The sequence below is a fragment of the Janthinobacterium psychrotolerans genome, assembly GCF_001677885.1.
Lineage (GTDB): Bacteria > Pseudomonadota > Gammaproteobacteria > Burkholderiales > Burkholderiaceae_D > Janthinobacterium > Janthinobacterium psychrotolerans.
On sequence record NZ_LOCQ01000062.1, the window covers coordinates 113969 to 170212 of the forward strand.

General features: G+C 63.1%; 55 protein-coding genes (1 of these 55 running past the window's edge). 45 read left to right on the plus strand and 10 right to left on the minus strand.

Annotation, left to right across the window (positions count from 1 at the left end):
- Positions 1-70 precede the first annotated feature (70 nt).
- From ASR47_RS24575 to ASR47_RS24635, 13 genes are all read left to right on the plus strand, one after another.
- A complete protein-coding gene (locus ASR47_RS24575) occupies positions 71-1063 on the plus strand; it encodes an aldo/keto reductase (RefSeq protein WP_065310427.1) in 993 nt (330 codons plus the stop codon).
- A gap of 87 nt (positions 1064-1150) precedes the next feature.
- Positions 1151-2011 carry a CheR family methyltransferase gene (locus ASR47_RS24580; protein ID WP_065310428.1) on the plus strand — a complete coding sequence of 287 codons (861 nt, stop codon included), beginning with the start codon at positions 1151-1153 and terminating at the stop codon, positions 2009-2011.
- A gap of 3 nt (positions 2012-2014) precedes the next feature.
- Positions 2015-2620, plus strand: a complete 606-nt coding sequence (locus ASR47_RS24585) for a chemotaxis protein CheB (RefSeq protein WP_065310429.1) — start codon at positions 2015-2017, stop codon at positions 2618-2620.
- A 158-nt stretch (positions 2621-2778) separates the two neighbouring features.
- A complete protein-coding gene (locus ASR47_RS24590; protein ID WP_065310430.1) occupies positions 2779-3918 on the plus strand; it encodes a hybrid sensor histidine kinase/response regulator in 1140 nt (379 codons plus the stop codon).
- 5 nt (positions 3919-3923) lie between these two features.
- Positions 3924-7289: a hybrid sensor histidine kinase/response regulator gene (locus ASR47_RS24595; RefSeq protein ID WP_065310431.1), complete on the plus strand. Its 3366-nt coding sequence runs from the start codon at positions 3924-3926 to the stop codon at positions 7287-7289.
- A 70-nt stretch (positions 7290-7359) separates the two neighbouring features.
- Positions 7360-7758 (plus strand): MAPEG family protein, encoded by a 399-nt coding sequence (locus ASR47_RS24600; RefSeq protein ID WP_065310432.1) that lies wholly within the window; start codon positions 7360-7362, stop codon positions 7756-7758.
- Between the two features lie 103 nt (positions 7759-7861).
- Entirely contained in the window at positions 7862-9571 is a 1710-nt protein-coding gene (locus ASR47_RS24605; protein ID WP_065310433.1) for a RecQ family ATP-dependent DNA helicase, read from the plus strand.
- Between the two features lie 78 nt (positions 9572-9649).
- The gene (locus ASR47_RS24610; RefSeq protein WP_065310434.1) at positions 9650-10705 is read left to right on the plus strand and encodes a ligase-associated DNA damage response exonuclease; all 1056 of its coding nucleotides are present in this window, start codon (positions 9650-9652) and stop codon (positions 10703-10705) included.
- Complete coding sequence (locus ASR47_RS24615) at positions 10698-12335, plus strand: ATP-dependent DNA ligase (RefSeq protein WP_065310718.1); 1638 nt, start codon at positions 10698-10700, stop codon at positions 12333-12335. Before ASR47_RS24610 ends, ASR47_RS24615 begins: the two co-directional genes overlap by 8 nt.
- Positions 12336-12338: 3 nt before the next feature.
- Positions 12339-14804 (plus strand): ligase-associated DNA damage response DEXH box helicase, encoded by a 2466-nt coding sequence (locus ASR47_RS24620; RefSeq protein WP_065310435.1) that lies wholly within the window; start codon positions 12339-12341, stop codon positions 14802-14804.
- Complete coding sequence (gene pdeM / locus ASR47_RS24625; RefSeq protein ID WP_065310436.1) at positions 14801-15502, plus strand: ligase-associated DNA damage response endonuclease PdeM; 702 nt, start codon at positions 14801-14803, stop codon at positions 15500-15502. Before ASR47_RS24620 ends, pdeM begins: the two co-directional genes overlap by 4 nt.
- A 146-nt stretch (positions 15503-15648) precedes the next feature.
- Positions 15649-15975 (plus strand): KGG domain-containing protein, encoded by a 327-nt coding sequence (locus ASR47_RS24630; RefSeq protein WP_065310719.1) that lies wholly within the window; start codon positions 15649-15651, stop codon positions 15973-15975.
- Positions 15976-16144: 169 nt separating this feature from the next.
- Positions 16145-16420 carry a hypothetical protein gene (locus ASR47_RS24635; protein WP_065310437.1) on the plus strand — a complete coding sequence of 92 codons (276 nt, stop codon included), beginning with the start codon at positions 16145-16147 and terminating at the stop codon, positions 16418-16420.
- On the opposite strand, the gene ASR47_RS24640 is transcribed toward ASR47_RS24635, so the two are convergent.
- Positions 16417-17016 (minus strand): DUF2239 family protein, encoded by a 600-nt coding sequence (locus ASR47_RS24640; protein WP_065310438.1) that lies wholly within the window; start codon positions 17014-17016, stop codon positions 16417-16419. The two genes, ASR47_RS24635 and ASR47_RS24640, sit on opposite strands and share 4 nt — an antisense overlap.
- A 73-nt stretch (positions 17017-17089) precedes the next feature.
- Positions 17090-17587 (minus strand): pyridoxamine 5'-phosphate oxidase family protein, encoded by a 498-nt coding sequence (locus ASR47_RS24645; protein WP_065310439.1) that lies wholly within the window; start codon positions 17585-17587, stop codon positions 17090-17092.
- Between the two features lie 223 nt (positions 17588-17810).
- On the opposite strand from ASR47_RS24645, the gene ASR47_RS24650 reads away from it, so the two are divergent.
- The 6 genes from ASR47_RS24650 to ASR47_RS24675 are packed head-to-tail and all read left to right on the plus strand — an operon-like array spanning position 17811 to position 22831.
- Complete coding sequence (locus tag ASR47_RS24650) at positions 17811-18455, plus strand: PepSY-associated TM helix domain-containing protein (protein WP_065310440.1); 645 nt, start codon at positions 17811-17813, stop codon at positions 18453-18455.
- A 33-nt stretch (positions 18456-18488) separates the two neighbouring features.
- On the plus strand, positions 18489-19004 hold the full coding sequence (locus tag ASR47_RS24655; protein ID WP_065310441.1) for a DUF2271 domain-containing protein: 516 nt from the start codon (positions 18489-18491) through the stop codon (positions 19002-19004).
- Between the two features lie 12 nt (positions 19005-19016).
- Positions 19017-19841, plus strand: a complete 825-nt coding sequence (locus tag ASR47_RS24660; protein ID WP_065310442.1) for a DUF4198 domain-containing protein — start codon at positions 19017-19019, stop codon at positions 19839-19841.
- A gap of 3 nt (positions 19842-19844) precedes the next feature.
- Positions 19845-20867, plus strand: a complete 1023-nt coding sequence (locus ASR47_RS24665; RefSeq protein WP_082989179.1) for an FAD:protein FMN transferase — start codon at positions 19845-19847, stop codon at positions 20865-20867.
- Positions 20868-20874: 7 nt separating this feature from the next.
- Positions 20875-22239, plus strand: a complete 1365-nt coding sequence (locus tag ASR47_RS24670) for a sulfite reductase subunit alpha (RefSeq protein ID WP_065310444.1) — start codon at positions 20875-20877, stop codon at positions 22237-22239.
- Positions 22240-22279: 40 nt separating this feature from the next.
- Complete coding sequence (locus ASR47_RS24675) at positions 22280-22831, plus strand: glutathione peroxidase (protein ID WP_065310445.1); 552 nt, start codon at positions 22280-22282, stop codon at positions 22829-22831.
- A gap of 5 nt (positions 22832-22836) precedes the next feature.
- Here the strand turns inward: ASR47_RS24675 and ASR47_RS24680 are convergent, their stop codons facing one another.
- The 6 genes from ASR47_RS24680 to ASR47_RS24705 all read right to left on the minus strand — a co-directional run bounded on the left by ASR47_RS24680 (position 22837) and on the right by ASR47_RS24705 (position 27251).
- Positions 22837-24066 carry a DUF2325 domain-containing protein gene (locus tag ASR47_RS24680; RefSeq protein ID WP_082989159.1) on the minus strand — a complete coding sequence of 410 codons (1230 nt, stop codon included), beginning with the start codon at positions 24064-24066 and terminating at the stop codon, positions 22837-22839.
- 43 nt (positions 24067-24109) lie between these two features.
- The gene (locus ASR47_RS24685; protein ID WP_065310446.1) at positions 24110-24430 is read right to left on the minus strand and encodes a hypothetical protein; all 321 of its coding nucleotides are present in this window, start codon (positions 24428-24430) and stop codon (positions 24110-24112) included.
- A gap of 95 nt (positions 24431-24525) precedes the next feature.
- Positions 24526-24723 (minus strand): hemin uptake protein HemP, encoded by a 198-nt coding sequence (hemP, locus tag ASR47_RS24690; RefSeq protein ID WP_065310447.1) that lies wholly within the window; start codon positions 24721-24723, stop codon positions 24526-24528.
- 164 nt (positions 24724-24887) lie between these two features.
- Positions 24888-25700 carry a Crp/Fnr family transcriptional regulator gene (locus ASR47_RS24695; RefSeq protein ID WP_065310721.1) on the minus strand — a complete coding sequence of 271 codons (813 nt, stop codon included), beginning with the start codon at positions 25698-25700 and terminating at the stop codon, positions 24888-24890.
- A gap of 329 nt (positions 25701-26029) precedes the next feature.
- Positions 26030-26674, minus strand: a complete 645-nt coding sequence (locus tag ASR47_RS24700; RefSeq protein WP_065310448.1) for a response regulator — start codon at positions 26672-26674, stop codon at positions 26030-26032.
- 109 nt (positions 26675-26783) lie between these two features.
- Positions 26784-27251, minus strand: coding sequence for a universal stress protein (locus tag ASR47_RS24705; protein WP_065310449.1), 468 nt, complete (start codon positions 27249-27251; stop codon positions 26784-26786).
- Positions 27252-27707: 456 nt separating this feature from the next.
- Between ASR47_RS24705 and ASR47_RS24710 the strand changes: the two genes are divergently transcribed.
- Positions 27708-28565 (plus strand): protein phosphatase CheZ, encoded by an 858-nt coding sequence (locus ASR47_RS24710; RefSeq protein WP_065310450.1) that lies wholly within the window; start codon positions 27708-27710, stop codon positions 28563-28565.
- Positions 28565-30454: a chemotaxis protein CheA gene (locus tag ASR47_RS24715; RefSeq protein ID WP_065310451.1), complete on the plus strand. Its 1890-nt coding sequence runs from the start codon at positions 28565-28567 to the stop codon at positions 30452-30454. Before ASR47_RS24710 ends, ASR47_RS24715 begins: the two co-directional genes overlap by 1 nt.
- A 52-nt stretch (positions 30455-30506) precedes the next feature.
- Here the strand turns inward: ASR47_RS24715 and ASR47_RS24720 are convergent, their stop codons facing one another.
- Positions 30507-31649 (minus strand): S41 family peptidase, encoded by a 1143-nt coding sequence (locus ASR47_RS24720; protein ID WP_082989160.1) that lies wholly within the window; start codon positions 31647-31649, stop codon positions 30507-30509.
- Between the two features lie 313 nt (positions 31650-31962).
- Between ASR47_RS24720 and leuC the strand changes: the two genes are divergently transcribed.
- The 17 genes from leuC to ASR47_RS24800 all read left to right on the plus strand — a co-directional run bounded on the left by leuC (position 31963) and on the right by ASR47_RS24800 (position 50658).
- Positions 31963-33366: a 3-isopropylmalate dehydratase large subunit gene (gene leuC / locus ASR47_RS24725; protein ID WP_065310453.1), complete on the plus strand. Its 1404-nt coding sequence runs from the start codon at positions 31963-31965 to the stop codon at positions 33364-33366.
- A 67-nt stretch (positions 33367-33433) separates the two neighbouring features.
- Entirely contained in the window at positions 33434-33556 is a 123-nt protein-coding gene (locus tag ASR47_RS27245; protein WP_150127964.1) for a lipoprotein, read from the plus strand.
- A gap of 54 nt (positions 33557-33610) precedes the next feature.
- On the plus strand, positions 33611-34258 hold the full coding sequence (gene leuD, locus ASR47_RS24730; RefSeq protein WP_065310454.1) for a 3-isopropylmalate dehydratase small subunit: 648 nt from the start codon (positions 33611-33613) through the stop codon (positions 34256-34258).
- A gap of 11 nt (positions 34259-34269) precedes the next feature.
- A complete protein-coding gene (gene leuB, locus ASR47_RS24735; RefSeq protein ID WP_065310455.1) occupies positions 34270-35340 on the plus strand; it encodes a 3-isopropylmalate dehydrogenase in 1071 nt (356 codons plus the stop codon).
- Between the two features lie 45 nt (positions 35341-35385).
- Positions 35386-36510, plus strand: a complete 1125-nt coding sequence (asd, locus tag ASR47_RS24740) for an aspartate-semialdehyde dehydrogenase (RefSeq protein ID WP_082989161.1) — start codon at positions 35386-35388, stop codon at positions 36508-36510.
- A gap of 211 nt (positions 36511-36721) precedes the next feature.
- Positions 36722-37339: a hypothetical protein gene (locus ASR47_RS24745; protein ID WP_065310457.1), complete on the plus strand. Its 618-nt coding sequence runs from the start codon at positions 36722-36724 to the stop codon at positions 37337-37339.
- Positions 37340-37536: 197 nt separating this feature from the next.
- On the plus strand, positions 37537-40122 hold the full coding sequence (locus ASR47_RS24750) for a motility hub landmark protein FimV (protein ID WP_065310722.1): 2586 nt from the start codon (positions 37537-37539) through the stop codon (positions 40120-40122).
- A gap of 25 nt (positions 40123-40147) precedes the next feature.
- Positions 40148-40978, plus strand: a complete 831-nt coding sequence (gene truA / locus ASR47_RS24755; RefSeq protein ID WP_065310458.1) for a tRNA pseudouridine(38-40) synthase TruA — start codon at positions 40148-40150, stop codon at positions 40976-40978.
- Positions 40933-41673, plus strand: coding sequence for a phosphoribosylanthranilate isomerase (locus tag ASR47_RS24760; RefSeq protein WP_281218464.1), 741 nt, complete (start codon positions 40933-40935; stop codon positions 41671-41673). The genes truA and ASR47_RS24760 overlap by 46 nt, the downstream gene beginning before the upstream one ends.
- Positions 41670-42914, plus strand: a complete 1245-nt coding sequence (gene trpB, locus ASR47_RS24765) for a tryptophan synthase subunit beta (RefSeq protein WP_065310460.1) — start codon at positions 41670-41672, stop codon at positions 42912-42914. The genes ASR47_RS24760 and trpB overlap by 4 nt, the downstream gene beginning before the upstream one ends.
- A gap of 75 nt (positions 42915-42989) precedes the next feature.
- A complete protein-coding gene (gene trpA / locus ASR47_RS24770) occupies positions 42990-43787 on the plus strand; it encodes a tryptophan synthase subunit alpha (RefSeq protein WP_065310461.1) in 798 nt (265 codons plus the stop codon).
- A 212-nt stretch (positions 43788-43999) separates the two neighbouring features.
- Positions 44000-44872: an acetyl-CoA carboxylase, carboxyltransferase subunit beta gene (gene accD, locus ASR47_RS24775; RefSeq protein WP_065310462.1), complete on the plus strand. Its 873-nt coding sequence runs from the start codon at positions 44000-44002 to the stop codon at positions 44870-44872.
- Between the two features lie 106 nt (positions 44873-44978).
- The gene (gene folC / locus ASR47_RS24780) at positions 44979-46277 is read left to right on the plus strand and encodes a bifunctional tetrahydrofolate synthase/dihydrofolate synthase (RefSeq protein ID WP_065310463.1); all 1299 of its coding nucleotides are present in this window, start codon (positions 44979-44981) and stop codon (positions 46275-46277) included.
- Between the two features lie 24 nt (positions 46278-46301).
- A complete protein-coding gene (locus ASR47_RS24785; protein ID WP_065310464.1) occupies positions 46302-47297 on the plus strand; it encodes an SPOR domain-containing protein in 996 nt (331 codons plus the stop codon).
- 27 nt (positions 47298-47324) lie between these two features.
- Positions 47325-47813: a CvpA family protein gene (locus ASR47_RS24790; protein WP_065310465.1), complete on the plus strand. Its 489-nt coding sequence runs from the start codon at positions 47325-47327 to the stop codon at positions 47811-47813.
- A gap of 37 nt (positions 47814-47850) precedes the next feature.
- A complete protein-coding gene (gene purF / locus ASR47_RS24795) occupies positions 47851-49374 on the plus strand; it encodes an amidophosphoribosyltransferase (RefSeq protein WP_065310466.1) in 1524 nt (507 codons plus the stop codon).
- A gap of 42 nt (positions 49375-49416) precedes the next feature.
- A complete protein-coding gene (locus ASR47_RS24800) occupies positions 49417-50658 on the plus strand; it encodes a cystathionine gamma-synthase family protein (RefSeq protein WP_065310467.1) in 1242 nt (413 codons plus the stop codon).
- A gap of 66 nt (positions 50659-50724) precedes the next feature.
- Here the strand turns inward: ASR47_RS24800 and lexA are convergent, their stop codons facing one another.
- Entirely contained in the window at positions 50725-51369 is a 645-nt protein-coding gene (gene lexA, locus ASR47_RS24805; protein WP_065310468.1) for a transcriptional repressor LexA, read from the minus strand.
- A gap of 276 nt (positions 51370-51645) precedes the next feature.
- On the opposite strand from lexA, the gene rpsF reads away from it, so the two are divergent.
- The 7 genes from rpsF to ASR47_RS24840 form a co-directional block, all read left to right on the plus strand.
- Positions 51646-52035, plus strand: a complete 390-nt coding sequence (rpsF, locus tag ASR47_RS24810) for a 30S ribosomal protein S6 (protein ID WP_034750499.1) — start codon at positions 51646-51648, stop codon at positions 52033-52035.
- A 20-nt stretch (positions 52036-52055) separates the two neighbouring features.
- Positions 52056-52355: a primosomal replication protein N gene (priB, locus tag ASR47_RS24815; RefSeq protein WP_065310469.1), complete on the plus strand. Its 300-nt coding sequence runs from the start codon at positions 52056-52058 to the stop codon at positions 52353-52355.
- A 26-nt stretch (positions 52356-52381) separates the two neighbouring features.
- Entirely contained in the window at positions 52382-52672 is a 291-nt protein-coding gene (rpsR, locus tag ASR47_RS24820; protein WP_010400024.1) for a 30S ribosomal protein S18, read from the plus strand.
- A gap of 27 nt (positions 52673-52699) precedes the next feature.
- Positions 52700-53155, plus strand: a complete 456-nt coding sequence (gene rplI / locus ASR47_RS24825) for a 50S ribosomal protein L9 (RefSeq protein WP_065310470.1) — start codon at positions 52700-52702, stop codon at positions 53153-53155.
- Positions 53156-53293: 138 nt separating this feature from the next.
- Positions 53294-54679, plus strand: a complete 1386-nt coding sequence (locus ASR47_RS24830; RefSeq protein WP_065310471.1) for a replicative DNA helicase — start codon at positions 53294-53296, stop codon at positions 54677-54679.
- Between the two features lie 92 nt (positions 54680-54771).
- Complete coding sequence (locus ASR47_RS24835; RefSeq protein WP_065310472.1) at positions 54772-55398, plus strand: DUF47 domain-containing protein; 627 nt, start codon at positions 54772-54774, stop codon at positions 55396-55398.
- 43 nt (positions 55399-55441) lie between these two features.
- Positions 55442-56244: the 5' portion of an inorganic phosphate transporter gene (locus ASR47_RS24840; RefSeq protein ID WP_065310473.1), read on the plus strand. It continues 208 nt past the right edge of the window; only the first 803 of its 1011 coding nucleotides appear in the window; its start codon is at positions 55442-55444; its stop codon lies beyond the right edge, outside the window.

A 56244-nucleotide genomic window follows, 5' to 3' on the forward strand; every position in this document is an offset into this window, starting at 1 on the left:
AACCGGACATTCCCCGGTTGGCAAAGCCGGTCCAGACTGGTGCTACCCCATCATTATCAGGAGTATCAATATGGAACAAATCGTGCGGCAAATCGGCAACAGCACACTGGCTACTCCACCTCTCGGCCTGGGCTGCATGGGCATGTCCGAATTCTATGGCGCCACCGACGAGGCGCAGTCGCTGGCCACCCTGGAGGCGGCGTACGACGCTGGCGTCACCCTGTTCGATACGGCCGACACCTACGGCTTTGGCCACAACGAACAACTGCTGGGCCGATTTCTGCAAGGCAAGCGCTCGCACGTGCTGGTGGCCACCAAATGCGGCCTGGCGCGCGAAGCGGGCGGCTATGCGCGCCGCGTCGACAACAGCGCTGCCTATATCCGCCAGGCGTGCGAGGCGTCGTTGCAGCGGCTCGGTGTCGATACCATCGACCTGTTCTACCTGCACCGGCTCAACCTGGAAACGCCGCTGGAAGAATCGATGGGCGCGCTGGCGCAATTGCAGCAGGAGGGCAAGATCGTCGCGATCGGCCTGTGCGAAGTGGGGGGCGGCACTTTGCTGCGCGCCGCGGCGATCGCGCCAATTGCCGCCGTGCAAAGCGAGTATTCGTTGTGGACGCGCGAACCCGAGCAGGGCGTGCTGGCCGCCTGCCGCCGGGTGGGCGCCAGCTTTATTGCCTGCAGTCCCCTCGGGCGCGGCTTCCTGACGGGCGCCATCGAGGACGTCGCCAGGCTCGATGCTCTGGATTTTCGCCGCTTCAACCCGCGTTTCAGCGCCGATAACCTTGCGCGCAACCAGGCCCTGGTCGCGCTGCTGCGGCAACTGGCACAAGACAAGGGCTGCACGCCGGCCCAGCTGGCGCTGGCCTGGCTGCTGGCGCAGGGCGACGATATCATCGCGATACCCGGCACCAAGAAGATTGCTTATCTGCACGATAACCTCGGTGCGCTCGCCATCCGCCTGAGCGTGGACGAGCTGGCCGCCATGGCGCAGGCGTTTCCGCCCGGCGTGGCGGCGGGCGCCCGCTACACCAGCGAAGGCATGAAGGGCGTGGACGCCTGATGATGGCTCAGTGTTCGCTACCGAACGTACACGAACTTTTTCATAAGGAAAAATACATGACGATCTGCTAGCATCGATCGGGTCCCCATGTGGTACGGGAAACCAAGCAAAGGTGGAAGCCCATTGTTAGATGACGATGCAATTTTTGATATTGAGCTGAAATTATTGTTGGAAGGAATATTGCTGCGGTATCAGCATGACTTCCGCGATTATTCAGTGGCCTCGCTGCGCCGGCGCATGCGCCAGGCGCTCGAGCGATTCGATTGCGCGACCTTGTCGCAGCTGCAGGACCGCATCCTGCACGAGCCCGCGATGTTCCTGCAGATGCTGCAGTTCTTTACGGTGCAGGTCAGCGAGATGTTCCGCGATCCGGCCTACTTTCGTGCGCTGCGCGAAAAAGTCGTGCCGGTGCTGCACACCTACCCTTCGATCAAGATCTGGGTGGCCGGTTGCAGCAGCGGCGAGGAAGTGTGGTCGCTGGCCATCCTGCTGGAAGAGGAAGGCTTGCTTGAACGCACCATGATCTACGCCACCGATATCAATGTCGATGCATTGGCCGCCGCCGAGGCCGGCATTTACGCGGTCGACCGCATCGCCCAGTTCAGCGACAATTACCGGCGTTCGGGCGGCAAGCGTTCCTTGTCCGACTACTACACGGCCGCTTATAAAGGCGCGATTTTCGACCGCCGGCTGCGCCGCCATTTCGTGTTTGCCGACCACAGCCTGGCGACCGACAGCGTTTTTTCCGAGGTGCATATGGTGTCTTGCCGCAATGTGATGATTTACTTTAACAAGGATTTGCAGGACCGCGCGCTGGGCCTGTTCCATGAGGCACTGGTGAACCGCGGCTTCCTGGGCCTGGGCATGAAGGAAAGCCTGCATTTCAGCCGGCATGCGGGCAATTTCCGCGAACTGTGCCAGGCAGAAAAAATCTTCCAGCGGGCTTGACGCATGCCGCATCGCGCCCCATCGACCGAGATCGCCGCGCCGCCCGAAGGGCTGCGCCTGATCGCCATCGGCGCGTCGGCCGGCGGCGTCGAAGCGCTGGGCTTGCTGCTGTGCGCCTTGCCGGCGACTTGCCGCGCCAGCGTGGTGGTGGTGCTGCACCTGGCGCCCGGACGGTCGAGCCGCCTGCCGCTGCTGTATGCGGCGCGCTGCCTGCTGCCGATCCGCGAGGCGCAGGACAAGGAGCCGCTGCAGCCGGGCGTGGTGTATTTTGCCGCGCCCGACTACCACTTGCAGATCGAGCCGCAGCGCAGCTTTTCGCTGTCGCTCGAAGCGCCCGTGTATTTTTCGCGTCCGTCGATCGATGTGCTGCTGGAAACGGCGGCCAGTACCTACCGGCGCGAGATGCTGGCCATTATCCTGACAGGCGCGTCGGCCGATGGCGCACGGGGGCTGGCGAAGGTGCGCCAGCTGGGCGGCGCGGCCTGGGTGCAGGACCCGGCGACGGCATCCTCGGCCGCCATGCCCGCCGCCGCGCTCAGGCTTGCCGGCGCCGACCGCGTGCTTGATATCTGGCAACTTGCCGCCAGCCTGGCCTTGTTGACAAACTGAACCGCACGCTTGCACAGGCCGGCAGTCAGGGTGGCGCAGTACGTGTAAGATACATATTAATCCTCCAGAGTTGAGTTTCCAGTATCGAAATTCTTGTTTTGTAACCTATATTGAAACGCACGCCGCCAGTTGGCGTCGCGATGCCTGAAGACTGATCCGTGACCGCACCTATCCACATTCTTGTCGTTGACGACATCGCGCAAAACCTGGTTGCCATGGAGGCCGTGCTGGCCCGCCCCGGCATCGTCATCCTCAAGGCCAGTTCGGGCGCCGAAGCGCTGGAAATCCTGCTGACCCACGATGTGGCGCTGGCCCTGCTCGACGTGCAGATGCCGCAGATGGATGGCTTCGAGCTGGCCGAACTGATACGCGGCAGTGCGCGCACGCGCGACATCCCGCTCATTTTCCTGACCGCCGCCACGCGCGAACCGAGCTACAGCTTCCGCGGCTACGAAGCGGGCGCGGTCGACTTCCTGTTCAAACCATTCGACGTCAAGGCGCTGCAAAGCAAGGTGCAGGTGCTGGTGCAGCTGTACCAGCAGAAACGCGAACTGTCGTCCCAGCTAACCGAACTCAAGCATGCTCTGCACCTGAACGAATTGTTTACGGCCGTGCTCGGCCATGACTTGCGCACGCCGCTGTCGGTGGTCATGAACGGCGCCATGCTGCTGCCGATGATGAGCGAGCATCCGAAGGTCATCATCACGGCGCAGCGCATCGAAAGCAGCGCCAAGCGCATGGCGCGCATGGTCGACCAGCTGCTGGACCTGGCCCGCATCCGCTCGGGCACGATGGAGCTGCGCCTGGGCGTGCACGACTATCTGGCGCTGGCGCAGGCCATCGTCGATGAGTTCGACATGCCGGGCCAGCCGGCGCGCATTACCACCAGCCATGTCGGCGAACTGCATGCCGAATGCGATCCTGGGTTGTTGTCGCAAGTGATCTCCAACCTGCTGGCCAATGCGCTCACGCACGGCGAGCCGGGCGCACCGGTGCAGCTCGAACTGGACGGGCGCGCCGCCGACCATATCACCCTGCGCGTGCAGAACCGCGGCGAGCTCGATCCCGCCTTGCTGCCGGCCCTGTTCGAACCATTCCACCAGACTGGCGAAAAGCGCCGCACCGGGCAGGGGCTCGGACTGGGCCTGTATACGGTCGACATGTTTGTCAAGGCGCATGGCGGCACGGTGCAGGTCAGCGCGTCGGCCACCCAGGGCACGATCTTTACCTTGCATCTGCCGCGCCAGTGCCGTGCCAATCTGCCGGTGCTGGCCGCCACCGCCGTGGTGGCGCCATGAACGATATGCTGCATCGCTACCAGCCGCGCGGCGGCGGCGTCACAGGCGAACTGGTGCGCGGCTTCGACTGGTCCGCCACCAGCCTGGGGCCGATGGACGGCTGGTCCGCCAGCCTGCGCACCAGCGTCGACATCGTGCTCAATTCGCCGATGGCGATGGTGCTGATGTGGGGGCCGCGGCATGTGATGATCTATAACGATGAATACATCAAAATTGCCGCCGGGCGCCATCCGGCCGCGCTGGGCGGCACCGTGCCCGAGGTCTGGCCCGAAATATGGAACTGGAATGCGCGCATCCTGGCGGCGGGCCTGCGTGGCGAGACCCAGGTGCACCGCGAGTGCATCCTGCCGCTGCTGCAGGACGGCCTGCCGGTCGATCATTATTTCGATCTGTTCTATACCCCCGTGCATGGTGACGGCGACCAGGTCGGCGGTGTGCTGTGCACGGCGCTGGAGCTGACGGCGCGCCTGGAAGAAGGACGGCAGTTGAAGCTCGCCACGGCCGAACTGGGCGCGATGAACGACGCGCTGCAGGCCGAAGCGGCAGCGGCGCGCGACGCCAACCGGCGCGTGGCCGAAGAACGTGGCCTGTTGCGCGCCCTGTTCGAACAGGCGCCCAGCTTCATGGCCGTGCTGCGCGGACCGCAACATATTTTTGAACTGGCCAACGAGCACTACATCAGCCTGGTCGGGCGCAGCGAACTGCTGGGCAAGAGCGTGGAAGAGGCCTTGCCGGAAGTCCGCGGCCAGGGTTTCATCGACCTGCTCGACAAGGTTTACCGCAGCGGCGTGCCGTTCGAAGGGCGCCAGCTGAAGGTCGACCTGAACACGGCCGACGGCAGGCAAAGGCAGCGCCATATCGATTTCGTCTACCAGCCGATCAAGAATGATGATGGGCAGGTGGTCGGCATCCTGGTCGAAGGCAGCGATGTGACCGAGCGCATCGAAGGCGAAGAGCGCTTGCGCCTGGCGCAGCAGGCCGGCGGCATCGGCACCTTCGAATGGTTTCCCGAGACGGGCGAGATGGACGTGTCACCCACGTTTCGCCGCATCTGGGGCATCGCCGACGATGAACTCGTCACGCAGCACCTGCTGGTGGGCCTGGTCGATGAGCGCGACCAGGACAAGGTCGGCCCCAGCCGCATGCAACTGGCGCAAAATCCGCTCGAATACGTGGAATACCGCGTGCGCCGCCCGCTCGATGGCCAGGTGCGCTGGATCGCGCGCCAGGGCGAAGTGGTGGAAGGTCCGGCGCCCGGCCAGCGCCGCTATGTCGGCGTGTCGTTCGATGTGACCGAGCGGCGCCTGATTGAAAATGAATTGCACGCCAGCCAGGAACGCATGGCCGCCATCTTTGGCCAGGCCTCGGTCGGCCTGTCGGAGCTGGGCCTGGACGGCAGCTTCCAGCGCGTCAATGGCGCCCTGTGCACCATGCTGGGCCGCTCGTCCGAAGAACTGCTGAGCATGAACATGAACGAGATCATGCATCCGGACGATGTGCCGGGCAACACCTTGCTGTTCCGGCGCCTGGTGGAAACCGGTGAATCGTTCAGCCTGGAAAAACGCTATCTGAAGCCCGATGGCATGCAGGTGTGGGTGTCGAGCAATGTCAGCCGCCTGGTTGATGAGCATGGTCAAACCCGTTCCCTGATCGCCGTCAAGACCGATATCACGGAACGGCGGCGGGTTGAAAAAGCGCTGCATGAATTGAACGAAACGCTCGAACACCGGGTCGAACAGGAAGTCAGCGAGCGCACCAAGGCCGAAGACGCCTTGCGCCAGGCACAAAAAATGGAGGCAGTCGGGCAGTTAACGGGCGGTATCGCCCACGACTTCAACAATGTGCTGCAAATCATCTCGGGCAATCTGCACCTGCTGCACCATTTGTCCGGCAACGATGGCGTAATGCGCCAGCGGCTCGATACGGCGATTGCCGCCGTCGAGCGCGGCGCCAAGCTGTCGTCGCACTTGCTGGCCTTTGCCCGCCGCCAGCCCTTGCAGCCGGTGGTGGCTGATCTGTCGCGCGTGGTGCGCAATATGGACGCGCTGCTGCGGCGCGCGCTGGGCGAGGCGATCGATATCGTGCTCGTCGGTGGCGCCGGCCTGTGGAATACCCTGGTCGACCGCGGCCAGATTGAAAACGTGATCCTGAACCTGGCCATCAATGCGCGTGACGCCATGGATGGCGTGGGCAAGCTGACGATTGAACTGGGCAATGTGGTGCTCGATGAGCAGTATGTGCATAACCTCGACGTGCCGGCCGGCCAGTATGTGATGCTGTCGGTAACCGACACCGGCAAGGGCATGAGCGGCTCGGTGCTGCAGCGTGCCTTCGAGCCATTTTTTACCACCAAGCCTGAAGGGGCGGGCACGGGCCTGGGCTTGTCGATGGCCTATGGTTTCGTCACACAAAGCCGCGGCCATATCCGCATCTACAGCGAGCCCGGCCATGGCACCGGTGTCAAGATCTACCTGCCGCGCACCCTGATGGCCGAAGCGGCGGACGAAGTGGAACTGAGCGGTGTGGTCACGGGCGGCACCGAAACGGTGCTGGTGGTGGAAGACGATGTGGGCGTGCGCGCCACCGTGGTCGACATGCTGGGCAACCTCGGCTACAAGGTACTGAAAGCCGAGGATGGCGAAAGCGCGCTGGCCGTGCTGCAAAGCGGCGCGCAGATCGATTTGCTGTTTACTGACGTCATCATGCCCGGTCCCGTGCGCAGCACCGACATGGCGCGCATGGCGCGCGAGATGCAGCCCGATATCGCCGTGTTGTTTACGTCCGGCTATGCGCAGGACATCATCGTGCACGAAGGCCGGCTCGATGCGGGTGTGGAGTTGCTGAGCAAACCGTACCGGCGCGAAGAACTGGCGCGCAAGCTGCGCCATGTGCTGGCCAACCGCCAGCAGCAAATGCGCGCGCGCCAGTTCGACTGGGCCGCCGCGCCGGCGGCCGGCAATGCGCCGGCCGGTACGCCAGGGCTCGATTTGACGGGCCACGCGCCAGTGCCACACGGAGACGTGCCAAGCTCGCTGAAAATCCTGGTGGTGGAAGACAATCTCGATTCCCAGCTGATGGTCTGCGAACTGGTGGGCATGCTGGGCCATACGGTGAGCGGCGTGTCGGATGGCGAAGCGGCATGGGAACTGCTCAATGAGCAACATTTCGATATCCTGTTTACCGACGTCAGCCTGCCTGGCATGTCGGGCATCGCGCTGGCGCGCATGGTGCTGCGCGACAAGCCTGGCATGCGCATCATCTTTTCCACCGGCTACGGCAAGGAATCGATGGACGAACTGGGCTTTTCCGCCAGCGTGCTGCGCAAACCCTACGACCTGCTGGAATTGCAGGCGGCGCTGGAACAGGCCTGAGCCGGGGCCAGCGCGCCCGGCAAGATTTGCCCGCATCTTTTTACTCACCTTACACTCTTGAAAGACAAGCATGACGCCTGAACTGACGATACTCGGCTGGACCCTGGTGCTGGCGCTGGTGCAGATTTTGCTGCCCTCGTCGTTTCGCAACCGCGAAACGGGCACGCAATACAATATGAGCGCGCGCGACGAGGCCGGCCCGCCGGTGGGCAAGATCACCGCCCGCCTCAAGCGCGCCCAGGCCAATCTGTTCGAGACGCTGCCGCTGTTCGCCGCCGCCGTGCTGATCGCCCATGTGGCGGGCGTGCACAACAATCTCACACTGTATGGCGCGGCGCTGTACCTGGGCGCGCGCGTGCTGTACCTGCCCCTGTACGCATTCGGCATTCCCGTCGTGCGCACCCTTGTATGGTGCGTCTCGGCACTGGGTTTGCTGATGCTGTTGTGGGCCATCCTGTTTGCTTCCTGAAGTCCTACAAAGGCGGTGGTAGCCGTCCTATGGCGCGGCGCCCGCCGCAACCGTAGAGTGAGGTCACGCTGGCGCACGGGCGCCACGCTCTACAGGACATCACATGGCCACCATCGCCGCCACAGACATTGCCGCCGGGGCAAACGGCAAACGCCCCGGCAAGAAAATTCAACGACTGCTGCGCTCTGTCTTCGGCGTCGAGCGCCTGCGCGCCGGACAGCAGGATGTGATCGACAGTGTGCTGGCCGGGCGCGACACGCTGGCCATCATGCCGACCGGCAGCGGCAAGTCGCTGTGCTACCAGATACCCGCCTCCCTGCTGCCTGGCCCGACCCTGGTGGTCTCGCCGCTCATTTCCTTGATGAAAGACCAGCAGGAAAAACTGGCCAGCCTCGGGATTACCGCCGTGCAGCTCAACAGCAGCCTGTCGCGCGCCGAAGAGCAGGAGGCCATCGCCACCATCGCGGCGGGCGCCAAGGTAATCGTGTTTTGCACGCCGGAACGCCTGGCGACCGCCGAGTTCCTGGACCTGCTCGCCGGTACGCGGCCGTCGCTGGTGGTCATCGACGAAGCCCATTGCATCTCGCAGTGGGGCCATGATTTCCGCCCCGCCTACCTGGAAATCGGCACCGCGCTGCGTGCGCTGGGCCGCCCACCGGTGCTGGCGCTGACCGCCACCGCCACCGATGATGTGGTCGACGATATCGGCGCCCAGCTCGGCGCGCGCAAGCTGCGGGTGATCAATACCGGCATCTATCGCGCCAACCTGCGCTACAGCGTGATCCAGGTCACCAATGCCGACGAAAAACAGGAGCAGGTGCTGCGCCTGCTGCGCGAAACGGCCGGGGTCGGCATCGTGTATGCCGCCACCGTGAAAGCGGTCGAAGCGCTGGCCGAACGGCTGCAGGCGCTGGGCGAGAGCGTGACCTGCTACCACGGCAAGCTGTCGGCGCGCGAGCGCAAGGAGCACCAGGATCTGTTCATGCGCGGCGAGCGCCGCATCATGGTCGCCACCAACGCCTTCGGCATGGGTATCGACAAGCCCGACACGCGCTTCGTGATCCATCTGCAGGTGCCGGCCAACCTGGAAGCGTACTACCAGGAATCGGGGCGCGCCGGGCGCGACGGCTTGCCGGCGGACTGCACCTTGCTGTACTTCCAGCAAGACAAGCGCGTACAACAGTTCTTCCTGGCCAAGCATTATCCGAGCGCCGACGAACTGGCCGCCATCGTTGCCGCCGCACAAGAACTGCCGGCCACCTTCGGCTTCGACGCGCTGCTCGAACGCCTGCCCACGTTTTCCGACAGCCACCTGAAGGTCTGCCTGAAGCTGCTCAAGGACGGCAAGCTGCTGCGCCAGGACCGCAAGCTCGGCTATGCCCTGAAGGCAGCGAAGGCAAAATCGCCGTCCTATGCCGAACTCGAGCAGATCTATATTGCCAAGCAGGAGCGCGACAAACAGGCGCTCGAGCAGATGGTGGCCTATGCGCAGAGCGGTTTTTGCCGCTGGAAGCTGCTGCTCGATTATTTTGGCGACGCCGGCGACTTCGAACGCTGCTGCAGCTGCGACAATTGCCTGTCGCCACCGGCCGTATCGGTGCCGATCACCTTCGATGAAGACTTGCAATCGAGTACGTTTGCGCCAAAAGTCCAGCAAGCTCCGGCAACGCCGCAGATTGCCGTGGGCAGCCGGGTGCGCGTGCCACGCTTTCATATCGGCACCGTGCTGTCGGTGGCGGGCGACCAGGTCACCATCGAGTTTCCTGAACATACCACCAGGACTTTCATGGCCGAGTTCGTCGCACCGGCATAGTGTGCGTTGTCGGACAGAGTAAAAAGCCTTGCGGCGCTAGAATGCTTCCATTGAAGAGTTTCTCGACATGGGACTGGCATGAGCGACATGGTGGTAGTGCGCAAGGAAGGCCTGTATTGTGTGCCGGGCCAGTTTTATATCGACCCGTGGCGCCCGGTCGAGCGCGCCATCATCACGCATGCGCACGCCGACCATGCACGCGTGGGCCACGGCCACTACCTGAGCGCGGCTTCGGGCGTGAAGGTGTTGCAGTCGCGCCTGGGGCCGGTCACCATCGACGGCCTGGAATATGGCCAGACCATCACCCACAATGGTGTGACGGTCTCGCTGCACCCGGCCGGCCATGTGCTCGGGTCAAGCCAGGTGCGCATGGAGCACGGCGGCGAAGTGTGGGTGGCCTCCGGCGACTACAAGCTGGAGTCCGACCCGACCTGCCTGCCGTTCGAGCCGGTGCGCTGCCATACCTTCATTACCGAATCCACGTTTGGCCTGCCGATCTACCGCTGGCAGCCGTCGCAAACCGTCTATGACGACATCAACCAGTGGTGGCGCAGGAACGCGGCCGAAGGACGCACCAGCGTGCTGTTCTGCTACGCCTTCGGCAAGGCGCAGCGCATCCTGGCCGGGCTCGACCCCGAAATCGGCCCCATCATCTGCCATGGCGCGGCGCAGGCGCTGAGCGAGGTCTACCGCGCCTCCGGCGTGCTGCTGCCGCACACCATGATGGTAGGCGACGTGACGCACAAGGCGGCCCTGAAAACGGCGATGGTCATCGCGCCGCCATCGGCCGCCGGCTCGTCGTGGATGAAGCGCTTTGGCGACTACAGCGACGCCTTTGCCAGCGGCTGGATGCTGCTGCGCGGCGCGCGCCGCCGGCGCGGCGTCGATCGGGGTTTTGTGTTGTCCGACCACGCCGACTGGCCCGGCCTGATGCGCGCCATCAAGGCCACCGAAGCCGAGCGCGTGATCGTCACGCACGGTTCGATTCCCGTCATGGTGCGCTGGCTGCAGCAGAACGGCTGGCAGGCGGGGGGCTTCGAGACCGAATATGGCGATGACGAAGCCGCCGATGCGGTGAACGACGCCATCAATGAGGCGGTCGCCACTGCCGCCGATGGAGCGCCGCATGCGTGAGTTTGCCCGCCTGTACGCCGAGCTCGACGAGACCACTTCGACCAGCCGCAAGCTGGCCGCGCTGCAGGCGTATTTCTCCAGCGCGTTGCCCGAGAACGCGGCCTGGGCCGTGTATTTCCTGGCCGGCGGCAAGCCGCGCCAGGCCGTGCCCACCAAGTTGCTGCGCGAATACGCGACCGAAGCGGCCGTCCTCGACACCTGGCTGTTCGACGAGGCCTATCACGCGGTCGGCGACCTGGCCGAGACCATCGCCCTGATCCTGCCCGCGCCTGGCCACGTCAGCGAGATCGGCCTGGCCGAGTGGGTCGAGCAGCGCATCGCCCCCTTGCGCGGCGCCGCGCCCGAGGCCATCCGCAGCGCCTTGCTCGGCTACTGGGATGAACTGGAAACGCGCGAACGCTTTTTGTTGATCAAGCTGATCGGCGGGGGCTTCCGGGTCGGCGTGTCCAAATTGCTGGTGACGCGCGCGCTGAGCGCCATCGCGGCGGTCGACAGCAAGCTGATCGCGCAGCGCCTGATGGGCTGGACCGATGGCAAGGTCAGCCCCACCGGTGCCGGTTTCCTAAAGCTGATCAGCGAGGAATCCGACGGCGAACATGCGCTGCGCGGCGGCCAGCCCTATCCGTTTTTCCTGGCCCACCCGCTGCAGGCGGCGCCGGCAACCCTGGGCGATGTGAGCGACTGGCTGGTCGAATGGAAATATGACGGCATGCGGGCCCAGCTGCTGCGCCGCGACGGCAGCACCTGGCTATGGTCGCGCGGCGAGGAATTGATCACCGAACGCTTTCCCGAACTGGCCCGTATCGCCTTGCCGGAAGGCTGCGTGATCGATGGCGAAATCCTGATCTGGCAGCCGGGCGACACGCCGTCGCCGTTTGCCGACCTGCAAAAGCGCATGGGCCGCAAGACGGTATCGAACAAGCTGCTGGCCGAATTGCCGGCCGCGCTGGTCGCTTACGATGTGCTGGAACTCGACGGCGTCGATATCCGCCACCTGCCGCAGCACGAGCGGCGCGCGCTGCTGGAAACTGTGGTGGAAAGCATTGCCGACCCGGCGCTGCGCTTGTCGCCACGCATCACGGCCGGCAGCTGGGACGAGCTGGCCCTTATCCGCCAGCAGTCGCGCGCGCGCGGCGTGGAAGGCATGATGCTCAAGGCGGTCACGGCGGCGTATGGCGTGGGCCGCACCAAGGATGTCGGTACCTGGTGGAAATGGAAGATCGATCCGTTCTCGGTCGACGCCGTGCTGATCTATGCCCAGGCCGGTCACGGCCGGCGCGCTTCGCTGTACACCGACTACACCTTTGCCGTCTGGGACGACGACGAGAACGGCCAGCGCAAGCTGGTGCCGTTCGCCAAGGCGTATTCGGGCCTGACCGATGCCGAAATCGGCAAGGTCGACGCCGTGATCCGCAAGACCACGGTGGAAAAATTCGGCCCGGTGCGCAGTGTCAAGCCCACCCTCGTATTCGAGATCGGCTTCGAGGGCATTGCCGCCTCCAGCCGCCACAAGGCCGGCATCGCGGTGCGCTTTCCGCGCATCCTGCGCCAGCGCGACGACAAGGCGATCGCCGACGCCGATACGCTCGACACGCTCAAAGCCTTGCTGACGGGGCGCCATGAAAGCTGAGCTGTGAGCAAATCCGCGCTGGCGCAGCGCATCGACGACTGGTTTGCGGCCAGGGGCTGGACCGTGTTTGCGTTCCAGCGTGCGGTCTGGCGCGCGGCGGCTGCCGGCCAGCCCGGCTTGCTGCACGCCAGCACCGGTTCCGGCAAGACCTATGCCGTCTGGTTCGGCGCCTTGCTGCGTTCAAGTCGGCTGGTGCGCAACAGCCGCAAGCAGGGCCTGCGCGTGGTATGGATCACGCCGATGCGCGCGCTGGCGGCCGATACCGTGCGTGCGCTGCAAGCCTCGGGCGAAGCCCTGGCGCCCGGCTGGCGCATCGAGGCGCGCACCGGCGACACCAGCGCGGCCCAGCGCGCGCGCCAGTCGAAAGCCTGGCCCGACGTGCTGGTGACGACCCCCGAGAGCCTGTCGCTGATGCTGTCGCAGGCCAATGCCCATGAGCGCTTCAACCTGCTAGAAACGGTGATCGTCGACGAATGGCATGAGCTGCTGGGCAGCAAGCGCGGCGTGCAGGTGCAGCTGGCGCTGGCGCGCTTGCGGCGCTGGAATCCGGAACTGATCACCTGGGGCGTGTCGGCCACCCTGGGCAACTTGCGCCAGGCGCAGGATGTGCTGCTTGGTGAACACAACAGCGGCGTGCTGGTCGAGGGCAAGGTGCGCAAGCGCATCGTGGTCGACAGTCTGATCCCGCTCAATCCCACGCGTTTTCCCTGGGGCGGCCACCTGGGCATCCAGATGCTGCAGCCCTTGATTGCGGAAATCGAGGGCAGCGCCACCACCCTGGTGTTTACCAATACACGCTCGCAGGCCGAGCTCTGGTATCAGCACCTGATCGATGCGCGGCCGGACTGGGCCGGGCTGATCGCCTTGCACCATGGCTCGCTGGCGCGCGAAGTGCGCGAGTGGGTCGAGCAGAGCCTGAAGGCGGGCACCTTGAAGGCCGTGGTGTGCACTTCCAGCCTGGACCTGGGCGTGGATTTCTTGCCGGTCGAGCGGGTATTGCAGATCGGCAGCGCGAAAGGCATCGCGCGCCTGGTGCAGCGGGCCGGGCGCAGCGGCCACGCGCCGGGAAGGGTGTCGCGCGTGACCCTGGTGCCTACCAACAGCCTGGAATTGCTGGAAGCGGCCGGCGCGCGCCAGGCGCTGGCGCAAGGCCAGCTCGAAGCGCGGCCCGTGCCCGACAAGCCGCTCGATGTGCTGGTGCAGCACCTGGTGACGATCGCGCTCGGCGGCGGCTTCCGGTCGGAAGAACTTTACGAAGAAGTGCGCACCGCCTGGTCCTACCGGCAATTGACGCCGCAGGAGTGGCAGTGGGCGCTCGATTTCGTGACGCGCGGCGGCCAGAGCCTCACCGTGTATCCCGAATACCGCCGGGTGCTGCCGGACGAACAGGGCGTGTACCGTGTGCCGGACGCGGCGCTGGCGCGGCGCCACCGCATGAGCATCGGCACGATCGTCTCCGAATCGTCGATCCAGGTGAAATACATGAGCGGCGGCAAGATCGGCAGCATCGAGGAATCGTTTATTTCGCGTTTAAAACAGGGCGACCATTTCCTGTTTGGCGGACGCATCCTGGAATTCGTGCGCGTGCATGAAATGACGGCCTATGTGCGCCGCGCCACCGGCAGCCGGGGCGCCGTGCCGCGCTGGCAGGGCGGCAAGATGCCGCTGTCGTCGGAACTGGCGCATGCCGTGCTCGACCAGTTGCAGCAGGCGCAGGATGGCCAGGTGACGGGGCCGGAAATGCGCGCGCTGGCGCCCTTGCTGGCGATCCAGCAAAAATGGTCCAGCCTGCCCACGCGCGCCAGCCTGCTGGTGGAAACCCTGGCCAGCCGCGAAGGCCATCATCTGTTTTTGTATCCGTTCGCGGGCCGCTCGGTGCACCTGGGGCTGGCGTCCCTGCTGGCGTACCGGATTGCACGCGTGCAAGCGGCCACCTTGTCGATCGCCGTCAACGACTACGGTTTTGAATTGCTGGGGGCCGACGATATCGATTTTGCGCCGCTGTTTTCCTTTGAGACGGGCGGCGCCGTGCCGCTGTTCAGCCTCGACAATCTGCTGGAAGACGTGCTGGCCAGCCTGAACGCGACGGAATTGTCGCAGCGGCGTTTTCGCGAAATCGCCCGCATTGCCGGCCTGGTGTTCCAGGGCTATCCGGGCCAGCCGAAAAGCACGCGCCAGTTGCAGGCCTCGTCCTCGCTGTTCTTCGAAGTGTTCCGCAAGCATGACGCCGGCAACCTGCTGCTGACGCAGGCGCAGCGCGAAGTGCTGGAGCAGGAACTGGAACTGACGCGCTTGCGCGCCACCTTGCGCGAGCTGCATCAGCGCACCCTGAGCGTGCAAGCCTTGACGCGTGCCTCGCCGTTTGCCTTCGGCCTGATGGTCGAGCGCTTCCGCGAAAAGCTCACCACCGAAAAACTGTCGGACCGGGTGGCGCGCCTGGTGCGAGAACTGGAGAAAGCGGCTGCATGAGCCATAGCATCGTTGAACTGGCCGGCGAAACGCTGTGGCTGCTGGCCAGCAAGGCCATGTACTGGCCGGCGCGCAAGATGCTGATCGTGGCCGACATCCATTTCGGCAAGGCCACGGCGTTTCGCTCGCTGGGCGTGCCGGTGCCCCGTGGCACCACCACCGAGAACCTGCAGGCCTTGTCGCACTTGCTTGCTGCACATGTTTGCGAGGAAATCGTGTTCCTGGGCGATTTTTTGCACGCCAAGGCCGCGCATGCGCCGGCCACCCTGGCCGCCATGCAGGCGTGGCGTGTGCGCCATGCGCACTTGCGCTTGACCCTGGTGCGCGGTAACCACGACCTGCAGGCGGGCGATCCGCCGGCCAGCCTCGGCATCACGATGGTGGACGAACCGCACCGGGTGGGGCCGTTTGCGCTATGCCATCACCCGCACCTGGAAACCGACGGCTATGTGCTGGCCGGCCATGTCCATCCCGTATTTCATTTGCGCGCCGCGCGCGAGACGGTGCGCCTGCCGTGTTTTTTGCTGGGACCGCGGCGCGCCATCCTGCCGTCGTTCGGCGCATTTACGGGCGGCCATGCGCTCAAGCCCTTGCCTGGCGAGCTGGTCTACGTGACAGCGGACGCGGCTATTTTTCGCGTGCCGGGGCAGGGGCCGGATACGCTTGAGTGTCTGGTACCGTCGATCAAAAACCAATAGTAACCACGCCACCGCAGGCCGGAATGTTCCTACATATCGGCTTGTCATACTCCTATTTTGAGTGGCCCGATCACGCACTAAGATGACTGCTCCCATGCATATGCATGGTTCCACACCCGACATTACTAACGATCAAGGAGATGATCATGGCCACATCGAGTGACAATAAACAAGGTCAGCAAGGCGGCAAAGCCAGCGGCGGCAACGCCGGCAGCAGCAGCGGTAGCGGCGGCGGCAACAAGCAAAGCGATACCAGCAAACGCGGGTTTGCTTCCATGGACCCGGCACAGCAGCGTGAAATCGCCAGCGAAGGCGGCCGTGCCGCGCATGAAAAAGGCACGGCCCATGAGTTCACGTCGGAAGAGGCACGCCGCGCCGGCAGCCAGAGCCATAAAAACGATGGCAACAAGCAAAGCGGTGGCTCTGGATCGGGCTCGGGTTCGTCCGGCGGCAGTGGCGGCCGCGGCGGCTGATGACCGGACTGTAGCTTGACACAGCAGGCGGCCTTGGCGCCGCCTGTTTTTTTAACGGTGTAGGATGAATCCTACACCGTGATCTGATAACTTCCTATGTCTGACAGTGCTGCCGTGGACTATGCTGGAAAGGTTGCAATCATGCAGCACATCACTGATGGAGGTTGACATGTCGCAGAAAATTTCACCGGAGCCGGCGCACCAGGCTGGCAATCAGCAGGATGGCGGAACGCAGAGCGGCAACCTGCAAAGCCACGCCCAGCAAGGCGAGAACTTCGTGCTGGTCGACAGTGAGCGCGGACTCGACATTGGCGACGATCTGTTTTCCATCGGCGAAGTACGGCGCGCCGACCGGCTGCCACGCCAGCACCAGGGCGGCAATGCCGGCCAGAGCCGGCAAAGCGCTGACGATGCGCCCGACACCACCGGCAGCACCGGCGTTTAGCCGTTGCTCCAGGCCGCTTGCGCGAGCCGCAGCACATGCTCGCGCACATCGGCTGGCCAGGTTTGCGCCTGCGCCATGAAGGCGTCACGCTGGCCTGCAAACAGGGCGCGGCTGGCTTCTTCGAATCCCGCTTCATCACCGGCCAGCGCGCTCATCACGCGGTAGGCCGTTTCACGCGCCTGCCGCTGTTCATCAAGCGCCTTGTTGTCGCGCTGTGCATGCTCCACCAGTTTGCGCAAGGCCACCGACGCGCCGCCCGGCTGCGTCGCCAGCCATTCCCAATGGCGCGGCAGCAAGGTGATTTCACGCGCCACCACGCCCAGCTTCGGCCGGCCTGCCGTGCGTGGCGCGACAGGCGTGACAGGCGCGACGGCTTCTTCCACCGCTACCGGTGCACGCGGCAGGCGCTGCAGGACCTCGGCCAGGCTGCCATGCAGGTTCAGGTCGACCTGCTGGCCATTGTCGTCATTGAAGATCAGGATCTGCGCGTCAGGCTCGTGGGTGACGAGTTCCTTGAGCGTTTGCGCCACGGCATGCAAGTTGCCGGCGGCAACTTTGCGCTTGCCGGCAAAGGCGGTGAGGGGGAATAGGTTCATGCTGCCTCCTTGGTATAGGCAGATGATTTTACCCGGATTAAAATAAAAGTCAATAAAACCCGGGTAAAAATAATTACAGGTCGATGCGGCCGTGTTCGCCCAGGTCTTTCGGCGTGTCGCCCGTAATGGCAGCCTTGGCCATTTCAAAGAACTGGCGCATCTTGCTCGCGTCGCTATCCCAGTATTCGGCCGACTGGATGGTCACCTTGATCAAGGAGAGGTGCGGATCGTCGAGGCCGCCCGGGAACCAGGCCTTGACAATGGGATTCCACAACTCTTCGGCCTTGGCGCGGTCCTTCAGCAATTCGGCGCGGCCGCAGACCGAGACATACAGGCTGTCGCCCGGCTCGGCGAAGCTGACGTTCACTTGCGGATTGTTCAGCAGGTCGCGCGTATAGGCTGCCTCGTCCGTGACGAAAAACCAGATCTGGCCCTGGTCGTCGACTTGCTGCTGGGTCAGCGGGCGGCTGGTCAAGGTGCGCGTGTCGTCGCTGGTGGTGAACATGCCGAATTTGACGCTTTTGATCTTGTCGGCAATGGTGACGATCTGTTCACTGGTGTAGGAAGTCATGGTGTGCTCCGTTTGTGGTTGTCCTGAACAACAGCATAGGCCGCACACAGCACTTGCTCTGTTCGACAGCGTACTTTGCGGGCAGCTCGCCGCCAGCGCGCCATGTTTCAAAGTTGTTACAAAACGTTGTTGTTCAAGTGCCTGGGCGATATTGACTTAATAAATGATAATCATTATCATTTGTTGGATAATGATTGTTGCAACTCCCCTTTGAAGGATATGAATGAAGCAAGCTGACGTGTCACGCAGCAACGCCAGCCGCGCCGTGTGGTTGAAACAATTGCATCAATGGCACTGGATCAGCTCGGCACTGTGCCTGCTGGGCATGTTCTTATTTGCCATTACCGGCATTACCCTGAACCACGCCAGCCAGATCGAAGCCAAACCCGTCATCTCACGCCAGAAGGCGCAGCTGCCCGCGCCGCTGGTCACCGAACTGGCCGCCTATGCCGAACGGCACGACGGTGCCAACGCACCCATGCCGACGGCCGCCGAGCGCTGGCTGAAACAGCAGTGGTCGCTCAATGCGGGCGGGCGTCCGGCCGAATGGAGTGTCGATGAAGTGTATTTGCCGATGCCCAAGGCCGGCGGCGACGCCTGGGTGCGCATCGGTCTCGAAGACGGCGCCGCCGAATACGAGTTGACGGACCGTGGCTGGATTTCCTGGCTTAACGATGTGCACAAGGGCCGCAATACGGGCCAGGCCTGGTTCTGGTTCATCGATATTTTTGCCGGACTGTGCATCGTGTTCTGCCTGACCGGGCTATTGATTTTGAAGTTCCACGCAAGCAACCGGCCGTTCACCTGGCCGATGGTCGGCCTCGGTATTTTGATCCCCTGCGCGATCGCGCTGCTGTTTATCCACTGATATTTTTTTCTTCCTTACTTTGACAGGCACACCATGAAATTACGCTACTCCCTTGCGCTCGGTCTTCCCCTGATCGGCACCTCGGCGATGGCGGCCGACCTGGCCCTCAAGCTTGAAATCCCGCAACTGAATGTAGCGGAATACCACCGCCCTTACGTGGCTGCCTGGCTGGAATCGGCCGACCAGAAAGTGGTCGGCAACCTGGCAGTGCTGTACGACGTGAAGAAAAAGGACAAGGCGGGCGAGAAGTGGCTCAAGGACATGCGTTCGTGGTGGCGCAAAAGCGGCCGCGACCTGGCCATGCCGGTCGATGGCGTCAGCGGCGCCACGCGCGCACCTGGCGAACACAACCTGACGTTCCCCGGCTCGAAAGCCGTGCTCGACAAGCTGCCGGCCGGCGAATACCAGCTGGTGGTGGAAGCGGCGCGCGAAGCCGGTGGCCGCGAACTGGTGCGCGTGCCGTTCCAGTGGCCGCCGAAGTCGGCCCAGTCCGTTCCTGCCAAAGGCAAGGAAGAACTCGGTAACGTCGTCGTCCAACTCAAACCTTAAGGCGCTCCCATCATGTTGAAGCAACTGAACAAACCGCTGATCGCGCTGGCCCTGGCCGGCCTGGCACTGAACGCCCACGCCCACCGTCCGTGGATGGTGCCGTCGAGCACGATGGTGGAAAGCAAGGATGCCTGGGTGACGGTGGATGCCGCCATCTCCGAAGGCCTGTTCGAGATCGACCACCAGCCGCTGCGCCTCGACGCCCTGGTCGTGACCGGCCCGGACGGCGCCAAGGTGACGCCGGCGAACGCCATCACGGGCCGCCTGCGCAGCGTGTTCGACGTCAAGATGGAAAAACCGGGCACCTATAAAGCGGCCATCGTGTCGCAGAACGTGATGGCCAGCTACAAGCTCAACGGCGAGCAGAAGCGCTTCCGGGGCAACGAGGAGACCTTCAAGAAAGACCTGCCGGCCGACGCCCAGGACGTGAAAGTCACGCGCACCGCCAGCCGCCTGGAAACATTCTTCAGCAATGCCGAAACCAGCACGGAGGTGTTCAAGCCGACCGGCGTGGGCCTGGAACTGGTGCCGGTCACGCATCCGAACGACCTGCGCGCTGGCGAGAAAGCCACCTGGCGTTTCCTGATCGATGGCAAACCGGCCGCCAACCAGGCCTTCAGCCTGGTGCCAGGTGGCGTGCGCTACCGTGGCGTGCTCGGCGAAATTCGCCAGAACACCGACGCCAAGGGCGAAATCACCTTCACGGTGCCGGCCGCCGGCATGTACTACGTCAACAGCAGCTGGCCAGCGGCCACGCCACCGGTAGCCGGCCAGCCGCCAGCCATGCCCGAGCGCCGCATGACCTATGCGGCCACGGTGGAAGTGTTGCCGGAGTAAATGGTGCGCCGGGTATTGTTGCCGCTGCACCTGAACGATCGCGCGCCGCCGCCTGGCGCGGCGATCCGCGAGTTGCATGGCTTGACCATGGGCACCAGCTGGTCGGTGCGCCTGGTCGACACCCACATGCCGGGCCGCGCCGCCAGCGCCGACTTGCGGCAAGGCTTGCAGCAGCAGCTGGACCTGGTGGTGGCGCAGATGAGCCACTGGCAGCTTGATTCCGACCTTGGGCGCTTCAACCGCGCCGCGCCTGGCCGCTGGCAGCAGCTGCCGGCCGCCTTTGGCGAAGTGCTCGAGTTTGCGCTGCAGGTGTCGCAGGCCAGCGGCGGCGCCTATGATCCGTGCGCCGGCGCGCTGGTCAATGCCTGGGGCTTTGGCGCCGAACAGCGCCATGACCAGCCCGGTTTCCAGGCGCCCGATGCGGCGACCGTGCGGCAGTTATTGTCGCAACACAATCATGTTGAGTTCGATGCCGCCTCGCGCCGCGTGCGCCAGCCCGGCGGCGTGCAGCTCGACCTGTCATCCGTTGCCAAAGGCTATGCGGTGGACCGGCTGGCGCGCTATCTCGACAGCCAGGGCGTCGAACATTACCTGGTCGAAGTTGGCGGCGAATTGCGCGGCGCCGGCTGCAAACCCGACGGCCAGCCGTGGTGGGTCATGCTCGAGCAGGTCGACGGCGCTGATGCCGCGCTGCATCCGGCGGAAATGATGCTGGCGCTGCATGGTTTGTCGGTCGCCACCTCGGGCGATTACCGCCGCTTCTTTCACGATGGCAGCGTGCGCTACGCCCATACCATCGATCCGCGCAGCGGCATGCCGATCAGCAACCATCTTGCCTCGGTGACCGTGGTGCATGCGCAGTGCATGGCGGCCGACGCCTGGTCCACCGCCCTGACGGTGTTGGGCAGCGAGGCTGGCATGGCGCTGGCCGAACAGCAGGGCCTGGCGGCCCGCTTCGTGCAGCGCGATGGCCACGCTTATCAAGAATTCCTGAGCAGCGCCTTGCTGGCCCTGCTTGACGACTGAAGATTCCATGATTTTTACCCACGATACGACGCGGCTGTTGCTGCTGGCCGGCCTGTCTCTCAGTTATGCCGGCGTCTGCCTGGCGCCCTGGATGCGGGCGCGCGGCAAACGCCGCGCCGCCGCGGCCGCCAAGGCCGCGCTGGGCGGCAATCCCGCCTGGCTGGTGGCCTATGCCAGCCAGACCGGCAACGCCGAAGAGCTGGCCACGCAGACGGCGCACAGCCTGCAGCTGGCCGGGGTTGCCGTGCGCGTGTGCGCGCTGGCTGAAGTGACGGCGCAGGACCTGCAGCAGGCCGAGCGTGCGCTGTTTCTCGTCAGCACCTATGGCGAAGGCGATGCGCCCGACAACGCCGCCACCTTTATCGGCCGGCTGATGACGGGCGCGCTGTCCCTGCCGCAATTGCACTACGGCGTGCTGGCGCTGGGCGACCGCAGCTACAGCCAGTATTGCGGCTTTGGCCGCGCATTGGATGCCTGGCTGGCCGGGCAGGGCGCGTCCAGCCTGTTCGAGCGCATCGAGGTCGACCGCAGCGCCAGCGCCGCCATTGGCGCGTGGTTCCAGCAGCTGAGCCACCTGGCCGGCACCAGCGACGCGCCCGACTGGAGCGCGCCTGCCTTCGACGACTGGCGCTTGCTCGAGCGGCGCCTGCTCAATCCCGGCAGCGCCGGCGGCCCGATCTATCACGTGGAGCTGGCGCCCGCCAGCGGCGTCTTGCCCGACTGGCAGTCGGGCGACCTGGTGCAGCTGGCCGCGCCAGCCGACCCGTCGAAGCCGCGTGAGTATTCGATCGCCTCGATACCGCAGGAAGGCCGCGTGCACTTGCTGGTGCGCCAGCACAGCCATTCCGACGGCAGCCTGGGCGTCGCTTCCGGCTGGCTGACGCAGGCGGCCCGGCCTGGCGAACTGGTGCAACTGCGGCTGCGCCAGCATCGGCGTTTCCGCCTGGAAGACAATGCGCAGCGGCCCTTGATTTTGATCGGCAACGGCAGCGGCATTGCCGGCCTGCGCGGCCACCTGAAAAGCCGGGTGCTGGCGGGGCAACGCCGCAACTGGCTGATCTTTGGCGAGCGCAATGCCGCCCATGACGCGCATTATCTGGACGAACTGCAAGCCTGGCACGCCAGCGGCGACCTGCCACGGCTGGACCTGGTGTTTTCACGCGACCAGGAACAGCGCCTGTATGTGCAGGACCGCCTGCGCGGCAATGCCGATGAAGTGCTGCAGTGGCTGGCGCAGGGCGCGGCCATCTATATATGCGGCAGCCTGGCCGGCATGGCCGGCGGCGTCGACCAGGCGCTCGACGAGATGCTGGGCCGCCCGGCCCTGGATGCGCTGGCGGCGCAGGGGCGCTACCGCCGCGACGTGTATTGAGCCGGCAGGCTATCATGGCTGTTTGCACCGAGGAGGCAGCATGAGCGAGCATATCGAGACGATTCCCGTCAACCTGATCAACGGCGAGGCGACCAGCCTGGCCGCCTACCGTGGCAAGGTGCTGCTGGTGGTCAACGTGGCCTCGGCCTGCGGCCTGACGCCGCAGTACGAAGGACTGGAAAAGTTGCATGAAGAAAAAGAGGCCGAGGGCCTGGTGGTGCTGGGCTTTCCGGCCAATGAATTCGGTGCGCAGGAGCCTGGCAGCAACGCCGAGATTGCCGACTTTTGCACCAGCAAGTTCAGTGTGCGCTTTCCGATGTTCGAGAAAATTGTCGTCAAGGGGCCTGGCCAGCATCCGCTGTACCGGCAGCTGGTGGCCGCCCAGCCACGTGCCGAGGAAAAACCGGGCAGCGACTTCCGCGCCAAGCTGGCCGGCTACGGCATCAAGCAAGAAAAACCCGAAGATGTGCTGTGGAATTTCGAGAAATTTTTGATCAGCAAGGATGGCCGGGTGGTGGGACGCTTCGCACCCGACACCACGCCGGACGACGCCATCCTGGCCGATGCCATCGAGCGCGAACTGCGCGCCTGAGTTGATCAGTCTTCGATGGCGTGCTGGGCGGCCGGCTCCAGCTCGCCGCTTACTTCCTGCAGCCCGCGCGCCAGGCTGGAAATGCTGGGGTTGTCGATAAACACGCAACGCTTGCCGGTGCGCTTGCAATAATCTTTCACGCGCCAGTAGGCGCTGTGGCTGATGCAGCCGGTCTGGCAAATCACCAGGTCGGCCGCCGCCAGACTCGAATCGAGCAGGTTGGCATTGTCTTCCAGGCCGCCGTCGTGGTGGGCAAACTGCGCGCCGACCCGTTCGATCAGGGCGCGGTAGGTGGCCACATTGCCGCTGCGCCCGCCGACGCACAGCACGCTCTGGTCGACCAGGCGGATCGGCATTTTCAGCTTGCCGCCAATGGGCGCCTCCAGCCTGGGCGCCGGCGCCGGCACGGGCGAAACGGGTTTCACCTGGACCTGCTTCAACTCGATGATTTGCTGGCGCAAGTCTTTTTCGCGTTCATCCATTTGCGCCAGGCGTTCGACCAGCCGCGTGCGCGATTCCAGCGCCGGGATGGCCGATTGCAGCTGCGCCAGCTCCGCGCGCAAGGCGTCGATCACGCTGTCCTTGCCGATCGACTCGGCCCGCGTGCGCAGCAGCAGCGCTTCCTGGCGTTCCAGCTCGCCCGTCTTTTCCTGCAGCATGGCCTGGCCGCGCAGCTGCAGCCGCGACAGCTCCTGCGCCAGGCGCGCATTTTCTTCCTGCAAGGCCGTGAATTTTCCCATGTCGGCGCGCACGCAGGCGCCGGCCTGGTGCTGGATCATGTGCAGGTCGCGGCACATCTGTTCTTCGAGTTCCGCATCGCAGCGCGGATGGGTCAGGCCGGCCCAGAAGGCGCCGGAAACGTCGCCATTGGCCACCGCGGTGCGCCACAGCTGGGCTACTTGCTCTTTCGTCTTGGCGCCGCGAAAGCGCAGGATCACCGGGGCGTAGCGGCGTTCGAGTTCCTTTTGCAGCGCTTCGGACAGGCGGTTGCGCGCGCCGCATTCGGTGACCGCGCCGACGTGCACTTCGTAGTCGTCGGCCAGCACGCGCCCGCCCGTCATCTTGCCGACCAGTTTGCGCAGGTAGCCAAGCGGCAGGCCGACGCCAACCAGTGGACAATGACAGGTATGCGACAGCTCCCACAGGCGCCGGCGGCGCGAGGTGAGCGCGGCCGCATCGGCCTGGGCGGCGGAACAATTGCTGATGACGGGCAGGGCGGTGTCTTTGTCACACATGGCGGTTTCCTGTAGGGCTGGAGTGGGGCAAGGCGGGTGGCGCTTATTGCGCCAGGGGCAGCGTACGCTTGGGGTTGACCAGGCGGTCCAGGCGTTCGAGCAAGCTGCCCTTGGCCGGCTGGGCGGGTTTGACCTCGACCAGGCTGGCCCATTGCTGCGACAGTTGCTGGCAGGTCGCCTGCAATACCGGCGCCAGGTTGGGCAGGCCGGACAGCACGCGCAGGTGGCGTTCGATCACCGACGCCAGTTTCGGACACGCCGCGTCGGCGTGATAGTGCGACATCAGGTGCAGCACGTTGGACAGCATCAGCTCGGGCTGCTGCTCATGGGTCGCCAACATTGTGTCGATACGGTCGTTCGCCATCAAACGCTCCTGTGCGGTAGTGTCGCTGGCGGGCGCGCCGGGGCGCGCAACTGGCTTGCGGAATCGGGCAGGCTGCCGGGCCGGCCGGGGCTGGCTCAGGCAGTGAGGATCAGCTTGTTCAGCTGGGTGACGCGCAAGCGGTAAATCTTGCCGCTATGTTCGATTTCCACTTCGCGGCCCTGCTGCAGCAGCGCTTCGCTGGTGATGCGGCGGGCCGGCTGCGCCATGCTGACGGGCGGGCGAACATGGGCGGTGGCGGCGTCCTGGATCATGGCTGGTTTTGAGCTGTGCATGGGTGGCTTTCTTTGTCTCAGTTGAGAATGATTCGTATTTGCATTATTGTTGAATGTGACCCGAAATGCAAGTCTTATTTACGCAAAAATCCGGCTTTTTTGCGGACAAAAAAAGACCCGGCGAGAGCGCATGCTCCGGCCGGGTCAAGCCTGTGCCAGGTGTATTAGACAGCCAGCAGCTGCGCTGTATCGACAGCGGCCGCACTGGTGGCCTGGGTTTCGGCCTTGAGCTTGGCGGTGGCCAGCTGCTTGGCGCGCGAACGCGACGGTGGCAGGCGGCGCAGGGTTTTCAGCGCTTCCGGGTCCTTGATGCCGATGGTGCGCTGGTCCACCGTGATCAGGCCGATTTCATTGAAGGCCGACAAGGTGCGGCTGACCGTTTCCAGGGTCAGGCCCAGATAGCTGCCGATTTCATGGCGCGTCATGCGCAGATTAAACAGCTTGCTGGAATAACCCATTTGTGCGAAGCGATCGGCCAGCGAGACCAGGAAGCGCGCCACGCGCGCCTCGGCGCTCAAGGCGCCCAGCATGCCGATCATCGTCTGTTCGCGCACCAGTTCGCGGCTCATCACGCCATACATGACGTTTTCCAGTTCCAGGTGCACGCGGCCCAGGGCCGTGAGTTTTTTGAACGGCAGGAGTATCAGGTCGCAGTCGGACAGCGCCACCGCTTCCGACGAGTAATGGCGGGTATGGATGCCGTCGACGCCGAGCATGTCGCCCTTCATGGGGAAGCTCAGTACCTGCTCGTTGCCGAATTCGTCGATCAGCACGGTTTTCAGGAAGCCCGAGTTGACGATATACAGGGTGTCGAACGGCTGGCCGATGGTGTGGATGCGCTGGCCGGTCTTGAATTGCACGTGCTGGAACAGCAGTTCGTCGGTGGCGATGCTGCAGGCGGTGGAGATATGCAGCAGATCGCAGACCTCCTTCAGGTTCGACCACAGGCGGCCCTGGCGCTGGCGACCCGCTTCCATGGAAGGTAAGGGCGGCATGGGCGAGGCGGCGCGGTTTTCAGACGTTTGCGTGGACAGCATGTTCATCTCCTGGTCGAATCATGTTGGGATAGCGAAATAGTCAGGGACTGCGCCGCGTATCGGGCAGCGGCATGGTCCTGGCGTTTAGTGCTTGAAGCGCTGAAACTTGCTAAGTGATGAAATAACTTCCAGCAACTTGATGACTGGTTTCAGTATGCCAACATGCGTATGGAATTCATATCAGCCGAGGCTGAATATGGGAGTAGGAGCCAGTGAGAGGGGGGGTAGGATTGTTCCTACTGTGGCGCACCCGCGTGCGGCGGGCTGCTTCAGGTCTTGAACGGCGACAGCAGGCGGTGGGCGACGGCGTACTGCACCATTTCCGAAAGAGAACTCATGCCCATTTTCTGCATGATGCGCGTCTTGTGGGTGCTGACCGTTTTGACGCTCAGGTGCAGGTTGTTGGCGATTTCGGTGATCGACTTGCCAGCCACCAGCAATGAAAACACTTCGAATTCGCGGTCCGACAATTGTTTGTGCAGCAGGCTTTCATTGGGCATCATGATGTTGAGCACCAGCTGCTCGGCCACTTCCGCGCTGATGTACGGGCGCCCCGAGGCCACCTTGTGGATCGCGCCCACCAGCTGGGTGCCGGCGCTTTCCTTGGTCAGATAGCCCTGGGCGCCGGCGCGGATGGCGCGTACCGCATATTGTTCTTCTTCATGCATGGTGAGGATCAGGATGGCCAGCTTGGGCGCTTCGCTGCGGATCTGGCGGATCAGGTCGACACCGCTGCGCCCTGGCATCGACAGGTCGAGCAGCAGCAGGTCGAAGCCGCCCCGGCGTACCTGGTTCAGCACCTCGAAGCCATCGATGGCTTCGCCGACGATGTCGATATCGGGTGCGCCGTCGAGTATGCGCTTCAAGCCCTCGCGCATGATGGTGTGGTCGTCGGCAATCACAATACGTATCATAAGGTGCAGTAGGTTGGTTCGCCCGGCGCTGGACGAATGTTGAAAAACCGGAAAGGTTGTCATCTTAGCCTAAAAAATGGCTCGCGCCGGCGTCGCCCCGGCGGATGGCTCATTGCGCTGGCGGTTCCTTGATCAGGCGGTGCACCAGCACCGGCAGGGTCGAGTGCGACAGCACCTTGTTGGTGACGCTGCCCAGCAGCAACTGGCCCCAGCCGCTGCGTCCGTGCGAGCCCATGAAGATCAGGTCGCAATGCTGGAGCTGCGCCACTTCGACGATCTTCAGCGCCGGGCTGTCCGAAAACGCCGTCAGGCCGCTCGCTTCCAGGCCCCGTTTGGCGGCCGCGTCGAGCACGGGCTGCCAGTGGCCGCTGCCGGCCTTGCGCATGGCGATGCGGTATTCTTCTTCGCTGGGATAGCTGGGAGGAATGATCTCGATATACACGGGGTACTGGTATTCGGGCGCCACATACAGGACAAGGATGTCGGCGCGCATCTGTTCGGCGAAGGCGACGCCGGCGCAGGCGGTCAGGTTGGAGACGGCGGAACCGTCGGTGGCGATCAGAATTTTCCTATACATGACAGCTCCTTCTTGAGGTGAACCGCTGCGCGCAGCCTGCTTTATTGTAGGCCGGGCGGCTTGATTGTATTCATGTAAAAACTTGATATTTATCAACAGTCGTGCAGCTTAAGTATAGGCAACATTGGCGAAAGGATCGTCATTTGCTCTGAATGGTGTGGCGGAAGGTGGCTTGTGGCAAGGTTTTCTCACCGGATTGATGTTCTTGCCTGCGCGCCAATGGTAGTATTTCAAAATACAACACCCGACACAGATATTTCCGTAGGGAAAAGGTATTGTATGCCCGCTTTACGGCGGGAAGCGCGTTTTGAGATTTACCAACAGGCCGGCGCCCTGCTACACTCGCATCATCGCAGCGGTATTGCCTCAAATCATCTTAATCGAGAAATTGTGGGTATCAGTCTGTAAAACGCACAGTTCAGGCGGAATTTTGACAAATTATGGAGAAGCAGGGATATGACCAACGCCGCTGATGATTTCGACGCCTTATTCGATGAAGTATCTGCCCAACGTACCGAGGCGCCCGCACCGGCGCCAGCCGCTCCGGCAGCCGCCGCCGAGGTAGCGGACGACGATTTCGACGCCCTGTTCGACTCGGTGTCGTCGAGCGCCGCGCCAGCGGCAGCCCCGGTGCCCGCGCCGTCAGCCCCCGCGCCGGCAGCAGCAGCGCCGGCAGCGCCTGCCGCCGGCGGCGCCGAACCGGTGGACCAGTCCGACAAGCCGATGTTCGAACGCCTGGGCGGCATTGTGCGCCTGCTGCACGACTCGCTGCGCGAACTGGGCTACGACAAGGCGCTGACGGAAGCGTCGTCGCAGATCGTCGACGCCCAGGACCGCCTGGAATACGTGGCGACCTTGACCGAACAGGCCGCCAACAAGGTGCTCAACACGCTCGACGAAGGCATGCCGGCGCAGGACGTGCTGTCGAAAAAGGCCAAGGACATGGACAGCCGCTGGACGGCGCTGTTCGATGGCAAGCTGAGCCTTGACGAATTCAAGGCCCTGGCCGGCGACTCGCGCCAGTTCGCGCAGGCCGTGGCCGAGGCCACCGAAGCGGAAAAAGCACGCTTGCTGGAAATTATGATGGCCCAGGACTTCCAGGACATTACCGGCCAGTTGATCAAGAAGGTGGTCAATATCACCAAGACGGTGGAAAACGAGCTGGCTCAGTTGCTGCGCGACAACGCTCCTGCCGAAGTGCGCGAGAAGCTCGCACAGAAACAGGAAGCGCCGCTGATGCAAGGGCCTTCCGTGCCGTCGGTGGCGCTGGACCAGGATAATGTCGACGACCTTCTTGCCGATTTGGGATTCTAATGGACGATATGCTCAAGGATTTCGTCGTCGAGGCGATGGATCTTGCGGTGAATGTCGAGGAGCACTTACTGCGTCTCGAACGCGATCCTGACAACAAGGAAACGCTTAATGCAGTGTTTCGTTCCTTTCACACCATCAAGGGTGGCGCCGGTTTCATGGGCCTGCCCGCGCTGGTGGCGGCCTGCCATCTGACCGAAAACCTGTTCGACGCGCTGCGCACGGGCGCCGCGCCGGTCACGCCGCTGGCGATCGAGGCGGCGCTGCAAGCGTCCGGTTTTGTCGCCGACCAGCTGACCGAGCTGGCCAATGGCGCCGCGCCGGAAAGCCTGCCGGCCATGCCGCAGGAGCTGGAAGTGATTTTGACGGACGCCATCGAAGGCAAGAGCACGCAAGCGCCTGCCGCTGCCGCGCCTGCGCCTGCCGCGGTTGTCGAGGCTGCCGTGGTGGCCGCGCCTGTCGCTGCATTGCCGTCGGCTGCCCCTGTTTCCGTGGCCGGCGCCGATGGCGTCGACTGGACCGCCCTGTATAACGCCGTGGTGCCGGCCGGCAGCCAGCTGGCCGTGGCCGCGCCTGCAGCGGCCGCCGCCGCACCCGGGCCGGTCGCCGCTGCAGTAGCGGCCGCGCCGGTTGCCGCCAAGCCTGCCGCCCGGGCCGTCGATGGCGTGGCGCGCGAAGAGCGTGCCGACATGCGCCATGCGGCGCCGGTCAAGGAAGACAGCATCCGCGTCGACGCCGTCAAGCTCGACGCCTTGCTGGAAGTGGCAGGCGAGTCGGTGCAGGCCGCCAACCAGGCCGCCGTGCTGCTGGAACGGTTGCTGCAATTCAAATTCGAAGGCCAGGCCGCCACCCTGATGGCGACCCTGGCGGAAACCCTGGAACGCGCCTCGCGCTACTCGACCGAACTGCAACGGGCCACGCTGGCCACGCGCATGCAGCCGGTGGGCCGTTTGTTCCAGAAATTCCCGCGTCTGGTGCGCGAACTGGCCAAGGACCTGGGCAAGGATGTGGAGCTGACCATCGAAGGCGCCGAGACGGAAGTCGACCGCGTGGTGGTCGACAGCCTGTACGATCCGCTGGTGCACATGCTGCGCAACTCGCTCGACCATGGCGTCGAGTCGCCGGAAGACCGCCTGGCCGCCGGCAAGCCTGCCAAGTCGTATATTTCCCTGAAAGCATGGCAGGAAGCGAACAGCGTCATGATCGTGCTGCAGGACGATGGCAAGGGCATGGACCCGGTTTTCCTGCGCAGCAAGGCGCAGCAAAAAGGCCTGATCAGCGAAAACGCGCAGCTGAGCAACGACGAGTGCTTCCAGCTGGTGTTCCTGCCGGGTTTCTCGACCAAGGAAGTCGCTTCCAGCGTCTCCGGCCGTGGCGTCGGCATGGACGTGGTCAAGACGGCGGTGGAAAAAAACCGCGGCGCCATCCATATCGAGTCGGCGCTGGGCAAGGGCACGAAGTTTGCCATCCGCCTGCCGATCGAACTGTCGATCGTGCCGACCATGCTGGTGTCGACCTCGGGCGCCGCGCTGGCGCTGCCGATGGCGGTGGTGCAGCGCGTGGTGGAGCTGCCGGAGAACTTCATGGAAGTCGGCGGCGCACCGGTGCTGAAAGACCAGGGCCGTCCGTTGCCGGTGCGCTCGCTGGCCGGTTCGCTCGGCTACGAGCCGTGCAGCGAGCGGGTCGGCATCGTGGTGGCCGCGCCGCAGCCGTATATCCTGGCGGTGGCGGCCGTCGACGGCACGGCCGACCTGGTGATCAAGCCGATGACGGCCATTACCGTCGAAGGCATTACGGGCACGGCCCGTTCGGCCGAAGGCGAGCTGGTGCTGGTGGTGGGCCTGTCCTTCCTGATGGATGGCTGCCGCGGCAGCGTGCGCATGGCGGCCTGACCGTTGCCTGTTTAAAAAAAGCCTGCGGCAGAGTTTTTGCCGCAGGCTTTTTTCATTGCACTTCGTCAACCGGGCGCAAGCTGCCGCCTTCGAGCCAGCGCTGCACGCGTACGATCTCTTCGGCGCGGCCCGCTTCATCCTTCGGCGGCGGCAGATAGATGTCGGGCATGATGCCGTCCAGGTCCACCTGCAGATGCGGCAAGCGGGTCGAGCGCGAGGTGGCGTAGGCCAGCTGGCGCAGGCCCGATGGCAGGGCTTGCACGCGCAAATTCGAATAATCGAGCGCACCATTGCTGTTGCGCCCGATCAACTTGACATGAAAACTCTGCCGCACTGCGAGCAGGAATTGTTCGCAGGAACTGCCGCAATCGCGGTCGACCAGCACCGCCACCCGTGCCGGCTGTATTTTCTCTTTGGCAAATTTCGCATAGCTGATGGGTGCATCCGCGTTTTGCGCCACGAACTGACCCGGCGGCACGCTGCGCATGCGGTCCATGGTCCTGGCCATGCTGATCGGGCAGCTGGCGTCACCGGGCACGTACAGTGCGCAGATGCTTTCCTGGTTGGCGATATTGGCCGGCGTCGACAGCCATTCTATGCCCATGGTGACGCTCTCGCCTGAGGCGATCCATGGCAACAGGGATGCATACGTGCTGTCGCTGCCGCCATCGTTCTGCCTGACATCGATGATCCAGTTGCGCCGGCGTTGCAGTTCCTTGCGCTTGCTTGCCAGCAAGTCAGCGATGGCTTGGGCGTACTGCGGAAAAAAACTGGGCAGTGTCAGCAGCGCGGTGTGCGGCGACAGCAGTCGCAGCGATGGCGCTCCGTTATCCATGGCGGCCGATGGTGCGGTGGCTGCGGACGATGCCGGGGCCGGTGTCACGGGTTTCAATACGGCCGTCGGCATGATCTGCAGATGGCCCTTGCGCCATTGCTGCAAATACTGGGACAGCACCATATTGCAAGCGCCCTCGTCGTTCACCTTGGCCGCTGCCTCGCTGGCGCTGGCCTGCGCCTGGTCGAAATACGCTTGCCCCTTTTGCGCCAGATGCTGGCGCGCACCGGTATCGTTTTCCAGCAGGAAGCCGGGCAGGGCGCGCAAGTCCTGCAGGCAGGACTCACTGGGCGAGGCCGCCTGTGCATGGCTGGCGGCCAGCGTGGCCAGGATGGCCATCGCAAGAAAACGTCGTTTCATCGGTGCTGACTTCCTTGTAATTGTTGTCAAAATACAATACACGAAAGTTGCTGAAACGCCTATCCCTTTGCAAGGGCGCCGTCATTGCTTCGGGCGGCCCGGTTGCTGGATAGGCCTGATGCTACAAGAACGATGTAATCGGCAATTTCCAGCTCAAATCCAACACTGCGACCGAACTTTGTATCGCCAATCCCACGGCTGGGCCGCTTTCGGTTCTGTGGGGCTCAAAATATGGCATAATCCTTGTGGATCACCGCATGAATCCGGACTCACTTGATCACTTACTACAGGCTGTGGCATTGCTGCATAACTCATGATGAAGACGCTTTACGACAAACTCTGGGAATCCCACGTGGTGCGTGCCGAAGAAGACGGCACCACCATTCTGTATATCGACCGGCACCTGGTGCACGAAGTGACCAGCCCGCAAGCGTTCGACGGACTACGCGACGCCGGGCGCCAGCCATGGCGCATTTCCGCCAACCTGGCCGTGGCCGACCATAACGTGCCGACCACCAGCCGTGTTGACGGTATCGCCGACCCGGTCTCGCGCCTGCAGGTCGAAACCTTGGACAAGAATGCCAAACACTACGGCCTGACGTACTTCAACATGAACGACAAGCGCCAGGGCATCGTGCACGTGATCGGCCCCGAGCAGGGCGCGACCCTGCCCGGCATGACGGTGGTCTGCGGCGACTCGCACACGTCCACCCATGGCGCCTTCGGCGCGCTGGCGCACGGCATCGGCACCTCGGAAGTCGAGCACGTGCTGGCCACGCAAACCCTGCTGCAGAAAAAGTCGAAATCGATGCTGGTGCAGGTCGACGGCGTGATGCCGGCCGGTGTGACGGCCAAGGACATCGTGCTGGCCATTATCGGCAAGATCGGCACGGCCGGCGGCACCGGCTACTGTATCGAGTTCGGCGGCGCGGCGATCCGCGCGCTGTCGATGGAAGGGCGCATGACGGTCTGCAACATGGCGATCGAGGCGGGCGCGCGCGCCGGCATCATCGGCGTCGACGACACCACCATCAACTACGTCAAGGGCCGCCCGTTTTCGCCGGCCGGACCGCACTGGGACCGCGCCGTGGCCTACTGGCGCACCCTGCATTCGGATCCGGGTGCGCGATTCGACCTGGTGGTCACCCTGAACGCTGCCGAGATCGAACCGCAGGTCACCTGGGGCACCTCGCCTGAAATGGTGGTCGGCATCGACGGCCGCGTGCCCGATCCCGATCACGAAAAAGACAGCGTCAAGCGCGACGCCATCGAAAAGGCGCTGGTCTACATGGCCTTGAAGCCAAATACGCCGATTTCGGATATCCGCATCGACAAGGTGTTTATCGGTTCGTGCACCAATTCGCGCATCGAAGACCTGCGCGCCGCCGCCGCCGTAGTGCGTGGCAAGTACCGCGCCTCGAACGTGACCCTGGCGCTGGTGGTGCCCGGTTCGGGTCTGGTGAAGGACCAGGCCGAACGCGAAGGCCTGGACCGCATCTTCAAGGACGCCGGTTTCGAATGGCGCGAACCGGGCTGCTCGATGTGCCTGGCGATGAACGCCGACCGCCTGGAACCGGGCGAACGCTGCGCCTCGACCTCGAACCGCAACTTCGAAGGCCGGCAAGGGCAGGGCGGGCGTACCCACCTGGTGTCGCCGGCCATGGCGGCTGCGGCGGGGATTGCCGGCCATTTTGTCGATGTGCGTGGCCTGCGATGAATGACGGGGCCGGTGCCGCTGGCGTACACTGGCGGTCCCCGGTCCCTTATCTGATATCACACTCATTATGAAAAAACTCTTCACCCTCCTGATCGCCACCCTGGTGCTGGCCGGCTGCAATACCGTTTCCGGCATCGGCCGCGATGTGCAGAAAGTCGGCCAGGTTGTCACTGGCGCCGGCGGAAAATAACCCTGTGACGGCGCCGGCGCATGCGCGCCGCCCGTCCTACCGAGTACATACAGCATGGATAAATTTACGATTTACGAAGGCCTGGTCGCTCCGCTGGACCGCGCCAATGTCGATACCGACGCGATTATCCCGAAGCAATTTTTGAAGTCGATCCACCGCAGCGGCTTCGGCCCCAACCTGTTCGACGAATGGCGCTACCTCGACCATGGCGAACCGGGCCAGGACAACAGCCGCCGTCCGCTGAACCCCGGGTTCGTGCTGAACGAGCCGCGCTACCAGGGCGCCTCGATTTTGCTGACGCGCAAGAACTTCGGTTGCGGCTCCTCGCGCGAACATGCGCCGTGGGCGCTCGATCAATATGGCTTCCGCGCCATTATCGCGCCCTCGTTTGCCGATATCTTCTTCAATAACTGCTACAAGAACGGCTTGCTGCCGATCGTGCTCTCGGAAGCCCAGGTCGACCATCTGTTCAATGAAGTCAAGGCCTTCCCCGGCTACAAACTGGTGGTCGACCTGGAACAGCAGCGCGTGTCGACCAGCAACGGCACGGTGTCGTATCCGTTCCAGATCGACGCCTTCCGCAAGTATTGCCTGATGAACGGACTCGACGATATCGGCCTGACCCTGCGCCACGCCGACGATATCCGCGCTTTCGAAGAACGGCACCTCACCAATCAGCCCTGGCTCGCCAACGTCATCTAACTATATAAAACATGAAAATTGCTATCCTGCCCGGCGACGGTATCGGCCCTGAAATCGTCGCCCAGGCCGTCAAGGTCCTGAATGTCCTCGGTGAGTCGTTTGAGCTGGAAACGGCGCCCGTCGGCGGCGCCGGCTATGCGGCCCACGGGCACCCGCTGCCCGAGGGCACGCTGGCCCTGGCCAAGGCGGCCGATGCGGTGCTGTTCGGCGCCGTCGGCGACTACCAGTACGACAACCTGGAACGCCAGTTCCGCCCCGAACAGGCCATCCTGGGCCTGCGCAAGAACCTGGGCCTGTTCGCCAACCTGCGTCCGGCGATTCTGTACCCGGAACTGGCGGGCGCGTCGACCCTGAAGCCGGAAGTGGTGTCGGGCCTCGACATCCTGATCATCCGCGAACTGACCGGCGATATTTATTTCGGCCAGCCGCGCGGCGTGCGCGAATGCCCGGACGGTCCGTTCAAGGGCCAGCGCGAAGGCTACGACACCATGCGCTATGCGGAAGGCGAAATTCGCCGCATCGCCCACGTCGCCTTCCAGGCCGCGCAAAAGCGCGACAAGCGTCTGACCAGCGTCGACAAGGCCAATGTGCTCGAAACGTTTCAGTTCTGGAAAGACATCGTCACCGATGTGCACCAGGAATACCCGGACGTCGCGCTCGACCATATGTATGTCGACAACGCCGCCATGCAGCTGGTGCGGGCGCCGAAGAAATTCGACGTGATGGTCACCGGTAACATGTTCGGCGACATCTTGTCCGACGCGGCCGCCATGCTGACCGGTTCGATCGGCATGCTGCCGTCCGCTTCGCTCGACGCCAACAACAAGGGCCTGTACGAGCCGTCGCATGGCTCGGCGCCTGATATCGCCGGCAAGGGCATCGCCAATCCGCTGGCCACCATCTTGTCGGCGGCCATGATGCTGCGCTACTCGCTGAACCGCGCCGAGCAGGCCGAGCGGATCGAGACGGCCGTGAAAAGCGTGCTGGCGCAGGGCTTGCGCACCGCCGATATCCACGAAGCGGGCACGACACTGGTCGGTACCGAGGCGATGGGCGATGCGGTTGTGAAAGCACTGGCGTAAGATATTTCAATGACGGCGCAGGCTGTCTCTTTTGAGGAAATGGTAATGAAATTAGTAGGCTTGGTAGGTTGGCGCGGCATGGTCGGTTCGGTCCTGATGCAACGCATGCAGGAAGAGGGCGATTTCGCCCATATCGAACCGGTGTTTTTCACCACCTCGAACACGGGCGGCGCGGCGCCGGCGATGGCGAAGAATGAAACCATTCTGAAGGATGCCAACAGCATCGCCGAACTGTCCAAGTGCGACATCATTATTTCCTGCCAGGGCGGCGACTACACCAGCGCGGTGTTTCCGCAGCTGCGCGCCGCCGGCTGGGATGGCTACTGGATCGATGCGGCCTCGACCTTGCGCATGGAAAAAGACGCCGTCATCGTGCTCGACCCGGTCAACCTGCACGTCATCAAGGATGCGCTGGGCAAGGGTGTCAAAAATTATATCGGCGGCAATTGCACCGTCTCGTGCATGATGATGGGCCTGGGCGGCCTGTTCCAGCACGACCTGATCGACTGGATGAGCTCGATGACCTACCAGGCGGCCTCGGGCGGCGGTGCACAGCATATGCGCGAATTGCTGACGCAGTTTGGCACCATCAACAGCTCCGTCAAGGCACTGCTGGAAAATCCGGCCTCGGCGATCCTGGAAATCGACCGCCAGGTGCTGGCCACCCAGCACGGCTATTCGGCTGACGAAATCAAGCAGTTCGGCGCGCCGCTGGCCGGCAACCTGATCCCGTGGATCGACAAGGACCTGGGCAATGGCCAGTCGAAGGAAGAGTGGAAGGCCGGCGCGGAAACCAACAAGATCCTCGGCCGTGGCGTGGACTTCGGCAGCAAGGAAATTCCAGTGGACGGCCTGTGCGTGCGCATCGGCGCCATGCGCTGCCATTCCCAGGCGCTGACCATCAAGCTGAAAAAAGACGTGCCGCTCGACGAGATCAACGACATTATCGCCAGCAACAACGAGTGGGTGAAACTGGTGAGTAACACGCGCGAAGCGTCGGTGCGCGACCTGTCGCCAGCGGCCGTCACGGGCAGCCTGACGATTCCCGTCGGCCGCGTGCGCAAGATGAGCATGGGCGGCGACTACCTGTCGGCGTTCACCGTCGGCGACCAGTTGCTGTGGGGCGCGGCCGAACCGCTGCGCCGCATGCTGCGCATCTTGCTCGACTGATCCTGCCACACTGAACCGCAGTTCTTGCAAGAACGCCGGCGCCGCCCACCAGGGCCGCGCCGGCGTTTTTTCGTGCACCCGGTATTTATTTTCTACTTGGTAAGTTTGCATGCTTTATCACTGGCGTGGAAATTGATAATATTGACATCTGACTGTATCCCAGGAAACCGGCGTGCCGGTTTTGCTTGCGCTGACTACGGAGATCTCCTGCATGTCGACTCATCTGAACTTCATCAACCGCTCCAGCGACACCAATAATTCGCAGATCGTCATCTACCAGAAGAACGTCGCCACCGGCGTCGATGAGCTTGCCGTGGCCTGGCGCGTGATCCAGAACTGCGGCGTATCGGACAATTATCCATTTACTTTCCCACAGTCGATGGACATCAGTGCGAGCGACAGCTGGGGCAACTACACGCAGCGCAGGGCGACGCAGCACGGCGAGATGCATCACGTCGTACTGACCGGCTCAGGTGGCATGCTGTTGCCTTGCGGCCCGGCCACCAGCAGCCGCGAAGTGCAGGTGCGCAATGATTTGAGCAAGGGCGCCATCAACGCCGGCATCTACAAGGATGGCCGGCTGCTGGCCCTGAAGTCGAATATTGCGCCGGGCCAGAAGGCCGTGTTCGAGTTCAAGCCGACCATCTGGATCGGCGCGGTGTCGCAGGCCGTGCCGGGCGCCGTGATGAACTCGGCCATCCTGTCCGACGTCAACACCGAACTGTCGCTGCTGGGCATTGCCAGCGCCGACATCGTCATGACCGGCGGCGGCTGCGGCAGTAACCCGCCGCCATTCTCGTTCACGCTGGAAAACGTTGTGATGGCTTGAGCGATCCGCGAGGCGTGCCGTGCCAACGCCAGTAACTTGCTGCCAGACGCCGTCTTCCCGTTGCCGGCACGCAGGCGCTCTGGCGCAAGCAAGCCGCGTTATACAGGAGGAAAGCTTGCACAGCTTGATACATGATGATATGTTGGTACATCTGGAAAAGTAACTGTTTTCCCATGTCAACCAAGATGCCGCCAATTATGCCTGTACACCCTCGTCCCCGAGTCGCCTCCCTCGCCATCAAAACACTGAGCAGCGTTGTCGCCAGCGCGGTGTTATTGTCACCGGCGGCGCAAGCGGCCGAGCTGGGCAAGATTACCGTGTTGTCCGCCGTCGGCCAGCCGCTGCGCGCGGAAGTCGAACTGACCGCCGTCAAACCGGGCGAAACAGCGGCCCTGCTGGCCAAGCTGGCGCCGCCCGAAGCGTACCGCCGGGCGGTGGTCGACTTCAATCCCGCCCTGAGCAACCTGACGTTTGCCATTGAAACACGTACCGGCACGCCCTATATCCGCATCAGCTCGGCGCAGCCATTGACCGAACCGCTGGTCAACCTGCTGGTCGAGCTGAGCGGCAAGGGCGGCGTACAGACCCGGGAATACGCTTTCGTGCTCGATACCCCGGAAGCGCGCCAGACGCGCGGCGCGCAAGTGGCCGCGCCGGTGCAGCCAGGCAAGGGGCAGGGTAGCGGCGCCGCGCCCGCTGCCGAGGGCAAAAAGACGCCCGATTACCGCGTCAAGCGTGGCGATACCCTGAGCCGTATCGCCAGCGAACTCAAACCGTCGGGCGTCTCGCTCGACATGATGCTCGTTGCCCTGTACCGCGCCAATCCCGACGCCTTCCAGGGGCAGAACATGAACCGCATGCAGGCCGGGCGCATCCTGGCCGTGCCGTCTGGCGACACCGTGCGTGCGCTCGATGGCGCCGAGGCGAAGGGCGTGGTGACGGCGCACGCCATCGATTTCGACGCCTACCGCAACAAGCTGGCCGGGCAGGTAGCGCAAAGCAAGCCGGCGCGCGCGGCGCAAGCGACGCAAAGCACGGGCGGCAAGATCGGTGCGACGAAGGTCGAGGAAAAACCGACCGCCGTCAGCGAAGCGCAGGACAAGCTGAAACTGTCGAAGGCCGAGCCGGCAGCCAGGGCGGCCGGCAAGAGCGCCGTTGCCAGCGAGGAAGAAAAGATCGCCAAGGCCAAACAGGTGGACGAAGCGGCCTCGCGCGTGAAAGAGCTGGAAAAGAACGTCAGCGACCTGGAACAGTTGATGGCCGTGAAGAACAAGGCCATGGCCGACAAGAGCGCGCCGTCGCCCGCCAAGCCTGATGAAGTGGCGGCCAGTGCGCCAGCGGCCACGCCACAACCGCCGGTGCCCAAGGCCAAGCCGGTGCCGCTGTCCAAGAAGCCGTCGCCGCTGGAGCCGAGCTTTGCCGACAAGATCAGCGAACACATGGGCGCCATCGGCATTGCCCTGGCCGCCCTGTTTGCGGCCGCCGCCGCGCTGGTGATCGCGCGGCGCAAGAAAGACACGCCGCCACCACACGACTATATTGCACCGGTGCTGCCGCCTGACGAGCCCGGGCCCGCCGATACCGGAACCGGGACCGGGACCGGGACCGGTTCCGGTTCCGGTTCCGGCAAGCCACACGAGCCGGCGCCGGAAGACCAGCAGTCCGAAGCGAGCAACCATCTGTTCGGTGCCGGCGCTGGCATCGGCGCCGCCGCCGGCGTGACGGCGGTGGCGGCCAGCACGGTGCTGGCGGCCAATGAGGTCGATCCGGTGGCCGAAGCCGATGTGTATATCGCCTATGGCCGCGATGGCCAGGCCGAAGACATCCTCAAGGAAGCCCTGCGCGCCAACCCGGAGCGCCATGCGGCGCGCCTGAAGCTGCTGGAAATCTATTCGGCACGCAAGGACGTGGCGGCCTTCGAAGACCAGGCCAGTGAGCTGTACAGCCAGACCCGTGGCCTCGGCGACGAATGGCCGCAAGCGGCCGCCATGGGCGCCGCGCTCGATCCGGCCAACCCGCTGTATGGCGACGCCGATGTCGACGCCGTCGTCAGCCTGAGCAAGGAGCCCGAAGCGCCGCTGCATGGCCAGAGCGTCGACTTGCCGCTCAACCAGAGCGCTTTCGACATCGATCTGCCACCGGCCGGGCCTGAGCCAGCGCCAGCTGCCGCCGCCACTGCCGTAGCGGCGCGCGATGAGCGCCATCCGCTCGACTTCGACCTCGACAGCCTCGACTTCGAACCCGTGTCAACCAGCGACCCGATCGTCATGCCACCGGCCGCGGCGCCAGCGGCGCGGGCGGACGGCAAGGACGACGGGCAATACGACGCCAGCATGGACTTCGGCCTGGACCTGGAGCCGCCTGCCGGCCCCGCCAACGGCCTGGGCCCTGGCCTGACGCCGCTGCCCGATCCATTGAACAATGTCGATCTCGACGATTTCGACCTGGAAACGCCGGAGACGCCAGCCACCCCGGCCAGGCCCGTGACGCCACCGGCGGCAGCCGTGCCAGCCGAGACGCCACCGGCGCCGCAGGAATTCGACCTGACCGGTATCGACCTGGACCTGGACGAGGGCAAGCCGGCCAATCCGGCGCTCAATGCGGGCGTGGACGATCCGCTGTCAGCCATCCATATGGAAATGGATACCAAGCTCGATCTGGCGATTGCCTATCAGGAAATCGGCGACAAGGAAGGCGCGCGCGAGCTGATCGATGAAGTGATCAAGGGCGGCAGTGAAGCGCAGGTGGCAAAAGCCAACACGATGAAGGCTTTGCTGAGTTAATCTTGCACGCCGGTATAATGCGGCAATGCAAAATACTACTGAAGCAACGCCATTCAAGCGCATCGTCCTGGGCCTGCAATACGACGGGCTGGCCTGGCATGGCTACCAGAAGCAGGAAAGCGGCCTGACGGTGCAGGACCAGCTGGAAAACGCGCTGGAGAAATTTGCCCGCGTGCGCCTGGCCACCACCTGCGCCGGCCGTACCGATACCGGCGTGCATGCGCTGGAACAGGTGGTGCATTTCGATACCGGCTTGAGCCGCGATATCCATTCCTGGGTGCGCGGCGTCAACGCCTTCCTGCCCGCCTCGATCGCGGTGCGCTGGGCCACGGAACTGGCGGGCGACCCGACGGTCAATGATTTCTTTCACGCCCGCTTCAGCGCCCGCGCGCGCACCTACCACTATGTGCTGTACAACAACCCGACCCGTTCGCCGCTGGTCGAAGGGCGCGCCGGCTTCTTTTTCCGGCCGCTCGACGTCGAACTGATGCGCCAGGCCGTGCAGCCACTGCTCGGCTGGCACGATTTCACGGCCTTTCGCGCGGCGCAGTGCCAGGCCAAGTCGCCCGTCAAGCTGATGCACGACATCCGCATCGAACGGCGTGGCGACATGGTGATCTTTACCATTACCGCCAATGCCTTCCTGCATCATATGGTGCGCAACCTGGTCGGCTCGCTGGTGTATATCGGCAGCGGCCGCGAAGCGCCGGAATGGCTGGGGCAGTTGTTGGAAACCAAAGACCGCCATGCGGCCGCGCCCACCTTCATGCCGGACGGCCTGTACCTGGCGAAAATCGATTACGACCCGCAATGGGGCTTGCCGCAGGACGCCAGCAGCGCCTTGCCCTGGTTTTAACGGAGGAAACACCGATGCCACGCACCCGTATCAAGATCTGCGGCCTGACCCGCGCCGAAGACGTCCAGACAGTGGTTGCGGCCGGCGCCGATGCGATCGGCTTCGTGTTTTATGCCAAAAGTCCGCGCTACGTCACGCCCGAACAGGCGGCCGGCCTGGTCGCCGCCATGCCGCCCTATGTGAGCGCGGTGGGGCTGTTCGTCAACGCCAGCGTGGAGGAAGTGCGCGCGATCGCCGCCGTGGCGCCCTTGTCGCTGCTGCAGTTTCACGGCGACGAGACGCCCGGGCACAGCGCGGCCATTGCCAGCGCCGTCAATACGCCGTTCGTGCAGGTGTTCCGGGTCAAGCCTGACACAAGCGCGGAAGATTTGCTAGAATACGAGCAGCGCTATCGCGCCGCCAGTCCCTTGTTTTCGGGCCTCTTGCTCGATACCTATGTGGACGCCTACGGCGGTGCAGGAAAGGTATTTGATTGGTCTCTCGTTCCAGAAGAACTCGCGCCTCGGGTCGTTTTGAGTGGTGGCTTGAGCGTACACAACGCGACTGACGCAGTGGTGCGCGTGCGCCCTTACGCCGTCGACATCAGCAGTGGTGTCGAAGCGTCCAAGGGCATCAAGGACGCGTCCCGCATCCGTGCGTTTGTCGCCGCGGTGCAGGATGCCGATGCCATCATTGCCAGAGGAACTACCCCATGAAACCATTCAACACCAGCGGCGCCGCCGCCTTGTTCCACGCCGCCGATTATCCTTTTCCTGACGCCCGCGGCCACTTCGGCCCCTATGGCGGCGCCTTCGTTGCCGAAACGCTCACGCATGCGCTGGCCGAACTGAAGGACGCGTATGCGCGCTACAGTGCCGACCCGGAATTTCTCGAAGAATTCCGCTATGAGCTGAAACATTTCGTTGGCCGTCCTTCGCCGATCTACCACGCCAGGCGCTGGTCCGAGCTGGCCGGCGGCGCGCAGATCTATTTCAAGCGCGAAGACCTGAACCACACGGGCGCGCACAAGATCAACAACGTGATCGGCCAGGCCCTGCTGGCCAGGCGCATGGGCAAGCCGCGCATCATCGCCGAAACCGGCGCCGGCCAGCATGGCGTGGCCACCGCCACCATCTGCGCGCGCTTCGGTCTCGAATGCGTGGTCTACATGGGCAGCGAGGACGTCAAGCGCCAGGCGCAGAACGTCTACCGCATGAAATTGCTGGGCGCCACCGTCGTACCTGTCGAGTCCGGCTCCAAGACCCTCAAGGATGCGCTCAATGAGGCCATGCGCGACTGGGTCACGAATATCGAAAACACCTTCTACATTATCGGCACCGTGGCCGGCCCGCACCCGTATCCGATGATGGTGCGCGACTTCCAGTCCGTGATCGGCGAGGAATGCCTGGTGCAGATGCCGGAAATGACGGGCCGCCAGCCCGACTACGTGCTGGCCTGCATCGGCGGCGGTTCGAACGCCATGGGCATTTTTTATCCGTATGTCGACCAGAAGGAGGTGCAGCTGATCGGCGTGGAAGCGGCCGGCGAAGGCCTGGACACGGGCAAGCACTCGGCCTCGCTGACGGCCGGCTTTCCGGGCGTGCTGCATGGCAACCGCACCTATCTGCTGCAGGATGCCAACGGCCAGATCATCGAGACCCATTCCGTCTCTGCCGGCCTCGATTATCCGGGCGTCGGTCCCGAACACTCGTGGTTGAAAGACTCGGGCCGCGCGCAATACGTCTCGATCACCGACGACGAAGCGCTGCAGGCTTTCCACGACTGCTGCCATATCGAAGGCATTATCCCGGCGCTGGAATCGGCGCACGCGCTGGCCTATGCGGCCAAGCTGGCGGCAACCTTGCCCAAGGATAAAATTGTACTGGCCAACCTGTCGGGCCGCGGCGACAAGGACATGCATACGGTGGCCGAGCGCATGGGCTTGAATTTCAGTTAAGCCCCGTATTGTGTAGGTCGGGTTAGGCCGCAGGCCGTAACCCGACGTCTCCCACCGACCAGACGAAAGAACCCCATGTCCCGTATCGCCACCACCTTCACCAATTTAAAATCCAGTAACAAAACCGCCCTGGTCACCTTTATCACCGCCGGCGATCCCGGCCCCGACGCCACCGTGCCGCTGATGCACGCGCTGGTCGCAGGCGGCGCCGACGTGCTCGAACTGGGTGTGCCGTTTTCCGATCCGATGGCCGAAGGCCCGGTGATCCAGCGCGCCTGCGAGCGCGCGCTGGCCTTCAACGTCGGCATCCACGATGTATTTGACTACGTGCGCCAGTTCCGTTTGACCAACCAGCACACGCCGGTGGTGCTGATGGGCTACGCCAACCCGATCGAGCGCATCGGCAGCGCGGCCTTTATTGCCGCCTCGAAGGAAGCGGGCGCCGATGGCGCCATCGTGGTCGATTATCCGCCGGAAGAGTGCGAAGAATTCGCCGCCGCCATGCGCGCCGGCGGCCTGGACCTGATCTTCCTGCTGGCGCCGACCTCGACTGAAGAGCGCATCGCGCAAGTGGCCAAGGTCGGTGGCGGCTTCAGCTATTACGTGTCGCTGAAAGGCGTGACCGGCGCCGGCAATATTGATACGGCGCAAGTTGCCGAGCGCCTGGCCGCCATCCGCCAGCACGTGAAACTGCCGATCGGCGTCGGTTTCGGCATCCGCGACGCCGCCACCGCGCGCGCCGTGGCCGAAGTGGCCGACGCCGTGGTGATCGGCAGCCGCATTATCCAGGAGATCGAAAATGCGCCTGCCGGCGGCGAAGCCGAGGCCGTGCGCAGCTTTACGGCAGGCATCCGCGCCGCGCTCGACGCCTGACGCTATTGCAATTGCGGCAAGCATGGCAAGGCGGCAAAGTTCGACAGCCCGGCGATAAACGGCTACACTTCGGCCACTGAATTGGCTGATATTGTGCATTAGATAAAACAGGGGCCGCCGCAAGACGCGGCTGCCTCATCATCGTTCGCCGGGGGCGTCCATCGACGCACCGACACGACATTCTTGCCCGACAAGGGTACCAGGAGAAAAATATGAGTTGGTTGGAAAAACTGCTGCCACCGCGCATACAGCGCTCTGATGCTGCCGCGCGCAAGACCATGCCGGAAGGCCTGTGGGTCAAATGCCCGTCGTGCGAAGCCGTGCTGTACCGTACGGACCTGGAATCGAATTTGCACGTCTGCCCGAAATGCGACCATCACATGCGCATCCGCGCGCGCGAGCGTCTCGACAGCCTGCTCGATGCGGGCGGCCGCTACGAGATCGGCCAGGAAATCCTGCCGGTCGACACGCTGAAGTTCAAGGACAGCAAAAAGTATCCTGACCGCCTGAAGTCCGCCATGGAAGCGACCGGCGAGACCGACGCCATGGTGGTCATGGGTGGCGCCATCATGAGCTTGCCGGTGGTGGTGGCCTGCTTCGAATTCGAATTCATGGGCGGCTCGATGGGCTCGGTGGTCGGCGAGCGCTTCGTGCGTGGCGCGCAGATCGCGCTGGAACAGAAAGTGCCGTTCATTTGCATCACCGCCACCGGCGGCGCGCGCATGCAGGAAGGCCTGCTGTCGCTGCTGCAGATGGCCAAGACCACCGCCATGCTGACCAAGCTGGCCGAAAAGAAACTGCCGTTCATCAGCGTGCTGACCGACCCGACCATGGGCGGCGTGTCCGCATCGTTTGCCTTCATGGGCGACGTGGTGATCGCCGAGCCCAAAGCGCTGATCGGCTTTGCCGGCCCGCGCGTGATTGAAAACACCGTGCGCGAAAAATTGCCGGAAGGCTTCCAGCGCGCCGAATTCCTCGTCACCAAGGGCGCCGTCGACATGATCGTCGACCGCCGCAAGATGCGCGAAGAAATCGCGCATTTGCTGGCGCTGTTGCAGAATCAGGCTGTGGAAGTATTGGCTTAATCGCCAACCCCGTAAATGCCGGGGTCAGTCCCAACGGGACTGACCCCGATGTTGTTTCGGCTTACCTGTTTTTCCCGCTTCGCGCAATCTAATCAAGAAGTCTCCCATGCAAAACCTCCCCACCACTTTGCCAGACTGGCTCGCCATGCTGGAAACCCGGCATTCGGAAACACAGATCAATATGGGCCTGGACCGCGTGCAGGCCGTCAAGGCGCGCATGCAACTGGCGTTCTCTTGCCCCGTGATCATGGTGGCCGGCACCAACGGCAAGGGGTCGACCTGCGCCATGCTGGAGTCCGTCTTGTTGCGCGCAGGCTACAAAGTGGGCCTGTATATCAAGCCGCATTTTCTCGACTTTAACGAACGCGCGCGCGTGCTCGGCGAGATGGCCAGCGATGAACAGCTGGTCGCCAGTTTCAATGCCGTCGAAGCCGTGCGTGGTGACACGCCGCTGACCTATTTTGAATTCACCACGCTGGCCATCCTGCATTTGCTGTCGAACGCGCAGCTCGATGTGGCGATCCTGGAAGTGGGCCTGGGCGGACGCCTGGACGCCGTCAATGTGATCGACGCCGATGTGGCCATCGTCACCAGCGTCGATATCGACCACACCGATTACCTGGGCGACACGCGCGAGGCGATCGGCTTTGAAAAGGCCGGTATCTTCCGCCCGGGCAAGGCCGCCATCTGCAGCGACCCGGTGCCGCCGCAATCGCTGATCGACCATGCGGCGGCGATCGGCGCCGACCTGTGGCTGATGGGCCGCGACTTCAATTACTCGGGCGACAAGCAGCAGTGGAACTATGGCGGCCGCGAGCAGCGCCGCAATTCGCTGGCCTACCCGAGCCTGCGCGGCGCCAACCAGATCCTCAACGCCACGGCCGTGCTGGCCGCGCTGGAAGTGCTCAAACTCAGCTTGCCGGTCGGCGCGCAGGAAGTGCGCACCGGCCTGGTCACGGTGGAATTGCCGGGCCGTTTCCAGGTCTTGCCTGGCCGCCCCAGCGTGATCCTCGATGTGGCGCACAACCCGCATGCGGCCTCGGCGCTGAACCAGAACCTCGGCAATATGGGCTTTCACCCCTATACCTATGCCGTGTTCGGCTCGATGCAGGACAAGGATATCGATGGCGTGCTGGCCGCCATGAGCGAGCATGTCGATCACTGGTGCCTGGCGGGCCTGCCGTCGCCGCGCGCGGCCACGGCTTCCGAGCTGGCGGCCAAGGTGCAGATCATGCTGGAAGACAAGCCCGACAGCGGCGAGCATACGGTGTCCGTATTCGATGACCCGGCACAAGCTTTTGCAAATGCAATGAGCCGGGCCGGTGAGAATGATAGAATTGTGGTCTTTGGTTCTTTCCTCACCGTTGCCGGCGTGATGAAGGCCAGGAAATCCTCACTTCACTGAAACGCACTCGACTGAAAATGACGCATGGGCTTGTTCTCGAAACTGTTTAAAAACAAGCAAGAATCCTCTGGCGAAGACAGCGGCTTTTATGTTCCTGGCGAAGCACAGTCGGCGACCCGCAAGCGCGCCGCCAACACCGCCGGTGGCGGCCGCCGTGGCGGCAGGGAAGCGCCCGATCCGGCCTTGCCGGAGAAAAAGCGCGCGCGGCGCCGCCTGATCGGCGCCATTGCGCTGGCCCTGGGCGTGGCCGTCGGCTTGCCGATGCTGCTCGATTCCGAACCGAAGTCGCCCGTGGGCGATATCGCCATCGATATTCCGTCGAAGGAAAAAGTCGCGGCCGCGCCGGTTCCGGTTCCGGCGCCCGTGCAGGCCGTGCCCGCGCAGGGTGCGGCCAACAATGGCCTGGACCAGTCCGAGGAAATCGTCGACACCCCATTGCCGGCCAAAACCAGGCCCGTACCGATGCCGACCCCGGTGCCAGCCACCGTGGTCGCGACCGCCGAGCCGGTCAAGCCGGCATATGTCGAGCCGAAACCGGTCAAGGTCGAACCGAAACCTGAACCCAGGGTCGAGCCCAGGCATGAAACCAAGCCCGAGCCGAAGCGCGAGCCGAAGGTCGAGACCAGGCATGAGGCCAAGCCGGAACCGAAGCCCGAGCCGAAGCCGGTCAAGGTAGAAAAATCGAATGACGATGCGGCGCGCGCGCTGGCCATCCTGGAGGGCAAGCCCGCGGCCAGGGCGGAAGCCAAGCCCGCAGCCAAAACGGAAGAAAAATCCTCCGGCGGCGAGGGCGGCAAGTTCGTGGTACAGGTTGCCGCGCTGGCCACGCAGGACAAGGTCGATGAGCTGCAGGCAAAACTGCGTGACGCGGGCATTAGTTCCTACACGCAAAAAGTGTCCAGCCCCGGCGGCCAGCGCATCCGCGTGCGCGTGGGGCCATTCGGCAGCCGCGACGAAGCGGAAAAAACCCGCGCCAGGCTGCAGAAGATCGGCCTGGGCGGCAGCCTGGTGCCGGCGTGAGCGCTGTGATGCTGGCGGGCTGACGGCGTGACGATCTTCGATTACCTGGTGCTGTTCGTGCTGGCCACGTCGGTATTGATCAGCATGATGCGCGGCCTGATCAAGGAAATCCTGTCGCTGGTGAGCTGGGTGGTGGCGTTTGTGGCCGCCAATGCCTATGGCGCGACCCTGGCAAAATTCCTGCCCGCCGTGATTCCGGGCGAGGCCGTGCGCTTGCTGCTGGCCTTCGTGATCCTGTTTATCGGCGTGCGCATCTTGATGGGCTTGCTGGGCATGACGGTCGATGCGCTGGTCAAGGTCACCGGGCTGAGCCTGGCAGACCGCATGCTGGGCAGCCTGTTCGGCGCGGCGCGCGGGCTTGTGATTGTGCTGACCACCGTCATCTTGTGCGGCATGACCTCGATTCCGCAACAGCCGTTCTGGAAGAACGCCATGCTCAGTCCGTTCGCGGAGCAGGGCGCGCGCACCATCAAGCCTTATCTGCCTGCCGCCTACGCGCAGCATGTGAAATTTTGATCTTTTTAAATCAGTAGCACAGTTACAGGAGCACACCATGTGTGGCATCGTCGGCGTCGTTTCCCATCAACCTGTCAATCAATTGCTCTATGATGCATTGTTGCTCCTGCAACATCGCGGTCAGGACGCGGCAGGGATTGCGACCAATCACAGCAGTATGTTTTCCATGCACAAGGCCAATGGCCTGGTGCGCGACGTCTTCCGCACGCGTAACATGCGTTCGCTGCAAGGCAACTCCGGTATCGGCCACTGCCGTTATCCTACAGCCGGCTCGTCGAGCGAGGAAGAAGCGCAGCCGTTCTATGTCAATGCGCCGTTCGGCATTACCCTCGCGCACAATGGCAATCTGACCAACTGGGAACAGCTCAAGCAGGAGATGTTCAAGAACGACCGCCGCCACATCAATACCGATTCCGACTCGGAAGTGCTGCTCAACGTGCTGGCCCATGAAATCCACCAGGCCACCACCGGCCTGGTGCTGGACCCGGAAGCGATTTTCAAGGCCGTCACCGTGCTGAACCGCCGCGTCAAGGGTGGCTATGCCGCCGTCGCGCAGATCGCCGGCGTGGGCTTGCTGGCCTTCCGCGATCCGCACGGCATCCGTCCGCTATGCCTGGGCATCAATGAAACCGAGCAGGGTGCCGAATACCTGATCGCTTCCGAATCGGTGGCGCTGGAAGGCATGGGCTTCCGTTTCGTGCGCGATATCGCGCCGGGCGAAGCCGTGTTTATCGACGCCGACAAGCAATTGCACAGCCAGCAATGCGCCGACAACGCCAGCCTCAACCCTTGCGTATTCGAATTCGTCTACCTGGCCCGTCCCGACTCCGTCATCGACGGCGCCTCGGTGTACGCCACGCGCCTGAAAATGGGCGAGTACCTGGCCGAAAAAATCCGCCGCGAACTGCCCGAAGGCGGCATCGACGTGGTCATGCCGATTCCCGACTCGTCGCGTCCGGCCGCCATCCAGCTGGCCCTGGCGCTGAACATCGAGTACCGCGAAGGCTTCATCAAGAACCGCTACATCGGCCGCACCTTCATCATGCCGGGCCAGGCGGCGCGCAAGAAATCCGTGCGCCAGAAGCTCAACGCGATTCCGTCCGAATTCAAGGACAAAGTGGTGCTGCTGGTCGACGACTCCATCGTGCGCGGCACCACCAGCCGTGAAATCGTGCAGATGGCGCGCGAAGCTGGCGCCAAGAAAGTGATCTTCGCCTCGGCCGCGCCGCCGGTGATCTACCCGAACGTGTACGGCATAGACATGCCGACGCGTGACGAGCTGATCGCCTACGGCCGCACCACCGAAGAAGTGTGCCGCGAAATCACCGCCGACTACCTGGTGTACCAGGATATCGACGACCTGAAGCAGGCGATTGCCGATGTCAACCCGGCCCTGACCAACTTCGAGGCCTCGTGCTTCGACGGTGTATATGTCACGGGCGATGTTTCGCAGGACTACCTGGACCGCCTGGAATACGCGCGCCACCATCCGAAGGCCGCCGCGCCCGAAGACACGCCACGCTCCCAGTTGAACCTGAACCTGGCGGCAACGGAAGCATAAGTAAGCTGCCCGGCCTGTGCCGGGCTTTTTTTCTCTGCGATCATGAACGACAAAAAAACCTACGGCTTTACCACCACCATCCTGCACAACGACCGCCGCAAGGGCATCGAACACGGCTCGCTGCACAAGCCCGTGCATACTTCGGTCGCCTTCGGCTACAGCGATGCGCGCCAGCTGGCGTCGGTGTTCCAGGGCAAGGAGCCGGGCTTTCGCTACGGCCGCCAGGGCAACCCGACCGTCTCCGCGCTGGAAGACAAGGTCAACCAGATGGAAGACGGCGTGGCCACCTTGTGCTTTGCCACCGGCATGGGCGCCATCGGCGCGGTCGTGCAGGCGCTGCTGCGCGCCGGCGATCATGTGGTGTCGTCGGCCTTTTTGTTCGGCAATACCAATAGCCTGTGGCAGACGGTAAGCAACCAGGGCATGGCCGTGTCGTTCGTCGACGCCACCGATGTGGCCAACGTGGCGGCCGCCATCACGCCGCAAACGCGCATCGTGTTCGTCGAAACCATCGCCAATCCACGCACCCAGATCGCCGACCTGGCGAAAATCGGCGAGCTGTGCCGCGAAAAAGGCATCCTGTATATCGTCGACAACACCATGACCACGCCCTACCTGTTCCGCCCGAAAGCGGTCGGCGCCGGCCTGGTGGTCAATGCGCTGACCAAGTCGATCGGCGGCCATGGCAACGCTTTGGGCGGCAGCCTGACCGATACCGGCGTGTTCGACTGGACCGGCTATCCGAATATTGTCGAGAACTACAAAAAGGCGGCGCCGAGACTGTGGGGCATCGCGCAGATCCGCGCCAAGGCCTTGCGCGACTTTGGCGGCTCGCTGGGACCGGAAGCGGCCCACCATATCGCCGTCGGCGCCGAAACCATGGCCCTGCGCATGGAGCGCACCTGCTCGAACGCGCTGGCGCTGGCCACCATGTTGCAGGCCGATCCGCGCGTGGCGGCCGTGTACTACCCGGGCCTGGCCTCGCACCCGCAGCATGCGCTGGCGAGCGACTTGTTCCGCAGCTACGGTTCGCTGTTCAGCTTTGAGCTGAAAGACGGCATCGACTGCTTCGATTTCCTGAATCGCCTGAACCTGGCCATTCCAGCGAGCAACCTGGGTGACACGCGCACCCTGGTGATCCCGGTGGCGCACACCATCTTTTACGAGATGGGTGCCGAGCGCCGCGCCAGCATGGGCATTGCCGAGTCGCTGATCCGGGTCTCGGTCGGCATCGAGGATGAAGCCGATCTGCTTGACGATTTTCAAAGCGCGCTGGACGCGTAAACGCTTTCGGCAATAAAAAAGGGCCGCAACAGCGATGCTGTTGCGGCCCTTTTTACGTGCGCCAGTTCAGTGCCAGCTGCGCATCAGGCCGACAGCGAGCCCTTCGAGGGCAAACTCGTCTTCCGGCGTGACTGTGATGACCTTGAAGTCGGGGTTTTCCGGCAACAGCTCGATCAGGGTGCCGGTCTTCTTGTAGCGCTTGACGGTGACTTCATCGCCGATGCGGGCGACGACGATCTGGCCATTCTTGGCGCTGTCGATTTTTTTCACGGCCAGCAGGTCGCCGTCCATGATGCCGGCGTCGCGCATCGACCAGCCGCGCACCTTCAGTAAAAAGTCGGGCTTGGCCGAGAACAGGGCAGGGTCGACGTTGTAGCTCGCTTCCAGGTTTTCCTGCGCCAGGATGGGCGAGCCGGCGGCCACGCGGCCGATCAGCGGCAGCGACATCAGCAGCGCGGCCGGCACTTTCGGCAGCGCCGGCTCGGCTGCGGCCGCCACATTGCCGAGCAGGCGGATGCCGCGCGAGGTGCCCGGCGAAATCTCGATCGCGCCCTTGCGGGCCAGGGCCTGCAAATGCTCTTCGGCCGCATTGGCCGACTTGAAACCCAATTCATTGGCGATCTCGGCGCGGGTCGGCGGAAAACCCGTGTTTTCAATCGCGTCCTTGATCAGGTTCAAGATTTGTTCTTGTCGTGCTGTCAGCTTGATCATGGATGGTGGGTGCATAGTGAAATGCTGTCTATATGAACAGTCTGTATTTTTGTACAGTATCGCCGACTATGCAAGCGACTTTCGGTATTTTCGTGTGATTTCGATGGAAAAAATCGCCTGGCGCGCAAAAACGCCGTGCCGGCGGCCGTTTCGGGCGCTGGCGGACAAGCAAAGGTTGAACGGATTGCAAAAGGCGGTTATAATCTTCGGCTGACCTTCCCACACCCGTCTTGACGCCGGGGTGGGCGATTATCAATCCGACCTGAAGGAGTTTGCATGCGTCATTATGAAATAGTCTTTATCGTCCATCCGGACCAAAGCGAGCAAGTGCCCGCGATGATCGAACGCTACAAAGCCAGCGTAACCACCCGCGGCGGTTCGGTACACCGCGTGGAAGATTGGGGCCGCCGTCAAATGGCTTACTCGATCCAGAAACTGCCTAAAGCACACTACATCTGCCTGAACATCGAATGCGACAACGAGACCCTGGTCGAGCTGGAAACTGCATTCAAATTCAATGATGCCGTGTTGCGTCACCTGACCGTTAAAATGAAGAAAGCTGAAACAGCTCCTTCGCCGATGATGAAATCGGTACAACGCGAAGATGCGGCGAAAAGCCACCGCACCGAAGCACCAGCAGCCGCTCCAGCCGCCGCCGCAGCCTGATTGTTGACCAGGAACGTGCGCTGAACCAGTTTCAAGTTACCGCCATCATTGCCGAGCGCGAAATATTGCGCTATACCCCGGCAGGGCTGCCGATCGTGAATGCAGTATTGCAGCACAGTTCGCAGCAGATGGAAGCCGGTATTGCCCGTTTGACCGAGTTTGATGTTGCCGCGCTAGCCGCTGGCGAAATCTCAGGCCGGTTCAGCCAGGCAAGCTTGGGCGGGGTGTATCAGTTCACGGGTTTCCTGGCCAGGAAGAGCCGCAACAGCAAGAGTTTGGTGTTTCACATCATTGATTTTAGTGCAGTCATTTCTGACTAGCGCATTTTTAGATACAGGAGCCTAGAATGGCATTCGGTAAAAAGTTCGACAAAAATAAGCTCAAGCTTAAAGAAAAACGCAAACAGCAAAACCCACTGTTCAAACGCAAGAAGTTCTGCCGCTTCACCGCAGCACACGTTGAACAAGTTGACTACAAAGACGTTGACACGCTGAAAGACTTCGTCCAAGAAAACGGCAAGATCATGCCAGCACGTTTGACCGGTACCAAAGCGCACTACCAGCGCCAAGTTGACACCGCAATCAAGCGCGCCCGCTTCCTCGCGCTGCTGCCATACACCGATCTGCACCACGCTTAATCGGTCAGATATTCCTGGAGAAGAACTATGCAAATCATTCTGTTAGAAAAAGTTGTTAACGTCGGCAACCTCGGCGAAGTCGTCAAAGTCAAAGACGGTTACGCACGTAACTTCCTGATCCCGCAGCGCCTGGCCCGTCGTGCCACCGCCACGGCCATCGCCGAATTCGAAGTCAAGCGCGCCGAACTGGAAAAAGCTGCTGCCGCCAAACTGGCCGCATCGCAAGCCCAGGGCGAAAAACTGAGCGGCCTGACCGTTCAAGTTGCTCAAAAAGCTGGTGTTGATGGCCGTCTGTTCGGTTCCGTCACCAACTTCGACATCGCTGAAGCGCTGACCAAGCAAGGCTTTGCTGTTGAAAAAGCGCAAGTGCGCATGCCTACCGGCCCGCTGAAAGTTGTTGGCGAGCACAACGTTTCGGTTGCTCTGCACACCGACGTGGTGGTGGAAGTGGTGATCGCTGTCGTACCAGACGCAAACGCGTAAATCGTTTGCAGGCCCTGGCCTGCATCGAGTGTCGCAATATGAAAAAGCCGGGTTCGCCCGGCTTTTTTGTCGCCTTTTTTTCCCTGATTTTCAGCCCTTTATTTTTGCCCGCACGCCGAAGCGGGTATAATTCGCGCCATGAACGCCCCCTCAGATCCACAACTGGATTCCCTCCGCATACCGCCGCATTCGATCGAAGCAGAACAGTCCGTCATCGGTGGCCTGCTGCGCGATAATGCCGCGTATGACCGCATTGCCGATTTCATGCATGCGGATGATTTCTATCGCTATGACCATCGCATCATCTTCGAGCAAATCGTCAAGATGATAAACGCCTCCAGGCCGGCCGATGTCATTACTGTTTTTGAAACCCTGACCCAGCTCGGCAAGGCCGAGGATGTGGGCGGACTCGCTTACCTGAACGCGATGGCGCAAAACACGCCATCGGCCGCCAATATCCGCCGCTACGCCGAGATCGTGCGCGACCGCGGCGTGCTGCGCAAACTCATCACCGTGGCCGACGATATTTCGGGCACGGCCTTCAGCCCGCAGGGCAAGGAAGTCAAGCAGATGCTTGACGAGGCCGAATCGAAAATCTTCGCGATCGCCGAGGAAGGCGCGCGCGGCGCCCAGGGCTGGACCGCGATCCAGCCGCTGCTGACGCAGGTGGTCGAGCGCATCGACGAGCTGTACAGCCGCGACAACCAGAGTGAAATCACCGGCGTGCCGACCGGTTTCATCGACCTCGACCGCATGACCTCCGGCCTGCAGCCCGGCGACCTGGTGATTGTCGCCGGCCGTCCGTCGATGGGCAAGACGGCGTTTTCCGTCAATATCGGCGAGAACGTGGCGATCGACAGCGGCTTGCCGGTGGCCGTGTTCTCGATGGAGATGGGCGGCGCCCAGCTGGCCATGCGTATGTTGGGTTCGGTCGGCCAGCTCGACCAGCACCGCCTGCGTACCGGCCGCCTGAACGACGAAGACTGGCCGCGCCTGACCAACGCGATCCAGAAGATGAACGACGCCCAGTTGTACATCGACGAAACGCCGGCGCTCAACTCGATCGAGCTGCGCGCCCGTTCGCGCCGCCTGTCGCGCCAGTGCGGCAAGCTGGGCCTGATCATCGTCGACTACTTGCAGCTGATGTCGGCCAATTCACCCGGTGACAACCGCGCCACCGAGATTTCCGAGATTTCACGCGGCCTGAAAGGGCTGGCGAAGGAACTCGGTTGCCCGGTGATCGCGCTGTCCCAGCTGAACCGCTCGCTGGAACAACGCCCGAACAAGCGTCCGGTGATGTCGGACTTGCGTGAATCGGGCGCAATCGAACAGGATGCCGACGTGATCCTGTTCATTTACCGCGACGAGGTCTACAACCCCGATTCGCCCGACAAGGGCACGGCCGAAATCATTATCGGCAAACAGCGTAACGGCCCGATCGGCAGCATCCGCCTCACCTTCATGGGGCAGTACACCAAATTTGGCAATTACAGTGGTGGCCTGGCGCTTTATCAGGGCGACTAACACAGCAGCACTGGCATTCCATCGGCCGCCCCGCATGACCGGGGCGGCTTTCTGCAGTAAATAACACGACTCAATGCTTAACGGAGAATGACATGTTTGGACGCTTGATGCCCACAGAGGGCAAGTTTTTTGAATTGTTTAACCAGCACGCGGAACTGTGCGTCAAGGGCGCCAAAGAGATGCTCGGCCTGATGACCAATTTCGACGACCTGGAAAACCGCGTGCATGCCATCGAAAGCATCGAGAAACAGGCCGACAAGGTGACCTACGCCACCGTCGAAATGCTGCACAAGACCTTCATCACGCCGATCGACCGCGACGACATTCACCAGCTGATCACGCGCCAGGACGATATCCTGGACCTGCTGGAAGACGCGGCCCAGACCGTTTCCCTGTATGACCTGAAAGCCGTCACGCCGGAAGCCAAGCGCCTGGCCGAGCTGGTGCTGGCCTGTACCGAAAAAGTGCGCGACGCCGTCGCCCTGCTGCATAACATGGACAACTCGCGCAAGATCGTCGCCATCTGCGAAGAGATCGACCGCCTGGAGTCCGACGCCGACCACGTGATGCGCGCCGCCATGTCCAAGCTGTTCCGCGACGAGCCGGACGTGCGCAACCTGATCAAGATGAAGGCGATCTACGAGCTTCTGGAAACCGTGACCGACCGTTGCGAAGATGTGTCCAATATTATCGAAGGCATCATCGTCGAAAACGCGTAAGCGTTGGGCCTGTCCTGAACCAGAATCAGAAAAGAACATACCAATGACCATACAAATCAGCATTTACGTGCTAGGCCTGTTGATCGCCCTGGCGCTGCTGTTTGACTTCATGAACGGCTTCCACGATGCCGCCAACGCGATCGCCACGGTGGTCTCGACGGGCGTATTGAAACCGCAGACCGCGGTTGCCATGGCTGCCACCTTCAACTTTGTCGCCATTTTCGTGTTTCACCAGCTGACCGTGGCCGCCACGGTGGGCAAGGGCACCATCGACCCGATGGTGATCGATCAGTACGTGATCTTCGGCGCGCTGATGGGCGCCATCGTCTGGAACCTGTTTACGTGGTACTACGGCATTCCGTCGTCGTCCTCGCACGCGCTGATCGGCGGCCTGGTCGGCGCCGCCGTCGCCAAGTCCGGCACCGGCGCGCTGATCTCGGCCGGCCTGTGGAAAACCGTGGCCTTTATCGTCATTGCCCCGGTGCTCGGCTTTGTGTTCGGCTCGATCATGATGCTGATCGTGTCGTGGATTTTCGTGCGTTCGACGCCGCGCAAGGTCGACAAATGGTTTCGCCGCTTGCAGCTCGTTTCGGCCGCCGCCTACAGCCTGGGCCACGGCGGCAATGACGCGCAAAAAACCATCGGCATTATCTGGATGCTGTTGATCGCCGCCGGTTATTCCAGCGCGGCCGACGCCATGCCGCCGCTGTGGGTCATCATCTCGTGCTACACGGCGATCAGCTTCGGCACCCTGTTCGGTGGCTGGCGCATCGTCAAGACCATGGGCCAGAAGATCACCAAGCTCAAACCCGTGGGCGGCTTCTGCGCCGAAACCGGCGGCGCCAT

Excerpts from the sequence above, each read along its gene's own strand:
- ASR47_RS24600 (WP_065310432.1), top strand. The coding sequence starts at position 7,360 with ATGACGCCTGAACTGACGATACTCGGCTGGACCCTGGTGCTGGCGCTG.
- ASR47_RS24580 (WP_065310428.1), top strand. The coding sequence starts at position 1,151 with ATGTGGTACGGGAAACCAAGCAAAGGTGGAAGCCCATTGTTAGATGAC.
- rpsR (WP_010400024.1), top strand. The coding sequence starts at position 52,382 with ATGGCATTCGGTAAAAAGTTCGACAAAAATAAGCTCAAGCTTAAAGAA.
- ASR47_RS24645 (WP_065310439.1), bottom strand. The coding sequence starts at position 17,587 with ATGACTTCCTACACCAGTGAACAGATCGTCACCATTGCCGACAAGATC.
- ASR47_RS24680 (WP_082989159.1), bottom strand. The coding sequence starts at position 24,066 with ATGTGTGACAAAGACACCGCCCTGCCCGTCATCAGCAATTGTTCCGCC.
- ASR47_RS24830 (WP_065310471.1), top strand. The coding sequence starts at position 53,294 with ATGAACGCCCCCTCAGATCCACAACTGGATTCCCTCCGCATACCGCCG.
- ASR47_RS24760 (WP_281218464.1), top strand. The coding sequence starts at position 40,933 with ATGGGGCTTGCCGCAGGACGCCAGCAGCGCCTTGCCCTGGTTTTAACG.
- trpA (WP_065310461.1), top strand. The coding sequence starts at position 42,990 with ATGTCCCGTATCGCCACCACCTTCACCAATTTAAAATCCAGTAACAAA.
- ASR47_RS24750 (WP_065310722.1), top strand. The coding sequence starts at position 37,537 with ATGCCTGTACACCCTCGTCCCCGAGTCGCCTCCCTCGCCATCAAAACA.
- ASR47_RS24605 (WP_065310433.1), top strand. The coding sequence starts at position 7,862 with ATGGCCACCATCGCCGCCACAGACATTGCCGCCGGGGCAAACGGCAAA.
- accD (WP_065310462.1), top strand. The coding sequence starts at position 44,000 with ATGAGTTGGTTGGAAAAACTGCTGCCACCGCGCATACAGCGCTCTGAT.
- ASR47_RS24640 (WP_065310438.1), bottom strand. The coding sequence starts at position 17,016 with ATGAACCTATTCCCCCTCACCGCCTTTGCCGGCAAGCGCAAAGTTGCC.
- ASR47_RS24695 (WP_065310721.1), bottom strand. The coding sequence starts at position 25,700 with ATGGAAGCGGGTCGCCAGCGCCAGGGCCGCCTGTGGTCGAACCTGAAG.
- trpB (WP_065310460.1), top strand. The coding sequence starts at position 41,670 with ATGAAACCATTCAACACCAGCGGCGCCGCCGCCTTGTTCCACGCCGCC.
- ASR47_RS24745 (WP_065310457.1), top strand. The coding sequence starts at position 36,722 with ATGTCGACTCATCTGAACTTCATCAACCGCTCCAGCGACACCAATAAT.
- ASR47_RS24630 (WP_065310719.1), top strand. The coding sequence starts at position 15,649 with ATGGCCACATCGAGTGACAATAAACAAGGTCAGCAAGGCGGCAAAGCC.
- ASR47_RS24655 (WP_065310441.1), top strand. The coding sequence starts at position 18,489 with ATGAAATTACGCTACTCCCTTGCGCTCGGTCTTCCCCTGATCGGCACC.
- ASR47_RS24585 (WP_065310429.1), top strand. The coding sequence starts at position 2,015 with ATGCCGCATCGCGCCCCATCGACCGAGATCGCCGCGCCGCCCGAAGGG.
- ASR47_RS24705 (WP_065310449.1), bottom strand. The coding sequence starts at position 27,251 with ATGTATAGGAAAATTCTGATCGCCACCGACGGTTCCGCCGTCTCCAAC.
- hemP (WP_065310447.1), bottom strand. The coding sequence starts at position 24,723 with ATGCACAGCTCAAAACCAGCCATGATCCAGGACGCCGCCACCGCCCAT.
- ASR47_RS24615 (WP_065310718.1), top strand. The coding sequence starts at position 10,698 with ATGCGTGAGTTTGCCCGCCTGTACGCCGAGCTCGACGAGACCACTTCG.
- ASR47_RS24700 (WP_065310448.1), bottom strand. The coding sequence starts at position 26,674 with ATGATACGTATTGTGATTGCCGACGACCACACCATCATGCGCGAGGGC.
- rpsF (WP_034750499.1), top strand. The coding sequence starts at position 51,646 with ATGCGTCATTATGAAATAGTCTTTATCGTCCATCCGGACCAAAGCGAG.
- ASR47_RS24835 (WP_065310472.1), top strand. The coding sequence starts at position 54,772 with ATGTTTGGACGCTTGATGCCCACAGAGGGCAAGTTTTTTGAATTGTTT.
- ASR47_RS24595 (WP_065310431.1), top strand. The coding sequence starts at position 3,924 with ATGCTGCATCGCTACCAGCCGCGCGGCGGCGGCGTCACAGGCGAACTG.
- ASR47_RS24710 (WP_065310450.1), top strand. The coding sequence starts at position 27,708 with ATGACCAACGCCGCTGATGATTTCGACGCCTTATTCGATGAAGTATCT.
- ASR47_RS24715 (WP_065310451.1), top strand. The coding sequence starts at position 28,565 with ATGGACGATATGCTCAAGGATTTCGTCGTCGAGGCGATGGATCTTGCG.
- purF (WP_065310466.1), top strand. The coding sequence starts at position 47,851 with ATGTGTGGCATCGTCGGCGTCGTTTCCCATCAACCTGTCAATCAATTG.
- truA (WP_065310458.1), top strand. The coding sequence starts at position 40,148 with ATGCAAAATACTACTGAAGCAACGCCATTCAAGCGCATCGTCCTGGGC.
- ASR47_RS24685 (WP_065310446.1), bottom strand. The coding sequence starts at position 24,430 with ATGGCGAACGACCGTATCGACACAATGTTGGCGACCCATGAGCAGCAG.
- ASR47_RS24635 (WP_065310437.1), top strand. The coding sequence starts at position 16,145 with ATGTCGCAGAAAATTTCACCGGAGCCGGCGCACCAGGCTGGCAATCAG.
- leuB (WP_065310455.1), top strand. The coding sequence starts at position 34,270 with ATGAAAATTGCTATCCTGCCCGGCGACGGTATCGGCCCTGAAATCGTC.
- leuC (WP_065310453.1), top strand. The coding sequence starts at position 31,963 with ATGATGAAGACGCTTTACGACAAACTCTGGGAATCCCACGTGGTGCGT.
- ASR47_RS24675 (WP_065310445.1), top strand. The coding sequence starts at position 22,280 with ATGAGCGAGCATATCGAGACGATTCCCGTCAACCTGATCAACGGCGAG.
- folC (WP_065310463.1), top strand. The coding sequence starts at position 44,979 with ATGCAAAACCTCCCCACCACTTTGCCAGACTGGCTCGCCATGCTGGAA.
- rplI (WP_065310470.1), top strand. The coding sequence starts at position 52,700 with ATGCAAATCATTCTGTTAGAAAAAGTTGTTAACGTCGGCAACCTCGGC.
- ASR47_RS24800 (WP_065310467.1), top strand. The coding sequence starts at position 49,417 with ATGAACGACAAAAAAACCTACGGCTTTACCACCACCATCCTGCACAAC.
- ASR47_RS24575 (WP_065310427.1), top strand. The coding sequence starts at position 71 with ATGGAACAAATCGTGCGGCAAATCGGCAACAGCACACTGGCTACTCCA.
- ASR47_RS24720 (WP_082989160.1), bottom strand. The coding sequence starts at position 31,649 with ATGAAACGACGTTTTCTTGCGATGGCCATCCTGGCCACGCTGGCCGCC.
- leuD (WP_065310454.1), top strand. The coding sequence starts at position 33,611 with ATGGATAAATTTACGATTTACGAAGGCCTGGTCGCTCCGCTGGACCGC.
- asd (WP_082989161.1), top strand. The coding sequence starts at position 35,386 with ATGAAATTAGTAGGCTTGGTAGGTTGGCGCGGCATGGTCGGTTCGGTC.
- ASR47_RS24610 (WP_065310434.1), top strand. The coding sequence starts at position 9,650 with ATGAGCGACATGGTGGTAGTGCGCAAGGAAGGCCTGTATTGTGTGCCG.
- pdeM (WP_065310436.1), top strand. The coding sequence starts at position 14,801 with ATGAGCCATAGCATCGTTGAACTGGCCGGCGAAACGCTGTGGCTGCTG.
- ASR47_RS27245 (WP_150127964.1), top strand. The coding sequence starts at position 33,434 with ATGAAAAAACTCTTCACCCTCCTGATCGCCACCCTGGTGCTGGCCGGC.
- lexA (WP_065310468.1), bottom strand. The coding sequence starts at position 51,369 with ATGATCAAGCTGACAGCACGACAAGAACAAATCTTGAACCTGATCAAG.
- ASR47_RS24785 (WP_065310464.1), top strand. The coding sequence starts at position 46,302 with ATGGGCTTGTTCTCGAAACTGTTTAAAAACAAGCAAGAATCCTCTGGC.
- ASR47_RS24670 (WP_065310444.1), top strand. The coding sequence starts at position 20,875 with ATGATTTTTACCCACGATACGACGCGGCTGTTGCTGCTGGCCGGCCTG.
- ASR47_RS24650 (WP_065310440.1), top strand. The coding sequence starts at position 17,811 with ATGAAGCAAGCTGACGTGTCACGCAGCAACGCCAGCCGCGCCGTGTGG.
- ASR47_RS24660 (WP_065310442.1), top strand. The coding sequence starts at position 19,017 with ATGTTGAAGCAACTGAACAAACCGCTGATCGCGCTGGCCCTGGCCGGC.